At 67.6% G+C, this 55,598-nt stretch carries 55 protein-coding genes, 1 tRNA gene and 6 pseudogenes (1 of these 62 running past the window's edge); 24 read left to right on the top strand and 38 right to left on the bottom strand.

Annotated features, from left to right (window positions below):
* From topA to HW577_RS00040, 8 genes are all read right to left on the bottom strand, one after another.
* Positions 1-2,621, bottom strand: a 2,621-nt coding sequence (gene topA, locus HW577_RS00005; RefSeq protein ID WP_198373992.1) for a type I DNA topoisomerase, incomplete at its 3' end; no start/stop codon positions are given.
* Between the two features lie 11 nt (positions 2,622-2,632).
* Complete coding sequence (dprA, locus tag HW577_RS00010) at positions 2,633-3,727, bottom strand: DNA-processing protein DprA (RefSeq protein WP_198373993.1); 1,095 nt, start codon at positions 3,725-3,727, stop codon at positions 2,633-2,635.
* Between the two features lie 324 nt (positions 3,728-4,051).
* Entirely contained in the window at positions 4,052-4,651 is a 600-nt protein-coding gene (gene plsY / locus HW577_RS00015; protein WP_232474563.1) for a glycerol-3-phosphate 1-O-acyltransferase PlsY, read from the bottom strand.
* A complete protein-coding gene (locus tag HW577_RS00020) occupies positions 4,648-5,925 on the bottom strand; it encodes a dihydroorotase (protein ID WP_198373994.1) in 1,278 nt (425 codons plus the stop codon). The genes plsY and HW577_RS00020 overlap by 4 nt, the downstream gene beginning before the upstream one ends.
* Positions 5,926-5,987: 62 nt before the next feature.
* Positions 5,988-6,461, bottom strand: coding sequence for a DUF3592 domain-containing protein (locus HW577_RS00025; RefSeq protein ID WP_198373995.1), 474 nt, complete (start codon positions 6,459-6,461; stop codon positions 5,988-5,990).
* Positions 6,462-6,554: 93 nt separating this feature from the next.
* Positions 6,555-7,001 carry a GNAT family N-acetyltransferase gene (locus HW577_RS00030; RefSeq protein ID WP_232474564.1) on the bottom strand — a complete coding sequence of 149 codons (447 nt, stop codon included), beginning with the start codon at positions 6,999-7,001 and terminating at the stop codon, positions 6,555-6,557.
* 57 nt (positions 7,002-7,058) lie between these two features.
* Complete coding sequence (locus HW577_RS00035) at positions 7,059-7,610, bottom strand: DUF3592 domain-containing protein (RefSeq protein ID WP_198373997.1); 552 nt, start codon at positions 7,608-7,610, stop codon at positions 7,059-7,061.
* A gap of 34 nt (positions 7,611-7,644) precedes the next feature.
* A complete protein-coding gene (locus HW577_RS00040) occupies positions 7,645-8,580 on the bottom strand; it encodes an aspartate carbamoyltransferase catalytic subunit (protein WP_198373998.1) in 936 nt (311 codons plus the stop codon).
* Between the two features lie 367 nt (positions 8,581-8,947).
* Between HW577_RS00040 and HW577_RS00045 the strand changes: the two genes are divergently transcribed.
* Positions 8,948-11,059, top strand: coding sequence for a methyl-accepting chemotaxis protein (locus tag HW577_RS00045; RefSeq protein ID WP_198373999.1), 2,112 nt, complete (start codon positions 8,948-8,950; stop codon positions 11,057-11,059).
* 8 nt (positions 11,060-11,067) lie between these two features.
* Here the strand turns inward: HW577_RS00045 and ruvX are convergent, their stop codons facing one another.
* Positions 11,068-11,532: a Holliday junction resolvase RuvX gene (ruvX, locus tag HW577_RS00050; RefSeq protein WP_198374000.1), complete on the bottom strand. Its 465-nt coding sequence runs from the start codon at positions 11,530-11,532 to the stop codon at positions 11,068-11,070.
* 47 nt (positions 11,533-11,579) lie between these two features.
* On the opposite strand from ruvX, the gene gatC reads away from it, so the two are divergent.
* The 7 genes and pseudogenes from gatC to HW577_RS00085 form a co-directional block, all read left to right on the top strand.
* On the top strand, positions 11,580-11,876 hold the full coding sequence (gatC, locus tag HW577_RS00055; protein ID WP_198374001.1) for an Asp-tRNA(Asn)/Glu-tRNA(Gln) amidotransferase subunit GatC: 297 nt from the start codon (positions 11,580-11,582) through the stop codon (positions 11,874-11,876).
* A complete protein-coding gene (gene gatA, locus HW577_RS00060; RefSeq protein ID WP_198374002.1) occupies positions 11,876-13,363 on the top strand; it encodes an Asp-tRNA(Asn)/Glu-tRNA(Gln) amidotransferase subunit GatA in 1,488 nt (495 codons plus the stop codon). Before gatC ends, gatA begins: the two co-directional genes overlap by 1 nt.
* Complete coding sequence (gene gatB, locus HW577_RS00065; RefSeq protein WP_198374003.1) at positions 13,360-14,811, top strand: Asp-tRNA(Asn)/Glu-tRNA(Gln) amidotransferase subunit GatB; 1,452 nt, start codon at positions 13,360-13,362, stop codon at positions 14,809-14,811. Before gatA ends, gatB begins: the two co-directional genes overlap by 4 nt.
* Positions 14,812-14,877: 66 nt before the next feature.
* Complete coding sequence (locus HW577_RS00070) at positions 14,878-15,972, top strand: AI-2E family transporter (protein WP_198374004.1); 1,095 nt, start codon at positions 14,878-14,880, stop codon at positions 15,970-15,972.
* A 71-nt stretch (positions 15,973-16,043) separates the two neighbouring features.
* Positions 16,044-16,688, top strand: a complete 645-nt coding sequence (locus HW577_RS00075) for a glutathione S-transferase family protein (RefSeq protein ID WP_198374005.1) — start codon at positions 16,044-16,046, stop codon at positions 16,686-16,688.
* A gap of 92 nt (positions 16,689-16,780) precedes the next feature.
* Positions 16,781-16,873 (top strand) — tRNA-Ser (locus tag HW577_RS00080).
* A gap of 111 nt (positions 16,874-16,984) precedes the next feature.
* Positions 16,985-18,160 (top strand): annotated as a pseudogene (locus HW577_RS00085) (IS1380 family transposase); the annotation flags it as partial.
* Between the two features lie 941 nt (positions 18,161-19,101).
* Here HW577_RS00085 and HW577_RS26815 read toward each other — a convergent pair.
* From HW577_RS26815 to HW577_RS00095, 3 genes are all read right to left on the bottom strand, one after another.
* A complete protein-coding gene (locus HW577_RS26815) occupies positions 19,102-19,236 on the bottom strand; it encodes a hypothetical protein (RefSeq protein WP_269769476.1) in 135 nt (44 codons plus the stop codon).
* Between the two features lie 104 nt (positions 19,237-19,340).
* On the bottom strand, positions 19,341-19,598 hold the full coding sequence (locus tag HW577_RS00090; protein WP_198374006.1) for a hypothetical protein: 258 nt from the start codon (positions 19,596-19,598) through the stop codon (positions 19,341-19,343).
* A gap of 189 nt (positions 19,599-19,787) precedes the next feature.
* Positions 19,788-20,759, bottom strand: coding sequence for a Bug family tripartite tricarboxylate transporter substrate binding protein (locus tag HW577_RS00095; protein ID WP_198374007.1), 972 nt, complete (start codon positions 20,757-20,759; stop codon positions 19,788-19,790).
* Positions 20,760-20,894: 135 nt separating this feature from the next.
* Here HW577_RS00095 and HW577_RS00100 point away from each other — a divergent pair, with 135 nt between their 5' ends.
* Positions 20,895-22,589: an amidohydrolase gene (locus tag HW577_RS00100; RefSeq protein WP_198374008.1), complete on the top strand. Its 1,695-nt coding sequence runs from the start codon at positions 20,895-20,897 to the stop codon at positions 22,587-22,589.
* Here HW577_RS00100 and HW577_RS00105 read toward each other — a convergent pair.
* Entirely contained in the window at positions 22,573-23,196 is a 624-nt protein-coding gene (locus tag HW577_RS00105; RefSeq protein WP_198374009.1) for a hypothetical protein, read from the bottom strand. The two genes, HW577_RS00100 and HW577_RS00105, sit on opposite strands and share 17 nt — an antisense overlap.
* A gap of 152 nt (positions 23,197-23,348) precedes the next feature.
* Between HW577_RS00105 and HW577_RS00110 the strand changes: the two genes are divergently transcribed.
* A complete protein-coding gene (locus HW577_RS00110; protein ID WP_198374010.1) occupies positions 23,349-24,329 on the top strand; it encodes a Bug family tripartite tricarboxylate transporter substrate binding protein in 981 nt (326 codons plus the stop codon).
* 30 nt (positions 24,330-24,359) lie between these two features.
* Here HW577_RS00110 and HW577_RS00115 read toward each other — a convergent pair whose 3' ends face one another.
* Together HW577_RS00115 and tnpC are read right to left on the bottom strand one after the other, a co-directional pair.
* The gene (locus tag HW577_RS00115) at positions 24,360-24,917 is read right to left on the bottom strand and encodes an enoyl-CoA hydratase-related protein (RefSeq protein ID WP_332837267.1); all 558 of its coding nucleotides are present in this window, start codon (positions 24,915-24,917) and stop codon (positions 24,360-24,362) included.
* A pseudogene (gene tnpC, locus HW577_RS26350) lies at positions 24,841-25,504 on the bottom strand (IS66 family transposase); the annotation flags it as partial. The pseudogene tnpC and the gene HW577_RS00115, both read right to left, overlap by 77 nt.
* Here tnpC and HW577_RS00125 point away from each other — a divergent pair.
* Together HW577_RS00125 and HW577_RS00130 are read left to right on the top strand one after the other, a co-directional pair.
* Positions 25,504-25,836: pseudogene (locus HW577_RS00125) on the top strand (integrase core domain-containing protein); the annotation flags it as partial. The pseudogenes tnpC and HW577_RS00125 overlap by 1 nt on opposite strands.
* A gap of 161 nt (positions 25,837-25,997) precedes the next feature.
* Positions 25,998-26,432, top strand: a complete 435-nt coding sequence (locus HW577_RS00130) for a hypothetical protein (RefSeq protein WP_198374013.1) — start codon at positions 25,998-26,000, stop codon at positions 26,430-26,432.
* Positions 26,433-26,502: 70 nt separating this feature from the next.
* On the opposite strand, the pseudogene HW577_RS27175 reads toward HW577_RS00130, so the two are convergent.
* Positions 26,503-26,667, bottom strand: a pseudogene (locus HW577_RS27175) (IS481 family transposase); the annotation flags it as partial.
* On the opposite strand from HW577_RS27175, the pseudogene HW577_RS00140 reads away from it, so the two are divergent.
* The 3 genes and pseudogenes from HW577_RS00140 to tnpA form a co-directional block, all read left to right on the top strand.
* A pseudogene (locus HW577_RS00140) lies at positions 26,660-26,950 on the top strand (transposase domain-containing protein); the annotation flags it as partial. The pseudogenes HW577_RS27175 and HW577_RS00140 overlap by 8 nt on opposite strands.
* Before the next feature lie 416 nt (positions 26,951-27,366).
* Positions 27,367-28,056, top strand: coding sequence for a hypothetical protein (locus HW577_RS00145; RefSeq protein ID WP_198374015.1), 690 nt, complete (start codon positions 27,367-27,369; stop codon positions 28,054-28,056).
* Between the two features lie 115 nt (positions 28,057-28,171).
* Positions 28,172-28,591: an IS66-like element accessory protein TnpA gene (tnpA, locus tag HW577_RS00150; RefSeq protein WP_198374016.1), complete on the top strand. Its 420-nt coding sequence runs from the start codon at positions 28,172-28,174 to the stop codon at positions 28,589-28,591.
* 80 nt (positions 28,592-28,671) lie between these two features.
* Here tnpA and HW577_RS00155 read toward each other — a convergent pair whose 3' ends face one another.
* From HW577_RS00155 to HW577_RS00185, 7 genes are all read right to left on the bottom strand, one after another.
* Positions 28,672-29,601, bottom strand: a complete 930-nt coding sequence (locus HW577_RS00155; RefSeq protein WP_198374017.1) for an OmpA/MotB family protein — start codon at positions 29,599-29,601, stop codon at positions 28,672-28,674.
* Positions 29,602-29,604: 3 nt separating this feature from the next.
* On the bottom strand, positions 29,605-31,458 hold the full coding sequence (locus HW577_RS00160; RefSeq protein ID WP_198374018.1) for a hypothetical protein: 1,854 nt from the start codon (positions 31,456-31,458) through the stop codon (positions 29,605-29,607).
* A gap of 11 nt (positions 31,459-31,469) precedes the next feature.
* Positions 31,470-32,261, bottom strand: coding sequence for a hypothetical protein (locus tag HW577_RS00165; protein WP_198374019.1), 792 nt, complete (start codon positions 32,259-32,261; stop codon positions 31,470-31,472).
* Positions 32,258-35,467, bottom strand: coding sequence for an acetate and sugar kinases/Hsc70/actin family protein (locus HW577_RS00170; RefSeq protein ID WP_198374020.1), 3,210 nt, complete (start codon positions 35,465-35,467; stop codon positions 32,258-32,260). The genes HW577_RS00165 and HW577_RS00170 overlap by 4 nt, the downstream gene beginning before the upstream one ends.
* A gap of 105 nt (positions 35,468-35,572) precedes the next feature.
* On the bottom strand, positions 35,573-37,090 hold the full coding sequence (locus HW577_RS00175; protein WP_198374021.1) for an FtsZ/tubulin family protein: 1,518 nt from the start codon (positions 37,088-37,090) through the stop codon (positions 35,573-35,575).
* A complete protein-coding gene (locus HW577_RS00180) occupies positions 37,087-37,605 on the bottom strand; it encodes a hypothetical protein (RefSeq protein WP_198374022.1) in 519 nt (172 codons plus the stop codon). The genes HW577_RS00175 and HW577_RS00180 overlap by 4 nt, the downstream gene beginning before the upstream one ends.
* Positions 37,606-37,618: 13 nt before the next feature.
* Entirely contained in the window at positions 37,619-39,025 is a 1,407-nt protein-coding gene (locus HW577_RS00185; protein WP_198374023.1) for a hypothetical protein, read from the bottom strand.
* Between the two features lie 683 nt (positions 39,026-39,708).
* On the opposite strand from HW577_RS00185, the gene HW577_RS00190 reads away from it, so the two are divergent.
* The 8 genes and pseudogenes from HW577_RS00190 to HW577_RS00225 all read left to right on the top strand — a co-directional run bounded on the left by HW577_RS00190 (position 39,709) and on the right by HW577_RS00225 (position 45,279).
* Positions 39,709-40,032, top strand: a complete 324-nt coding sequence (locus HW577_RS00190; RefSeq protein ID WP_198374024.1) for a hypothetical protein — start codon at positions 39,709-39,711, stop codon at positions 40,030-40,032.
* 113 nt (positions 40,033-40,145) lie between these two features.
* Positions 40,146-40,610: a thermonuclease family protein gene (locus HW577_RS00195; RefSeq protein ID WP_198374025.1), complete on the top strand. Its 465-nt coding sequence runs from the start codon at positions 40,146-40,148 to the stop codon at positions 40,608-40,610.
* Positions 40,611-40,727: 117 nt separating this feature from the next.
* Positions 40,728-40,982 (top strand): annotated as a pseudogene (locus tag HW577_RS00200) (transposase); the annotation flags it as partial.
* A gap of 397 nt (positions 40,983-41,379) precedes the next feature.
* A complete protein-coding gene (locus tag HW577_RS00205; protein ID WP_198374026.1) occupies positions 41,380-41,658 on the top strand; it encodes a hypothetical protein in 279 nt (92 codons plus the stop codon).
* Positions 41,659-42,713: 1,055 nt separating this feature from the next.
* Positions 42,714-43,511 carry a hypothetical protein gene (locus HW577_RS00210; RefSeq protein ID WP_198374027.1) on the top strand — a complete coding sequence of 266 codons (798 nt, stop codon included), beginning with the start codon at positions 42,714-42,716 and terminating at the stop codon, positions 43,509-43,511.
* 18 nt (positions 43,512-43,529) lie between these two features.
* A complete protein-coding gene (locus tag HW577_RS00215) occupies positions 43,530-43,796 on the top strand; it encodes a hypothetical protein (protein WP_198374028.1) in 267 nt (88 codons plus the stop codon).
* Positions 43,793-44,854 carry a hypothetical protein gene (locus HW577_RS00220; protein WP_198374029.1) on the top strand — a complete coding sequence of 354 codons (1,062 nt, stop codon included), beginning with the start codon at positions 43,793-43,795 and terminating at the stop codon, positions 44,852-44,854. Before HW577_RS00215 ends, HW577_RS00220 begins: the two co-directional genes overlap by 4 nt.
* A gap of 5 nt (positions 44,855-44,859) precedes the next feature.
* On the top strand, positions 44,860-45,279 hold the full coding sequence (locus HW577_RS00225) for a helix-turn-helix domain-containing protein (protein WP_198374030.1): 420 nt from the start codon (positions 44,860-44,862) through the stop codon (positions 45,277-45,279).
* A gap of 450 nt (positions 45,280-45,729) precedes the next feature.
* Here the strand turns inward: HW577_RS00225 and HW577_RS00230 are convergent, their stop codons facing one another.
* Genes HW577_RS00230 through HW577_RS00250 form a run of 5 tightly spaced genes read right to left on the bottom strand, consistent with a single transcriptional unit; the run spans position 45,730 to position 47,874 of the window.
* Complete coding sequence (locus HW577_RS00230) at positions 45,730-46,272, bottom strand: hypothetical protein (protein ID WP_198374031.1); 543 nt, start codon at positions 46,270-46,272, stop codon at positions 45,730-45,732.
* A 2-nt stretch (positions 46,273-46,274) separates the two neighbouring features.
* Positions 46,275-46,892: a hypothetical protein gene (locus HW577_RS00235; RefSeq protein WP_198374032.1), complete on the bottom strand. Its 618-nt coding sequence runs from the start codon at positions 46,890-46,892 to the stop codon at positions 46,275-46,277.
* On the bottom strand, positions 46,889-47,095 hold the full coding sequence (locus HW577_RS00240; protein ID WP_198374033.1) for a hypothetical protein: 207 nt from the start codon (positions 47,093-47,095) through the stop codon (positions 46,889-46,891). The genes HW577_RS00235 and HW577_RS00240 overlap by 4 nt, the downstream gene beginning before the upstream one ends.
* Positions 47,096-47,110: 15 nt before the next feature.
* On the bottom strand, positions 47,111-47,428 hold the full coding sequence (locus HW577_RS00245; RefSeq protein WP_198374034.1) for a hypothetical protein: 318 nt from the start codon (positions 47,426-47,428) through the stop codon (positions 47,111-47,113).
* Positions 47,425-47,874, bottom strand: a complete 450-nt coding sequence (locus tag HW577_RS00250) for a hypothetical protein (protein ID WP_198374035.1) — start codon at positions 47,872-47,874, stop codon at positions 47,425-47,427. The genes HW577_RS00245 and HW577_RS00250 overlap by 4 nt, the downstream gene beginning before the upstream one ends.
* 157 nt (positions 47,875-48,031) lie before the next feature.
* On the opposite strand from HW577_RS00250, the gene HW577_RS00255 reads away from it, so the two are divergent.
* On the top strand, positions 48,032-48,811 hold the full coding sequence (locus HW577_RS00255) for a hypothetical protein (RefSeq protein WP_198374036.1): 780 nt from the start codon (positions 48,032-48,034) through the stop codon (positions 48,809-48,811).
* A gap of 436 nt (positions 48,812-49,247) precedes the next feature.
* Here HW577_RS00255 and HW577_RS00260 read toward each other — a convergent pair whose 3' ends face one another.
* From HW577_RS00260 to HW577_RS00305, 10 genes are all read right to left on the bottom strand, one after another.
* Positions 49,248-49,556, bottom strand: a complete 309-nt coding sequence (locus HW577_RS00260; protein ID WP_198374037.1) for a hypothetical protein — start codon at positions 49,554-49,556, stop codon at positions 49,248-49,250.
* Positions 49,557-49,616: 60 nt separating this feature from the next.
* On the bottom strand, positions 49,617-49,955 hold the full coding sequence (locus HW577_RS00265; RefSeq protein ID WP_198374038.1) for a hypothetical protein: 339 nt from the start codon (positions 49,953-49,955) through the stop codon (positions 49,617-49,619).
* On the bottom strand, positions 49,955-50,764 hold the full coding sequence (locus tag HW577_RS00270; protein ID WP_198374039.1) for an ORF6N domain-containing protein: 810 nt from the start codon (positions 50,762-50,764) through the stop codon (positions 49,955-49,957). Before HW577_RS00270 ends, HW577_RS00265 begins: the two co-directional genes overlap by 1 nt.
* Before the next feature lie 2 nt (positions 50,765-50,766).
* Positions 50,767-50,976, bottom strand: coding sequence for a helix-turn-helix transcriptional regulator (locus HW577_RS00275; RefSeq protein ID WP_198374040.1), 210 nt, complete (start codon positions 50,974-50,976; stop codon positions 50,767-50,769).
* 125 nt (positions 50,977-51,101) lie between these two features.
* On the bottom strand, positions 51,102-51,776 hold the full coding sequence (locus HW577_RS00280) for a hypothetical protein (RefSeq protein WP_198374041.1): 675 nt from the start codon (positions 51,774-51,776) through the stop codon (positions 51,102-51,104).
* 97 nt (positions 51,777-51,873) lie between these two features.
* Entirely contained in the window at positions 51,874-52,419 is a 546-nt protein-coding gene (locus HW577_RS00285; protein ID WP_198374042.1) for a hypothetical protein, read from the bottom strand.
* A 4-nt stretch (positions 52,420-52,423) separates the two neighbouring features.
* The gene (locus HW577_RS00290; RefSeq protein WP_198374043.1) at positions 52,424-53,356 is read right to left on the bottom strand and encodes a DUF1376 domain-containing protein; all 933 of its coding nucleotides are present in this window, start codon (positions 53,354-53,356) and stop codon (positions 52,424-52,426) included.
* A gap of 120 nt (positions 53,357-53,476) precedes the next feature.
* On the bottom strand, positions 53,477-53,734 hold the full coding sequence (locus HW577_RS00295; protein ID WP_198374044.1) for a helix-turn-helix transcriptional regulator: 258 nt from the start codon (positions 53,732-53,734) through the stop codon (positions 53,477-53,479).
* 83 nt (positions 53,735-53,817) lie between these two features.
* A complete protein-coding gene (locus HW577_RS00300; protein WP_198374045.1) occupies positions 53,818-54,552 on the bottom strand; it encodes a hypothetical protein in 735 nt (244 codons plus the stop codon).
* Positions 54,549-55,598, bottom strand: the 3' portion of a protein-coding gene (locus HW577_RS00305) for a tyrosine-type recombinase/integrase (protein WP_198374046.1). The gene runs 282 nt beyond the window's last position; 1,050 of the gene's 1,332 nt are visible here — the last part of the coding sequence; the start codon falls outside the window, past its right edge — the gene reads right to left on this strand; the stop codon is at positions 54,549-54,551. The genes HW577_RS00300 and HW577_RS00305 overlap by 4 nt, the downstream gene beginning before the upstream one ends.

Raw genomic sequence — 55,598 nt, forward strand, 5'->3', positions numbered from 1 at the left:
GCGGGGGCCTTGGTCGCCGGGGCCTTGGACGGCGCCTTCGCGGCGGGCTTGGCCTCGGCGGCGGCCTTGCGCGGCGCGGCCTTGGCACGGCCGGCCGGACCGCGCGGCTTCAGCGCCTTGCCCTTTTCGGCCAGCAGCGCGACCGCCTGGTCGAGGGTGAGATCCTCCATCGCGACGTCGCGCGGCAGGTTCGCCACGACCTTGCCGTGCTGGGCATAGGGCCCGAAGCGGCCCTTGCGCACGCTGACCGGCTCCCCGTCCTTCGGATGCACGCCGAGTTCGCGGACGCGGGCGCGCGCATCGGCGAGCAGGGCGAGCGCCCGGTTCATGCCGACGGTCAGCACGTCGTCATCCTTGTCGAGCGACTTGAACACGGTGCCGCAGCGAACATAGGGGCCGAAGCGACCGAGGCCCGCGGTGATCTCCTCCCCCGTCTCGGGATCCCGCCCGATGATGCGCGGCAGGGAGAGCAGGCCGAGTGCCTGCTCGAGCCCCACCTGGTCGGGCGACATCCCCGGCGGCAGGCTTGTGCGCTTTGGCTTCACCGGCTTGCCCTTGGCGTCGGTGCTCCCTTCGCCGAGCTGGATGTAGAAGCCGTAGGGCCCGCGCCGGACCGAGACCTTCTGGCCCGTCGCCGGATCCTCGCCGAGCTCCTGGTCGCCGCCCGCGCCCTCCGCGCTGCCGCTGTCCACGCCGAAGGGGCGCGTGTAGCGACATTCCGGATAGTTCGAGCAGCCGATGAAGGCCCCCGTTCGCCCCAGGCGCAGGCCGAGCCGGCCCACGCCGCAGGTGGGGCAGGCGCGCGGGTCCGTGCCATCCCCGCGGGCGGGGAAGATGTGCGGGCCGAGATCCTCGTCCAGCGCATCGATCACGTCGCGGATCTTGAGGTCGCGCGTCGCTTCGACGGCCGCCGAGAACTCGTTCCAGAAGGCGTGCATCACCGCGCGCCAGTCGCTCTGGCCGGCGGAGATCTCGTCGAGCTTCTCCTCCATCGCGGAGGTGAAGCCGGTGTCCACGTACTTGTCGAAGTAGCGGACGAGGAAGGTCGTCACCATCCGCCCGAGATCCTGCGCGATGAAGCGCCGCTTCTCGAGCGTGACGTATTTCAGGTCCTGCAGCCGCTGCAGGATCGAGGCGTAGGTGGAAGGCCGGCCGATGCCGAGCTCCTCGAGCCGTTTGACCAGCGTCGCTTCCGAATAGCGCGGCGGCGGCTGGGTGAAGTGCTGGCTCGCCGTGACGTCGCCGCGCTTGAGCGGATCGCGTTCCGCCATCGGCGGCAGGATGCGGCTGTCCTCGTCCTCGACCGCGTCGGCGGGCTTGAGGCCGGCGCGCAGGTCGGCGGCGCGGTCGTCCTCATCCTCGCGGTACAGCTTCAGGAAGCCGTCGAAGGCGACGACGGACCCCGTGGCGCGGAAGCGCAGCCGGCCATCGGCGCTGGCGATGTCGACGGCTGTCTGGTCGAGCTCGGCGGCCGACATCTGGGAGGCGACGGCGCGCTTCCAGATCAGTTCGTACAGGCGCGCCTGTGCGCCTTCCAATTCGCCGACCATGCTCTCGGGGGATCGCGCGACATCGGTCGGGCGGATCGCCTCATGCGCTTCCTGGGCGTTCTTCGCCTTGGACTGGTACTCGCGCGGGGCGGTCGGCAGGTAGGCAACGCCGAATTCGCCCTTCACATGGTCGCGGATGGCGGCGATCGCCTCCCGCGCCATGGAGACGCCGTCGGTCCGCATGTAGGTGATGTGCCCGGCCTCATACAGCTGCTGGGCGGTGCGCATCGTCTGCTGCGCGCCCATGCCGAGCTTGCGGCTGGCTTCCATCTGCAGCGTCGAGGTCATGAAGGGCGGCGGCGGGTTGCGCCGTGTACGCTTCTTCTCGACCGAGGCGACGGCGTAGGTGGTCGCTTCCGCCAGCGCCTTGGCGTTGAGCGCGGAGGCCGCGTCCGCCAGGTCGAACTGCTCGAGCTTCCTGCCATCGAGATGCGTCAGCCGCGCCGTGAAGGGCGCGCCGGCGGGCGTCTGGAACTTTGCTTCCAGCGTCCAGTATTCGCGCGGCTTGAAGGCCTCGATCTCGGCCTCGCGCTCGCAGATCAGGCGGAGCGCGACGGACTGCACCCGCCCGGCCGACCTGCTGCCCGGCAGCTTGCGCCACAGCAGCGGGGAAAGCGTGTAGCCCACCAGGTAGTCGAGCGCGCGGCGCGCCAGGTAGGCGTCGATCAGCGGCACGTCGAGGTCGCGCGGATGCGCGACCGCATGCTGCACGGCGCGCTTGGTGATCTCGTTGAAGGTGATGCGCTGGACGTCCTTGCCCTTCAGCGCGCCCCGCTGGCCGAGCATGTCCTTCACATGCCAGGAGATCGCCTCCCCTTCGCGATCGGGGTCGGTGGCGAGGTACAGGCGCTTGGCCGACTTCAGGGCGGTGGCGATCTTGGCGACCTGCGCCTCCCCGCGCCCATCCTTGCCCCAGACCATCGCGAAATCCTGGTCGGGCAGGACGGCGCCGTCCTTCTCCTCCAGGTCGCGGACATGGCCGAAGGAGGCGAGCACGGTGAAGTCCCGCCCGAGATACTTCTCGATCGTCTTGGCCTTGGCCGGGGATTCGACGACAACAACGTCCGACATGTGTTCGCGGATCACCCGTTGGCAGAGCGCACGACGCGGTGACCGGGCAGCATTTCCACCCGGCCATCGAGCTCCAGATCCGTGAGGAGAGCCTGGAGTTCGGGGGGCGAGAGGTGGCAGCGCCGGGCGACCTCGTCAACCGATACCGGAGACAAGCCAATCATTTCAAGAAGTTGCGCGGAGCCTTCCAGGGGCGGTCCGAGCTCCGGGGCGCCATCCGGCGGGGCTTCGGGCAGGGTCCGGGGCACGAAAAGGGGCATCGCCCGGGGTGTTTCGGGCAGGTGGTCGAGCACATCCTCGGCGCTCTCGACCAAGTGTGCGCCTTGGCGGATCAGGTCGTTGGAGCCACGGCAGCGCGGGTCGAGCGGGCTGCCGGGAACAGCGAAGACATCCCGCCCCTGTTCGAGCGCGAGACGCGCGGTGATGAGCGTGCCGGAGCGATGCGCCGCTTCCACCACCAGGACGCCGAGCGAGAGGCCCGCGACGATGCGGTTGCGGCGGGGGAAGTGGCGGTTGAGCGGCGCCGTGCCGAGTGGGCTTTCGGCAATGACCGCGCCACGTTCGGCGATGCGCGCGGCCAGCGCCGCATTCTCGGCCGGGTAGGGGAGGTCGAGCCCGCCCGGCAGCACGGCGATGGTGCCCCCCGTGCGCAGCGCGCCTTCATGCGCCGCGGTGTCGATCCCCCGCGCGAGGCCGGAGACGATGGTGGGGCCTTTGGCCGCGAGTGCCTCGGCAAGGTCCTCCGCGATGCGGCGCCCGGCGGCGGAGGCGTTGCGCGCGCCGACGATCGCGACGGCGGGGGCGGCGAGCAGGCCGGCATCGCCCAGCACGGCGAGCACGGGCGGCGCGTCGGGCAGCAGGGCGAGCAGCGGCGGGTAGAGATCCTCGCCCAGGAAGACGAAGCGGCCGCCCAGCTTCGCGAGGGCCTTGGCCTCGGCGCGGATCGCGGCCTCGGGCGGGATGGCGAAGGGCGCGTTACGGCGGGTGGCGAGGCCGGGCAAGGCGGCCAGCGCGCGATCGGGGTCGCCGTGGCGGTCGAGCAGGCGGCGGAAGGTGAGGGGGCCGACGCCCTCGGTGCGGGCGAGGCGGAGGAGGGGGAGGGTCATGGCGGTGGGCGGCGGCACGGCCCGGCCGTCCTTGGGCGGGCACGGATGCGGGGCATCGACGTCGGGCCCCCTCGGGTCGCGGTGCCGCGTCCCACATGGCCTGGAAGCAAGCATCGGCGCATGGCCGATGTGTGATCGGAATTCGCCATATGGGCGATACACGATTTTGTATATCGCCCGGAGATTGATTTGGGGCTGGCCTGCCCTTGGTTCGTTACCGCATGCCCTACTCTGGGCCCTGCGTGGATGGTCTGGCGCCTGGTGATGGTTTCCAAAGGCCTTTCGGCCTTTGGCGGGGGGTCTTGAGGGGGGCGGAGCCCCCCTTCACCCCTTCTGCCCGATCCGCGGCTCCGTCCCCGCCAGGAGCCGGCGGATGTTCTCCTCATGCCGCCAGAACACCAGCACGCCGACCAGCAGCGCGAGCAGTGCGTGCTCGGCATCCGCGAGGATCAACGCCAGGAGCGGTGCCACCGCGAAGGCCGCCAGCGCCCCGGCCGAGGAGATGCGTGTGAGTTTCGCCGCAACCAGCCAGGTGGCGCAGCAGCCGAGCCCGACTGGCCACATCGCGGCGAGGAACACGCCGAGCCCCGTCGCCACCCCCTTGCCGCCCTTGAAGCCCAGCCAGACGGGCAGGGTGTGCCCGATGACCGCGGCGGTGCCCGCGACCAGGTCCTGGTCCCCCGCCACCCCGCGCACCAGCAGCACGGCGGCCGCGCCCTTGAGCCCGTCGAGCAGCAGCGTCGCCGCGGCGAGCCCCTTCTTGCCGGTGCGCAGCACGTTGGTCGCGCCGATGTTGCCCGACCCGATGGCGCGGATGTCCCCCAGCCCCGCCCAGCGCGTCAGCAGCAGGCCGAAGGGGATGGAGCCGATCAGGTAGCCGCCCAGCAGTGCGACCACGAAGGCCATGGACGGGTCGGTGATCATGCGGAGAAGACCCGCCGGCCGGCCTTCCAGGTGCCGAGCACGCGGCCTTCCAGCGCCCGCCCGTCGAAGGGGGAGTTCTGCGCCTTGCCGGGCAGCTTCCCGGCCTCGACCTTCCAGCCGCGCGCGGGATGGAACAGCAGCAGGTCGGCCGGCGCGCCCTTGGCCAGCCGCCCGACGGGCAGGCCGAGCAGCGCCGCCGGCTTGCAGGTGAGAAGCCCGAGCGCCGCGAGCATCGGGATATCCCCCGCATGCACGCGCGCGAGCGTCACGGCCAGCAGCGTCGCGAGCCCCGCGCCACCCGCTTCCGCCTGCGCGAAGGGCAGGCGCTTGTCGTCGGCATCGCGCGGCTGGTGGTCGGAGGCGATCGCGTCGATCGTCCCGTCGACAAGCCCCGCCACGATGGCGATGCGGTCGGCCTCGGTGCGCAGCGGGGGCGAGAGCTTCGCGTAGGTGCGGTAGTCGCCGATCGCCGTCTCATTCTGGTCGAAATAGGGGGGCGCGGTGTCGCAGGTGACGCGCAGCCCGTCCTGCTTCGCCGCGCGGATCAGGTCGAGTGCGGCGGCCGTGCTGACATGGGCGAAATGCACATGCCCGCCGGTGATCCGCGCCAGCGTGATGTCGCGCGCGACCATCATCGCTTCCGCCGCCGGCGGGATGCCCGGCAGGCCGAGCCGGGTCGCGAGTTCGCCCTCCGTCGCGGCGCCGCCGGCGGCGAGCGAGGGGTCCTCCGGATGCTGCACGATGAAGGCGCCGAAGGCCCGGGCGTAGGAGAGCGCGATGCGCATCGTCCGCGCATTGCCGATCGCCTTGGCGCCATCCGTGAAGGCGATTGCGCCGGCTTCGCGCAGCAGGCCGAATTCGGCGAGCTCCTTGCCCGCGCAACCGGCCGTCGCGGCGCCGTAGGGCAGGAGGGTGACGGAGCCCGTCGCCTCCCCCCGCCGGATCATGAAGGAGAGCAGCGCGGGGTCATCGAGCGCTGGGTCGGTGTCCGGCAGCACGCACAACGTGGTGATGCCCCCCGCCGCGGCGGCCTGGGCGGCGGAGGCGATGGTCTCCCGGTGTTCCTGCCCCGGCTCGCCGAGATTGGCGCGCAGGTCGACCAGGCCGGGGGCCAGGCAGGCGCCGGCGGCGTCGATGAGTTCCGCGCCCTCGGGCGCCGTCAGGCCCTGGCCGAGGTCGGCGATGAGCCCGTCGCGGACCAGCAGCGCGCCGCGCGCGTCGAGGCCGGTCGCGGGGTCGAGCAGGCGGGCGTCGGAGATGAGAAGGTCGCGCATCGCCCGTGGTTATAGACGCACTGCCGCGCTCCGCCAGCAGGGGCGCTGTTGGAAAGCTGCCTTCACCGCGGCCTTGCTTGGGCCTCGCTGGACTGCCGCCAGCGCAGCCAGAGTCCCGTCACGAGCATCGTCAGCAAGAAGGCGCTCATCGCCAACATACCCAGGCCGAAGGCTATGCCGAGCCCCGGCACGCCAACGCTGTCGACCGTGGTGATCCGCCGCGGGTCGCGCGGGTCGATGACGACATCAATGGTGTCGCCTGGCTGCGGGATGTGCCCAGGGCGTGACCAGGTGATGCGGAACGGATGCCCCCGCAGCCCCCGGGCATCCACCACAGTCCCGTCGCCGAGACGCTGGCGCAGGACAAGGTTGTAATGGCGCCGCGGAGCGCTCGGGTTCGGGCCCGGAACCGCGAGCACCTCGGCCGTCCCCCGCGTCCAACTGCGCAACATCGAGAGTCCCTCGATATTCATCGACATCGTCCAGACGCCCAACGGTGCGATGAGAAGAAGCCCTGCCGCGAAGACCGCCAGCAACGCGCGCGAAGGCGTCGCCTCCCCGTGCAAAGCCTTCGCGATCCGCCACCAACGACCCTCGGGAGGAGGCTTCGGTCCAGTCATGACGGACCGCTAGACCCGCTTCTCGAAATACACCCGCCGGTGCCCCGCCTCGCTGCCGCGATGCGTCTCGGTGAAGCCGAGGCGCGGATACATCGCGACGTTCTCGACCATCAGTTCGTTGGTGTAGAGCCGGAGCAAAGCGTAGCCGCGGCGGCGCGCCTCGGCCTCGGTGAAGGCGATGAGGCGGCGGCCGACGCCCTGGCCCTGCGCTGCCGGCGACACCGCGATGTTGTAGAGCAGCAGCCCGTCGGGCTCGTCCTCGAGGATCAGTGCGCCGAGGAAGTCGCCATCCTCCTCCAGCACCCAGGCCTGGCCGGCGGCGATGCGCGCGGCGTAGTCGTCCACCATCGGCGCGGGTTCGCGGTTCAGGCGCGGGATGTACTTCGCATAGGCCGTGCGAACCAGGTCGCGAAGCGCCGGGGCTTCGTCAGGCCGGGCGGGACGGGGGGCATTCATGTTGCCATCCATTATGCATCCGATGGTGCGCGGCATGGTCGCCCATGCCATCGCGCGTCAAGCGTTGGCTGGCTCCGGTCGCCTCCGCCGCAGATGGAACAGGCCGCGGACGAACACGACCAGCAGGAATGGAGAAAGCAGGATCGAGAGGCCCGGCGCGAACTGGCCCACCGGCACCACCTGATGTGGCGCGCCGGGGCTGACGAACACGTCCAGTCGCGCGCCGATCGGCGGCGGCTGGTTTGGCATCATCCGGTCCGCGCCGGTCCTGTAAGGATACTGCAGCATGCGGATGAGCCCGATCGACGTCGCCGAGCGCCCGGGCACCTCCCGCCCGTGTGGCAAGGTGACGCTGAAGTCGATCCAGTGGCTCCGTCGGGGCTGCCACCGCGTTGGCTCGCGGAGCGTCGCGCCCGTAATCGTTGCCTCGGCGCGTGTCCAGCTCAGCGCGACCCATGCGTGGTACGGCACGCCCGCATTGAGCATGAACAGCATCAGGCCGCCGATGATGACCCAAAGCAAAGCATCCCGGCGGCTGGGCGGCGGGTCCAGGCGGAATGGTGACAGGGGATGCGGGTGGTACGGCGGCGCGGAGTCCGGCTGCGTCACACCACGCTCCGGCTCGCCTCCGCCCACGTCGTGCTCACCGGTTCCGCGGAAGCCGCCGCGCCAGGATATCCAGCACCGCCATCCGGCACGCGACACCCATCTCCACCTGCTCCCCGATCACCGAGCGCGTCGGGTGGTCGGCGATGGCGCTGTCGATCTCGACGCCGCGGTTCATCGGGCCCGGGTGCATGACGATGGAATCGGGCTTCGCCAGCGCCAGCTTCTCGGCGTCCAGCCCGTAGAAGCGGAAGAACTCGCGGGCGGAGGGGACAAGCCCGCCGGACATGCGTTCGCGCTGCAGGCGCAACATCATCACGACATCGGCGTCCTTCAGCCCCGCTTTCATGTCGGTGAACACCTCGACGCCGAGGCGCGCGGCATCCGCCGGGATCAGCGTGGGCGGGCCGACGATGCGCACGCGCGCACCCATGGTGCCCAGCAGATGGATGTTCGACCGCGCGACGCGCGAATGGGCGATGTCGCCGCAGATGGCGACGATGAGGCCTTCGAGCCGCCCCTTGTGCCGGCGGATGGTCAGCGCATCGAGCAGCGCCTGGGTCGGGTGCTCATGCGTCCCGTCCCCGGCATTGATAACCGCGGCGTCGACCTTCTGCGACAGCAGGGCCGGGGCGCCCGATTGCGCGTGGCGGATCACCAGCAGGTCGCACTGCATCGCGTTCAGCGTGCTGGCGGTGTCCAGCAGCGTCTCCCCTTTGTTCACCGAGGATGTGCTGACGGACATGTTGATCACGTCCGCCCCCAGCCGCTTGCCGGCCAGTTCGAAGCTGGTCCGGGTGCGGGTGCTGTCCTCGAAGAACAGGTTGATCAGCGTGCGGCCCTTGAGCAGGTCGCGCTGCGTCTTCCCGCTGCGGTTCAGCAGGGCGTAGGATTCGGCGAGGTCGAGCAGGTCCGCGATGTGCGGTGGCTCGAGCCCCTCGATGGCGAGCAGGTGCTTGGACGGGTAGGACACGGGCCGGACCTTAGGCCGGCGGGGGGGATTCGGCCAGCGCCCGGGCGATGCGGAGCCGGACGGCGAGGGCCTCCTGCTCCTCGGGCAAGCGGCCCTCGCGGTTCATCCTCTCCCGCCCATCCGCGGTGAGCGGCATCAGCCGCCGGCAGGGACCGCGTCTTCGTCCCGGCCAGCGCGGACCTCCACCGCGGCGATGTCACCGGCCGGCCAGGCGGCGCGCGAGCATGCGTGGCGACCGGGTCGCGCGGGGCGGCGGAAGGCAGCGTCCAGAGCCGGGCAATGCGCCGTCTCATTACGAAAACTTCAAATATTTCACGATATCTGGAGTTTCCCGCGCGTCGAACGCCTTCGATCAGGACACCCAGACATGTCGCACCTGCTGCGCCGACTGACCCCCCGGATGGCTGCGCGCGAAGTTGCCGGGTTGGTGACCATGCTCGCGCTCCTGGCGCTCGGAATCACGGCGGCATGGGCCTTCGCGTCCTGGCGCAGCCTCGACGCGGGCGCGCGCATCGCCACGGTCAACCGCCACGCCGCTGCGCTGTTCCAGGCGATGGACGGCATCCAGCTCGAACGGGGCCGGATGCAGAACGCCCTGAGGGCCCAGGCGCCAGTCGATGCGCCCCGGCTCGCCCAGATCACGGAGCCCCGGGCCAGCTCCCAGGCGGTGGCGGCGTCCGCGCTCGACGGGCTTGCCGACGGGGCCTCGCCGGCGCTTCTCGACAGGATCGGCGCCGCGCGGCGGGCCCTTGAACGGCTCGATGGCACGCGGGCCGCCGCCGACCAGGCGCTGCGCCAGCCGCGTCCGCAACGGCCGGAGGCCCTGCTGCGCGACTGGTACGGCATCGCCACGGCTGCCGGCGCGGCCCTGAACGCGGTCTGGCTGGAAGCCTCCGGCATCGCCGCGGCCGATGCCATCCTCGCCCGGGCCATCGAGACAGCCTATCTCGCGCATCAGGCGCGCGAAGATGCCGGCGTGGAGCGTGCCGGCCTTTCCGGCTTCGTCGGCGAACCCGCCCAGGCCAATCCCGACCGCCTGGCCGGCTGGGCGATGCGGCGTGGCGCGGTGCAGTCCGCCTTCCGCCGGATCGAGGAACTGAACCCGGCGTCCAGCGCGAGCCCTGCCGTGACCGCGGCGATATCCGCCGCGCGGGACAGCTATTTCGGACGCTTCGTGCCGGTGCGGGACCAGATGGTCGCCGCGGCGACGACCGGCCGCGCCCCGCCGATGGGCATCTCCGAATGGCAGGCCCTTGGCGACCGGGGCCTGGCCAGCGTGCTGAGCATCCGGGATGCGGCACTCCACGATGCTGAGCGCCATCTCGCCGCACGGCAGGCGTCTGCCCGCGCCCAGCTGACCCTGGATGCGGTTCTGGTGCTGCTGGTGCTGGCGATCGCGGGGATCACGCTGCTGCGCCTGTCGCAGCGCGTGCTGTCCCCGCTCCGCGGCATCACGGCCGCGCTGGAAAGGATCGGTCGGGGTGAGGCCCGTCCGGACCTGCCGCGCGTCTGGCGCGGGGATGACGAGATGGGCGGCATCGTCGGCGCGGTGCGCGGCATCGGCGAGCAGATGGAGCAGCGCGCCCAGGCCGAGGCCGATGAGCGTGCCGCGGCCGCCCGCCAGGCCGAGCGTGTCGCGCGGCTCGAGGCGCTGGTCGCCGCCTTCGAAGCCGATGCGGAGCGAGCGCTTGGCACCGTCGCCGCCGCGGCCGAGGCGCTGGACGGCACGGCCGCGGTTCTCGAGGGCGCCGCGCGCGAAGGGATGACGCTGACCGGCGCGGTGGCAGGCGCGGCGGATGAGACCGCCGGCAATACCCAGGTCGCCGCCGCGGCGGCCGAGGAACTGACCTCCTCGGTTGCCGAGATCGCCCGCCAGGTGACGCAGGCGACCGAGGTCGCGCGGCGCGCGGTGGCCGAGGCGGTGCGCACCGACGAGACGATGCAGGGCCTGTCCGTCGCCGCCGAGCGGATCGGGGAGGTGGTGAGCCTGATCTCCGGCATCGCGGCGCAGACCAATCTGCTGGCGCTCAACGCGACAATCGAGGCGGCGCGCGCGGGTGACGCCGGCAAGGGCTTCGCCGTCGTTGCCTCGGAGGTGAAGTCGCTCGCGGGGCAGACGGCGAAGGCAACGGCCGAGATCGGCCAGCAGATCGCCAACATGCGCTCGGTCGCGGTCACGGCGGTCGAGACGGTGCGCGGCATCGGCGCCGTGGTGGGCGAGATCAACGACGCCGCGGCCTCCATCGCCGCGGCGGTCGAGGAACAGGGTGCGGCGACGGCCGAGATCGCGCGCAGCGTCGCCGATGTCGCGCGTTCGACCGGCACCGTGTCGCACGACACCAGGGCCGCCAGCGGGGCGGCGCAGAAGACGGGTGAATTGAGCGGCCAGGTGCGGAGCGCGTCCCTCGCCTTCGCCGAGGAAGCGTCCCGCCTGCGGGCCAGGATCGGGGAATTCCTGGGCGGTGTCCGCGCGGCCTGAGCGTTGGTTCAGCCCCGCGACGCATCCAGCGCGGCCTGCAGCATGTAGGCCGCCGCCGCCCGGTCCACCGCCACGGCCCGCTTGGCGCGCGTCAGGTCGGCCTCGGCCACCAGCATGCGGTTGACGGCGGCGGAGGACAGCCGCTCGTCGAACAGCGCGCAGGGCAGGCCGGTCGCGTCCGAGACCGCCCGCGCCCAGTCCTTCGCCGCCTGCGCGGCCGGGCCCATGGTGCCGTCCATGGACAGGGGCAGGCCGATGACGAGCCCGCCCGCGCCTTCCTTGGTAGCGATGGCGGCGATCTCCGCCGCGTTGGCGGCGAGCTTGCCCCGCTTGAGGCTGCCATAGGGGCTGGCGAGCATGAGCGTCACGTCCGACAGCGCGACGCCGATCGTCTTCGCCCCCGGATCGAGCCCGATCAGGCGCTGGTGGCGGGCAAGCCCCGCCCGGAGGTCCTTCAGGTTGATGACGGCCATGCGCAGCCTTATGGTCCGCCCCCCTTTCCCCTGGAAGTGCCGAGAGAATGTCCCTCGATACCGCCACCGTGCGGCGCGTCGCCGCCCTTGCCCGCATCCGCCTGCCCGAGGAGGAGGTCGCCCGCGTGCAGGGCGAGCTCAACGGCATCCTCGGCTGGATCGAGCAATTGCAGGCGGTGAATACCGACGGCGTGGAGCCGATGGCCGGCGGCACGCCGGAAGGCATCGCTTCCATGCCCATGCGCGATGACGTGGTGACCGATGGCGGCATGGCGCCGAAGGTCCTGGCCAACGCCCCGGACCGAGAGGGCGAGTATTTCGGCGTGCCGAAGGTGGTCGAGTGATGCATCCCACGGATTTCACCCTCGCCGGCGCCGTCGCGGCGCTCGCGGAAGGCGCGGTGTCGGCCGAGGAGCTGACCCGCGCCCATGTCGATGCGATCGAGGCGCTGAACCCGCGCCTCAACGCCTTCATCACCACGACGCCCGACCAGGCGATCGAGGCCGCGCGGGCATCGGATGCAAAGCGCAAGCGGGGGGAGGCCGGGCCGCTCGAGGGCATCCCGCTCGCCATCAAGGACCTGTTCTGCACCGAGGGCGTGCAGACGACCGCGGCGTCGAGGATCCTCGGCGGCTTCATCCCGCCCTATGAGAGCACCGTCACGTCGAACCTCAAACGGGACGGCGCGGTGTTCCTCGGCAAGGCGAATCTGGATGAGTTCGCCATGGGCTCGTCCAACCTCACCAGCGCCTATGGCGGCGTGCTGAACCCGTGGTCGCGGCGCAACGACACTGATGCGCGGCTGGTGCCCGGCGGGTCCTCGGGCGGTTCGGCCGCGGCGGTCGCGGCGCGGCTGGCGCTCGGGGCGACGGGGACTGACACCGGCGGGTCGATCCGCCAGCCCGCGGCCTTCTGCGGCATCGCGGGCATCAAGCCGACCTATGGGCGCTGCTCGCGCTTCGGGATCGTGGCCTTCGCGTCGTCGCTCGATCAGGCCGGGCCCTTCGCCCGCACGGTCGAGGATTGCGCGATCCTGCTGCGGTCCATGGCCGGGCATGACCCGAAGGATTCGACCAGCGCCGACCGGCCCGTGCCGGATTTCGCCGCCGCCTGCGGGCGCTCCGTGAAGGGGCTGCGGATCGGCGTGCCGAAGGAGTACCGGCTCGACGGCACGCCGCCGGAGATCGAGCGGCTGTGGCGCCAGGGGCTGGACTGGCTGCGCGATGCGGGGGCGGAGATCGTCGACATCTCCCTGCCGCATACGAAGTACGCGCTGCCGACCTACTACATCGTCGCGCCCGCCGAGGCGTCCTCCAACCTCGCGCGCTATGACGGCGTGCGCTTCGGGCTGCGCGTCGCGGAGAAGAACTCCGACCTCCGCGACCTGTACGAGCGCACGCGCGAAGCGGGCTTCGGGCAGGAGGTGCGCCGGCGCATCATGATCGGCACCTATGTGCTGTCCGCGGGCTACTACGACGCCTACTACCTGAAGGCGCAGAAGGTGCGCGCGCTGATCGCGCGGGACTTCACCGAGGCGTTCGGCCGCGTCGATGCCATCGTCACGCCGGCGACGCCGAGCGCGGCGTTTGCGGAGGGCGAGAACAGCGACGACCCGATCAAGATGTACCTCAACGACGTCTTCACCGTGACGGCGAACCTGGCCGGCCTGCCGGGGCTCGCGGTACCGGCGGGGCTGGATCCGCAGGGGCTGCCGTTGGGGCTGCAGGTGATCGGGCGGCCGTTCGACGAGGAGACGGTGTTTTCCGTCGGCGCCGCGATCGAGCGCGCCGCGGGCTTCGACGCGGTTCCGAGCATGAGGGCCGGGGCATGAGCTACACGATCGAGGGCACGACCGGCCCCTGGGAACTGGTCATCGGCCTGGAAGTCCACGCGCAGGTCGTCTCCAACGCCAAGCTGTTCTCCGGCGCGGCGACCGAATTCGGCGCGGAGCCGAACAGCCAGGTGTCGTTCATCGACGCCGGCTTCCCCGGCATGCTGCCCGTCATCAATCGGGAATGCGTGGCCCAGGCGGTGCGCACGGGGCTCGGGCTGAACGCGAAGGTGAATCTCTGGTCGCGCTTCGACCGCAAGAACTACTTCTATGCGGACCTGCCGCAGGGCTACCAGATCAGCCAGTACGCGCACCCGATCATCGGGGAAGGCGCGGTCGAGATCGAGTTGTCCGACGGCACGACCAAGACCATCGGCATCACGCGCCTGCATCTGGAGCAGGATGCCGGCAAGTCGCTGCACGACCAGCATCCGACGAAGTCCTTCATCGACCTCAACCGCTCGGGCGTGGCGCTGATGGAGATCGTCTCCGAGCCCGACATGCGGTCCCCGGAAGAAGCGGGCGCTTATCTGACGAAGCTCCGGCAGATCCTGCGCTACCTCGGCACCTGCGACGGCAACATGGAGGAAGGCTCCATGCGCGCCGACGTGAACGTCTCCGTCCGCAAGGCGGGCGAGGGGTATCGCACGCGCTGCGAGGTGAAGAACGTCAACTCCATCCGCTTCGTCATGCAGGCGGTGGAAGCCGAGGCGCGCCGCCAGATCGAGGTCTGGGAAGGCGGCGGCACGGTCGAGCAGGAGACGCGCCTGTTCGACACCGGCCGCGGCATCACGCGCTCCATGCGGTCGAAGGAAGATGCGCATGACTACCGCTACTTCCCCGACCCGGACCTGCCGCCGCTCGTGATCGCGCAGTCCTGGGTGGATGAGCTCAAGGCCGCGCTGCCGGAACTGCCGGACCAGCGCCGCGCGCGCTACGTGCGCGACTACGGCATCACGCCCTATGACGCGCATGTCCTGACGCTCGAGAAGGAGACGGCCGCCTACTATGAGGCCGTCGCGAAGGGCCGCGACGCGAAGCAGGCGGCGAACTGGGTGATGGGCGACCTGTTCGCGGCCATCAACCGGACCAAGACCTCCATCGCCAATCCGCCTGTCTCCGCGGCCGATCTGGGCGCGCTGCTCGACCTGATGGCGGACAGCACGCTGTCCGGGAAACTGGCCAAGGAGGTCTTCGAGGTCATGGTCGAGACCGGCCGCGCGCCGGGCGTGATCGTGGAGGAGCGCGGATTGCGCCAGGTGACCGACACCGGCGCGATCGAGGCGGTGATCGACGAGGTGCTCGCCAAGAATGCCGACAAGGTCGCGGAATACCGCTCGGGCAAGGACAAGCTGTTCGGCTTCTTCGTCGGCCAGACCATGAAGGCCATGCAGGGCAAGGGGAACCCGGCCCTGGTGAACGAGGTGCTCAAGAAGAAGCTCGGCTGATCCGCCCGCTTCCCCCGGCGCGGGCGGGCGTGCTTCGCTCGCCCCGCCACCCGAGGGGAATGCGCGATGCAGGCCGAGACGCCGGAACAGGGCAACCGCCACGCCGCCACCGTGCTGATCGCCGAGCGCGCGGCGGTGCTGATCCTGCTCGCCCTGCTGCTGTTCGGCATCGTGCGGGTGCTGGAGCCCTTCGCCATGGCGATCTGCTTCGGCGCCTTCATCGCCATCGGCACCTGGCCGGCCCGCGCCGCGCTGGTGGATCGGGGCATGCGGCCCGGGATCGCTGCGGTGGTGATGCTCGTGCTGCTGCTGGTGCTGGTGCTGCTGCCGGTGGCGATGATGGCCCCGAGCCTCGCGACGCAGGTGGGGCAGGTGGTGGGCCAGGCGCGCGCGGCGTTCGAGAACCTGCCGCCGGTGGCGCCGGGCTGGGTGTCCGGCCTGCCCCTGGTCGGCGACCAGGCGGCCGCCTTCTGGGCGCGCATCGCCAACCTCCAGGGCGATGTGAAGGGGCTCATCGCACCCTATTCCGGGCAGATCGCGAGCCTTCTCGTCTCGGTCGGCCAGGCTGCTGCGGAAAGCGTGCTGCAGATCCTGCTCGCCCTGGTGGTCGCGGCGATGTTCTGGGCCAGCGGCGATGCGATGGCCGACCAGCTGCGTGACGTGGCCGGCCGGCTCGGCGGTGCCACGGGTGTGGCGGCCGTCGAGGCCGCGGGCGGGGCGGTGCGCGGCGTCGCCTGGGGCGTGGTCGGCACGGGCATCCTGCAGGCGGTGCTGATGGGCGCGGGCCTCGCGGTCGCCGGCGTGCCGGGGGCGGCGGTGCTGGGGTTCCTGACGATGATCTTCTCGATCAGCCAGGTGCTCGGGCCGCTCGTCGTGGTCACCTGGGGCGGGGCCGCGGCCTGGCTCTACAGCGAGGGCAGCACGGGCTGGGCGATCTTCATGCTGGCGTGGGGGCTGGTCGCGGTCTCGGGCAGCGACAACATCGTTCGCCCGCTGCTGATCCAGCGGGGCAGCGCGATGCCGCTCGGGCTGATCATCCTCGGCGTCTTCGGCGGGTTGATCGCCTTCGGGTTCCTCGGGCTGTTCATCGGGCCGGCGCTGCTCGCCGTGGCGCATGGGCTGCTGCATGCGTGGCGGCAGGCGGGGCAGGTGGCGGGGTAGCGGCCGCGCGGTGGACGGGCCGCAGGCGCCATGCGAAGCACGCGCGGAGCGTTTCGGAAGGACATCCGCGCATGGCCATCGAGTTCTGGACCTGGAACACGCCCAACGGACGCAAGATCAGCGTCGCGCTGGAGGAGATGGGCCTCGCCTATACGGTGAAGCCCGTGAACATCTCGAAGAACGAGCAGTTCGACCCGCACTTCCTCTCCTTCAGCCCGAACAACCGCATCCCCGCGATCGTCGATCCCGAGGGGCCGGACGGCAAGCCGATCACGGTGTTCGAGAGCGGGGCGATCCTGCTGTACCTGGCCGAGAAGACGGGGAAGTTCCTGCCCAAGGCGTTGCGCGACCGCGTGCCGGTCTATGAATGGCTGATGTGGCAGATGGGCGGCTTCGGGCCGATGCCCGGCCAGGTGCACCACTTCATGATGCAGCCCGACGGCCCGGCGAAGGACTACGGGATCGAGCGCTACGGCAAGGAGACGCTGCGGCTGTACGGCGTGCTCGACAAGCGGCTCGCGGGCCGTGATTTCGTCGCGACGGCGGGCGAGCCCTCGATCGCGGACTTCGCCATCCTCGGCTGGGCCTGGCGGGCGGAGCGGCATTTGCCGACGCAGGGCAAGGCGATGGGCGACTATCCGAACGTGCTGCGCTGGTACGAGGCGCTGATGGCCCGCCCGGCGACGAAGCGGGGCATGGAGGTCGCGCTGTCCTGACGGTTGCGGGCGGGGCGCGCGGAGCGTTTGACGCTGCGCGCCCCGGCCGTTAGAAGCGGCGGCTGCAACGCCGTGTGACTTTCCACTCCTGCGGAGGGGTGGCCGAGTGGCCGAAGGCGGCGGTTTGCTAAACCGTTAGACGATGTCAAGTCGTCTCGTGGGTTCGAATCCCATCCCCTCCGCCAGTTGCCCCTTTAAATTTCCCAGAAATCCGCCAAATTCAGCTCGGCTTGGTGCTCGCTACCCCCGGCCCTACCCCTGACGGGCGCGAAGCGGACAGAAGGCGACATAGATCGACAGGCGCCAACACGCGCCATCTGCTGGCTGGGCTGCTGCGGCAGTCGGTATTCTGCCGCCTCGCCGGCAATGAGGATGTGAACGACGCCGAGCGTCTCGCGCATGATCCGGCCATGCGTGCCGTGGTCGATCGTGGCGTGCTGGATCGCCGGGCCAGCTCGACCAGCCAGATGGGCCGGTTCAAGACGGGCTGGCTGACCAGCGAGGCGAACCTCGCCGCCTTGGCCGACCTGTCGGGCGCCTGGATCGACCGGGTTCAGGCCCGCCGGCCACAGTCGGTGATCGTGCTCGACATGGGCAGCAGCGTCAGTGAGACGCATGGCGGGCAGGAAGGCAGCGCCTACAACGCCCACTTCGGGTGCACCTGCTATCATCCGCTGTTCGTGTTCAACCATTTCGGCGCCCTGGAGCGGTGCGCGCTGCGGCTCGGCAACGTGCAAAGCGCCGATGGCTGGCGGGCGCTGCTGGCGCCGGTGATCGCGCGCTACCGGGGCCGGATGAAGCGGCGGTATTTCCTCGCCGACGCGGCCTTCGCCGATCCCGAGATCTACGAGTTGCTGGAGGCCGAGCGCTCCAAGTACACGATCCGGCTGCCCGCCAATGCCGTGCTCCAGGAGAGCACCGCCTGGCTGCTGAAACGCCCGGTCGGGCGTCCGCCGCATGAGGTGCGCCGCCACCATGCCAGCTTCAGCTACCGGGCCGGATCGTGGAGCAAGCCCCGCCGCGTGGTGCCCAAAGTCGAATGGCACCCTGGCGAGTTGTATCCGCGCGTCGGGTTCATCGTGACCAACATGACGCGCCCGGCCGAGCGGGTGGTCGCGTTCTACAACCAGCGCGGCACGGCGGAGCAGTACATCAATGAAGGCAAGAACGCGATCACCTGGACGCGGCTGTCCTGCACACGGTTCGCTGCCAACGCGGTGCGGCTGCAGTTGCACGCGCTGGCCTACAACCTCGCCAACTTCCATCGCACCCTGGCGCTGCCCGAGAAGGTCAAGCACTGGTCGCTGACCACGTTGCGCGACCGCATGGTCGAGATCGGCGCCAAGATCGTCCGACACGGGCGATCAGTCACCTTCCAGATGGCCGAGGTGATGTTGCCGCGTGAGCTGTTCCAGCAGATCCTCGCCGCAATCGCCGCGCTGCGTCCATTGCCGCCGCCGGCGCGATGTTGAGCGCCGCTGGCTGCATCGGTCGCGGAGGCCGACGACAGCGGGAGAACCGCGTCCAGATCTCGACCGAACGCGCTTGTTTTCCGCTCCGACGGCAACCATCGACCGCGCAGGCCTCGTGCGTGCGCGATCTGGGCCCCTTGCCGTTGCTATCGCAGTCGAAACACCGATACGCTCTTCTCCCGATTGGCAGATCGGCTGGCTATCCGGGGAATGGCGGTTCAGATCACTTGACGTAGGGCATGCCGTCCGGGATCATCTGATCGGATAGTAAGAAAAGTACATTTATGCTTAAGAAGTGGTTTTAGCCGTAACGAGTGGAGGGCGCCTTGAGAATTGCAGCCTTAGCAGTGCTGGGGTCAGTTTTTCTTTTGGGGTGCCAACCGTCGGTCAGCATACCAACGGGGCCATCCTTCGGATCGGTGCCATTCAGGTGTCCCAACGACGGGACGGTTGTCACCTGGGTTAGTGGTCGCACCGCTCGTTATGCAGGTGTTGATCCCGCGGATCCAGTGACATGCATCGTACGGACTACCTCTGGTGATCAGCGATGGCTGTACAACCTCTGGCGCTTGCCTTTGTCCGATGAACAATCAGTGAGGCGAGGGCTGACAAATTTTTGGCCGCTTGAAGCAGGAAAAGAAGTACGATTTTCCTATCTTGGCTCAAATGGGCAGCTTTACATGGAGCATTGGCGTGCCGTACGAGCGGAACGCATTAGAGTCGGAGAGCAGGAGCGAAACACTATACTCATTGCAAGGACGCAGGAAGGAATGGGCAGCAATTATTTTTCGGGGACATTTTTTATCTGGATCGATACGGATACTGGGGCAGATTTGAAGAGGGTGGATACGGTGCTTCGGGGAAACGCTACCAGCGGCGGATATGAAGCCGCAAGTATAAGGACACCCCTACCGCCAACTCGCTGAGAGGCAGTTTGAGAATTAGCGACAGGCAACGCGGCGCAGCACCAGGGCGACTATGGCGACGAAGATGATGGCCTCGGACACGTCGAGGCGCTGCTCGTAATCGCAGGCGTGGCGCCGCCAGCAGATCTTCGAGCCGAAGGTGCATTCCACGGCGCATCGACGCGGTATCACCTCAGAGCTCGCCGCCTTGTCGGAGCACCGGCCCGCGGGACACGATATCAAATGCAGTGAGAAAACGGCTGGTCGGCGCCCGCTCATGCGCCATCCGCTCGTGCTGTGTGCACGAAGAAGAGCTTTTCGCGGGCATGCTCCTCGCCGATACCCTTTCGCCAGCCGTAAGCGGCGGCCATGGCGGCGTTGAGGTCGCGGTGGAGGGTGTGTAGCCAGGTACCCTCGGACGTGCCGCGCGTGTTGTAGAGGGCGGTCGGAGTCCGCTTCTTGAGGATCGCTGCGGCTTTCTCGTTCTTCGCCACCGGGCGATGGAGGTAGCCGAGCACAACCTCCGGCACCACGTCCACTCGCCTGTGAAAATTCAGCCACGGGTTGCGGGCCTTCGACGGTCACAGACAGGGCACGAACTCACGAATTCCTCTGGCTCGCCAAAGATGCGTCTCGTGGTGACGCCGGCCTGAGTAGTCCCGCACGACATAATCAGGCCCGGCGCCTGCTGCCGTTGTCCTGGGAGTAGGTCACCCCGATCGCTACTCCGGCTGGAAGTTCGCGATCCGAAGCAGTTCCTGCGACCGCGCGAAGTCGCGCTCCATGAACTGCGTCAGCGCAGGCCCCGCCTGGAACATCGGCTCGATCCCCAGGCTGCCGACGCGTTCGCGCACATCGGGTTCGAGCATCGCGGTGGAAAGCTCCGCGTTGATGCGCGCGACGATCTCCCCCGGCAGGCCGCGCGGCCCCCACAACGCCCACCAGGATTGCAGGTCGAGGCTCGGCATGCCGCCCTCCGCAGTGGTCGGAATGTCCGGCGCCGCCGCGCTGCGCTGCGCCGAGGTGATGGCGACACCCTTCACCCGTCCGGCCCGGACAGGCGGCAGCGTCGCCAGCATGGGGTCGAAGATGAGCGCGATGCTGCCGCCCATCATGTCCGTGAGCGCCGGCGCGGTCCCGCGATACGACGCGGCAGTGACATCCACGCCGACCTGGCGGATGAACTCCACTGTCGCGAGATGCCCGGCCGAGCCGAGCGAGGACACGCCGAAGGACCAGTCGCGCGGGTTCGCGCGCACGGCGGCGACCACCTCCTGCAGCGTCGTCTGCGGCCGCTGGAGGTTCATGATCAGCAGCAGCGGGCCCTGGCCGACACGCGCGACCGGTTGCAGGTCCACCATCGGGTCGTAGCCGGGGCTGCGCATCACCAGGCGCGCCAGGATCTGGATGCTTGCCGAGAAGCAGAAAGTGTAGCCATCGGGCGGGGATTGCGCGACGGCCACGCCCCCGATCGCGCCATTGCCGCCGGTGCGGTTCTCGACGATCACCGGCTGGCCGAGCCGTTCCTGGAGCTTCTGCGCCGTCACGCGCGCCATGGCGTCCACCGAGCCGCCGGGGCTGAAGGGGACGATCAGGCGGATCTGGCGGTTCGGCCAGGTGCCCTGCGCCCGCGACCGCGGGGCCGTGAGGGCCAGCCCCGCGCCGGTCGCGGCAATCAGGGTGCGACGCTTCATTGTTCTAGCCTCCGGGTCGGACAGGCGCCATCCTGGCGAAGTGGCCGACGCGGGCGCAACAATTCCGTCCGGCGCGTGCTTGACCCCCTCGGTCGCCGGCGGGACCGTGGCGCGTCACCCCGGGAGACGCCGCGCATGGATGCCATCCCCGCCGACCTGATCCTGACCGGCGGCAAGGTGCTGACGATGGACGACCGCTTCTCGGTGGCCGAGGCGGTGGCGGTGCGGGACGGGTGCATCCTCGCCGTCGGCGACGCCGCGGCGGTCGCGCGGCATCGTGGGCCCGCCACGCGGGAGTTCGCGCTCGCCGGCCGCACCATGATGCCGGGCCTGATCGACGGGCATGCGCATATGGACCGCGCGGGGCTGCGCCAGGTGCTGCCGAGCCTCGCGGGCTGCCGGTCCATCGCCGATGTGAAGGCGCGCATCGCGGAGATCGCGCGCGGGAAGCAGCCGGGGGAGTGGATCGTCACCATGCCGCTCGGCGATCCGCCCTTCTATCGCGACCCGGAGAAGGGCCTGGCCGAGCGGCGTTGGCCGACGCGGCATGACCTCGACGCGGCGACGCCACAGAACCCGGTCTATATCAAGCCGATCTGGGGCTATTGGCGGCACACTCTGCCGCTGGTGTCGGTGGCGAACACGCGCGCGCTCGCGCTGGCCGGGATCGATCGGCACACGGCGCCGCCCGCGCCCAGCATCGAGATCGAGACGGATGCCTCCGGCGCGCCGACCGGCATCTTCCGCGAACAGACCTTCATGCCGCTGGTCGAGTTGTCGCTGCTGCGCGCCGCCCCGGGCTTCACCGTGGCAGAGCGCGTGGCGAGCCTGCCGGCCGCGGCCGCGGCCTACCACGCCTTCGGCACGACGAGCGTCTACGAGGGCCATGGCGTCGCCGCGGAACTGCTGCAAGCCTATCGCCAGGTGCACGAGGCCGGCCGGCTGACGATGCGGTCGAACCTCGTCTTCTGCCCGGACTGGCGCGGCGTTGAGGATGCGGACCCTGACCGTCTCGTCGAAGGCTGGGCGCATTGGCTGGCCGGACGCGGCCTCGGCGACGACATGCTTCGCGTGGGCGGGCTGATCACCGAGATCGGCCGCAATCCGGAGAATGCGATCCGCGCGACCGCGCCGACCACAGGTTGGGCCGGCTTCAACTACGACATGGGCCTGCCGCGGGAGCGCGCCATGGCGCTGCTAGTCGCCTGCGCACGCCAGGAAATCCGCGTCACCGGCATCTGGCCGAACATGCTGGATCTGTTTGCCGAGGTGGATCGCGTCGCGCCGATCCGCGGCCTGCGCTGGGTGCTGGGCCACATCGCGGTGCTGACGCGCGATCAGGTAGGGCTGATTCGCGACCTTGGCCTCGTGGTGACCACCCATACGAACCGCTACATCGCCAAGGAGGGCCATCTGATGCAGGCGCGGCACGGCCTGCCGGACGAGGAAGCGATCGTGCCTCTGCGCTGGCTGCAGGACGCAGGCGTGCCGGTCTCCCTCGCCACCGACAATGTGCCGATCTCCCTTTGGCAGCCGGTCATGCAGGCGGTCACACGCATGAGTACGGCGGAACGCCGCCCAATCGCGCCGGGTCAGGCGCTGAGCCGCGAGGAGGCGCTGCGCGCGGTGACGAACCACGGCGCCTTCCTGACCATGGATGAGGACCGGAAGGGCTCTATCGAGCCCGGGAAGCTGGCGGATTTCGCGGTCCTTACCGCCGATCCGCTGAGCGTGCCCGACGGTGCGCTCGGGGACATCGAGGCCGAGATGACCATCGTCGGCGGCCGCGTCGTGCACCGGCGTGGCCATGCGGTCACGGCAGCCGCGTGACCTCGTCGAGGAAGAGGCGATAGGTGACGTTGCGTGGCGCGGTCGCGTCCTCGGGCGTCCAGGCGAGGAAACTCGACCTGCCCTGCATGTCGGCATCCATCACCAGCGCGCGGATGAAGGCGGTGCCGGGCATGAGACCTCGGGCGGTCACGGGCTCCCGCCCGTTCTCGAACCACGCCTCGCCGGGATGCCGGCGTTCGATGCGATCACTGATCCGCAGAAGCAGGCGGCCACCGATCAGCCGGCGAATTCCTTGGCCGTAGTGGCCGTGCGCGGGCGTATCGGCGTCCGGCGTGAAATCCACACGGTCGAGGCGCAAGACGAAGGGAAGGGACGCGTCGCGCTCCAGGGGCCGCGCCAGAAGGAGGTTGGCGCGGTCCTCCGGCGGAAGGGTCCAGCCGGGTGGACGATGCGCCACCTCGAACCGCCACAGCGTGCCGTGTCCCGTAACGTCGATCGCACTATCCGCGAACAGGGCCGCATCGGGCGAAAGGGACCGATCGCCAATCCTGGCCTGCCCCTCTTGCAGGTACAGCGCGCGCGGGCCGGGCGGCAGGCGCAGGTGCTTCCCAGGGTCGAGCGTGTCTTCGAAGAGCAGCATCTGCATGCGTTCGGTGCTGTACAACAGGCAGGGTCCTTCAGCCGGCATGGCGCGTGTCGACCGCTCGCATTTGACTCGGCACCCCCGGGCGGCTCCTCTCCCAGCAGAACGGCCGACCAAGGCCGTCGCGATCTTGATCGAGGGAAGGAAGCCCGTCCATGAACCGCCGCTCCCTGCTGCGGGCGCTCGGCGCCACCCCGTTGCTCCCCATTCTGCCCGCCGGCGCGCAGAACGTGCCTGCTTGGCGCCCCGACCGGCCCATCCGCTTCATCGTTGGCTTCGCGGCCGGCGGCAGCACCGACACGACGGCGCGACTCGTCGCCAATGCGATCGGCGGGACGCTTGGCCAGCCCGTCGTGGTCGAAAATCGCGTCGGCGGTGCGGGCAATATCGGGTCCGAGCATGTCGCGCGCAGCGCGCCCGACGGACATACCTATGTTGTGGCCTCGGTCGGCACGCATGCCACCAATCAGTTCCTGTACCGGAACCTGCCGTTTCATGTGGTACGCGACTTCACGCCGGTCTCGCTCATCCTTGTCAGCGGCGCCGTCGCCGTGGTGCGGCCTTCCCTGCCGATCCGCTCGATCCCAGAATTGATCGCCCATGCGCGGGCCAATCCGGGCGCAATCAACCTCGGCACCAGCGGCGTCGGCGGAACGCAGCACTTTGCTGCCGCCCTGTTCGAACAGAAGACTGGCGTCCGGTTCACCCATGTTCCCTATCGCGGCGGGGCGCCGGCCATGGCGGATCTGGTCGCCGGACGGCTGGACCTGATCTTCTCCCCGCTCGCCGAGACCATGTCGTTCATCGAAAGCGGCCAGGTGCGCCCGCTCGGCGTCACGCGCGCGCAGCGGATGCCGGCGCTGCCTGACATCGCGCCGATCGCCGACGCCGTGCCGGGCTACGAGTTCAACAGCTGGATCGGCATCTTCGGCCCGGCGAACCTGCCGGCGCCCATCGTGCGGACCATGTCGGACGCCATCGCTGCCGGTGTCCGTACGCCGGAGGTGAACCAGCGGATGGTCGCGCTCGGCTACCTGCCCTTGGGCGGCTCGGCCGAGGACATGGCAACCCTCCAGCGCAGCGATGTCGCGCTGATGGCAGAACTGGTCCGCCTGACGGGTGCGTCGGCCGACTGATCCAGCGGGGCGCGGCGGTCGCCCTGTACCTCAGCCTTCCCGCAACTGCGGCAGGCGATAGCGGTCCTGCAGGTCGTCCCAGCCCTTGAAGTTCGGTGCGCGCTTTTCGGCGAAGGCGGCGCGGCTTTCTATCAGGTCGCTGAGCGCGCCGTGCTTGTGCAGCGCCGCGGCAAGATCCTTCTGCGCAGGGCTTGGTCGCGGGCGCATCTGCCGCATCATGTGCACCGTGTTGACCCTCGATGCCGGCGGCAGGCTCAGCAGATGGTGCGCCATGTCGATCGCGGTCGGCAGCACGGCCTCGGGCTCGACCAGGCGGTTGACGAAGCCGCGCTCGTGGAACCGCTCGGCCGTGAAGCGGAAGCCGAGCGCCATTTCCATCGTGATCGGGAAGGGCAGGTGGGCAAGGTGGCCGCGGTCGTAGCCGCCGAGCAGCCAGCGCTTTGCCTCCGACACCTCGAACACCGCGCCCTTAGCCGCGACCCGCAGGTCGGTCCGCTCGACCAGCATGAAGCCGTCGCCCATGGCTCCAGCAATACGCCACGATCTTCGGCCCCGTCGTCGCGTCGGTGAGGCCCTTGTACGCGGCATAGCCGTCGCACTGCAGGATGCCGCGATAGCCACCCAGCAGGGCCCTGGCATGCTCGCGCCCACGGCTCGGGGCGTAGGTGTAGACGCCCCCCGGCGGATCGCCCCCACCCTAGCCAGGGCCGGTCGTCGCGCGCGATGGTCCAGAACCAGCCGGTCTTCGTTCGGCCGCGGCCAGGATCGAGCACCGGCACCGAGGTCTCGTCGGCGAACAGCCGCGGCGAGCCGAGCAGGATCGCCTTCATCCGCCGCACCACGGGCGCGATCTCCGCCGCCGCCGTGCCGACACAGGCCGCCAGCGTCGCGCGGTCCACCAGCACGCCCTGGCACGCCAGGATCCCGGCCTGGCGATACAGCGACAGATGATCCGCGTAGCGCGAGACCAGCACATGCGCGACCGTCGCCTCGGTCGGCAGGCCGCCCTCGATGAGGCGCGCCGGCGCCGGCCGCTGCACCACCACGCCGGCGCAGGACCGGCAGGCGAGCTTCGGCCGGCGCGTCACGATCACCCGGAACTGCGCCGGGATCACGTCCAGTCGCTCCGAGGTTTCGGTGCCGATCTCCACCATCGCCGACGCGCAGCACAGGCATCCGCTCTGATCAGGGGCCGGAGTTCATCGCCGAGGCGGTGACGGCCTTGATCGCCGGCGTCGGTGCAAAGACCGCGTACATCGATAAGGCTAGCCCCTGAGAGAACGGGTGCGTCGAATCCTTCAACGGCAAGCTGCGCGACGAGTTGCTCAACGGTGAGGTGTTCAACACGCTCAGGGAAGCCCAGGTGCTGATCGAGGACTGGCGCAGGCACTACAACCGGCTAAGGCCGCATTCCGCGCTGGGCTACCGCCCGCCAGCCCCGGAGATCCTGCCCGCAGCGAGGAGGCCGATCGGCTCAGGAGCCGGCGAGATGGCGGTGGCCCATTAAAATCCCACCCGGACCACTCGACGGGGGCTGGTCATCACCATTGTGGGTCGGTAGGCCGAGCCTTCGCGTCGCGTACCGAAAATTTTCTCCTCTACTCCGCTTTACTCTGGAACGGAGTAAATCAAAGTGATACGGTCGTCAGCGTAGAGGAGGACATGGGTATGGCCGAACTTCGCAGCATCGAGATCGACTGGGACATCTACAAAGCCATCGAGGCCGAACGCCGGGGCTTTGATGAGCCTCAGTACTTCGCTCTCCGGCGCTTGCTGAACCTGCCGCCTCTGTCTGCACCGGCTGCGCCGCCTATGTCGCCGAAGCAAGGACGCTCTTGGCAAGCCGAAGGGGTTGTCATTCCGCACGGCACGCCGGCAAAGATGGAGTACGGCCGGGGCTCGCAGCTCATCGAGGGCGCATTCCTCGACGGAAAGCTGGTCGTGAACGGGCGGTCGTTCTCGAATCTGTCGGCAGCTGCGGACGCATTCGCCATGACGAAGCAGGGCACCAAGACCTCGCTCAATGGCTGGAAGTACTGGCAGGTGAAGCTGCCGGGTCAGGCTGAGTGGGTGCTGCTAGACGACATGCGCAAGCGTCGTTAGCTGGGCGGGCCCTGATCAGCAGTTGAAGCGGCCCCCAATTCGACCGGACAGGCGGCATAGCGCGGAGGGCCTAGGTGCTTAGTCCCGGCATTTGGTGGTGCGGGTCTCGGGTGAAGCGGCTGGGCTCTTCAGCCCAGGCTTTGCAGATGGACTCGTAGGGTGTGAGCCCACGAAGGCGCTTGAGGCGGCGGGCGAAATTGTAGGCGGCGATGAAGTCGTCGAGGTGCCGCCGGAGCGCCCTGACGACGGTGCTGTGCGACGGCCGCGCCTGCCTGCACAACAACGCCGCCGAGCGGCGCATGCGCCCCCTGGCGCTGGGGCGGAAGAACTACCTGTTCGCCGGGTCGCTCGAGGGCGGCAGGGGAGCCGCGATCATCTACACCCTGGTCGGCACCGCCGAGCTGAACGGCTGGGATCCGCAGGCCTATCTGCGCGTGCTGCTCGACCGCATCGCCGACCACCCCATCGACCGCATCGGCGAACTCGTGCCATGGAACCTGCGGCCCGACGCCGCCTGAGCCGCGTCAAGCCGCCGACGCCGTACCCGTCAGTGCACGCCTACGGATCATCAGCGCCCGCATGATCCGCTCCAGGAAGCCATGCCCGCCGATGAATCACGACCGACCGCGTCGCCTCGACCCCAAGAGTCAGCCCTTTGTGCGCCGGGTACCACGCCATCACTACCTGATTGTCAGCATTTAGATGCGGGACGTCTAAAACCCCAGACGGTGCTCCAGGACAAGAAACGGCTCGTCCGTAAAGGGACATAGACGTCCAAGCTGATCATCCAGGCAACAAAGCCGCTTCCTTATAACGACGTCATTTTTTGGACTGGACTATAATTGCGAACCCACGCCACGCTTCGGTCTCTGCTCGGGAGAGGAACGGTATGCGGGAAAGTCGGCGAACGATCGCGGCCGTCACAGCGATCTGCATGTTCCTGAGCGCCTGCGGCACGACGGCTGCTCAACGACGCGCGAGTGAATTCGGCCAGCAATTCCAGACCGCATCTGCCACTGCGATGAATTGCGTACAGCAGGTGTATGAAAAGCCAGAAAATGCCGAAGTGCGTCGCCGGACCCCCCTGCGCATCGAAGAGCTGACGGATTTTCATATCCGCGACCGCTCTCGCCCGAGGCCGAATGACGGCGAAATGCTGGCAACCTGGGATCTCGATATGCAGGAGTGCTACAAACAAACCCGCCATCAACTTGAACCGGTTGGTCAATATATACTCGGATGGCATGACGAAACAACGCGTCAATACAACGAAGCCCGCACGCAGCTGCTTCAGGGGGCCGTCAGTTGGGGGGAATACAATCGTCGTCGTCAGGAAATTTACACCGCCTCGAATGAAAGCCTGCGTCAGGCTCAGGCTCAATTTAACCAGGAGCTCGAGGCTGCCCATGCCTCGGAGATGCGCAGCCGCCAGATCGCGGCCGGCATAGCCCTAATCCTGCTCGGCGCCGCCGCGGGCGCAGCTGCTGGATACGCGGGGGGCGGCTATTATCCGCCGACCCAGAATGTCAGTGGCTATCGCCGCTCGGACGGCACCTATGTGGCTCCCTATATCCGGACGCGTCCCGACAGCAATCCATGCAACAACTTCAGTTCCCGCTGTTGAGCCGTAAGCGTTCTCCCTCGACTGCCTTGCGGCGCGTGGTTCTGACCGGCTGACCTGCGCGGCTGCTGGGCGGCGCGGATGTCGGTTGTCGCCCTTACGCGTAGGGGTATGGGCGTTGCCGGACGGTCAGCGGAGTGAGGTGATCAGTGTGGTGCAGCGGCGGCGGCGCTGGACGACGGAGCAGAAGCTGGCGTTGGTCGAGGAGGCGATGCGTCCGGGCTCGTCGGTGGCGGGTGTGGCCGATCGCCATGGCATGAGCCGGAGGCTGCTGTTTGAGTGGCGGCGGCAGGCTCGCGAGGGGACGATGCCGGGCCTGGTCCGGATGGAGCCGGAGGTCCCGCCCACTCTGGTGCCGGTTCGCGTCGTCGAGGATCCGCCGCCGCGGCCGCAGGCTCCCGCATCGTCACGTCCTGGACGGCCTGCGCGGTCCGGCGCGATGATCGAGCTGGTATTGCGGAACTGCCGTGTGCTGCGTGTCTCCGAGGCGATCGCGCCGGAGGTGCTGGGGCGGTTGGCGGCGGCGCTAGACGGCTGATGCTGGCGCTGCATGCCGGTGTGCGCGTCAGCAACGCTTACGTCGATCAGCGTCCGAGCGAACTAGCGAGGTGCCAAAGTCTAATGTCCCGCTGGGCCAGAGTTTGCGCCGGCGCCGGTGAAGCGCTCAAGTCGCCCACGCAGGGCGCCCAGCTCCGGTGGCGGCGCCGACGTCAGGAGGAAGCGGATCTCTATCCTCCGATTGGCCGCCAGGTCCTCCTCGCGATCACTCTCCCTTCCGGGAACCGGGCGATCCGGACCATACCCAGAGACGCCCATCAGTGGTGCCGCGGCGGCATTGCGAAGAGACCAGAGTTCTGGCCGCGCCGTACGTATGGCGTCATACGTGTTCAGGGCACGGCTGGCCGATAGTTCATAGTTGCCGTCCCGATCTCCGGTCCCCAGACGTCTGCGATCGGTATGGCCTTCGACGAAGACAGCATCGATGACCGCTGAGCTCTGGGGTTCGCATCCATCCCGTGTACGGCCGCCGGCTGTGAAGCAGGGAAGGATTGCCGCCAGAGAGTCAGCGAGAGCCCTGATGGCCTCGCGGGCCGGCCCTGTTGCTGGGAGGTCTGATCTCCCGGACCCGAAGAGGATCCGATCGGAAAGGCGGAGCACGCCCGTATCGGCATCGATGCTGACCGGTACGCCGCGGGCCTCCAGGGCGCTTTGGAGCGACGACAGCAGGGCCGCACGACTTGCCTGCGCATGCTCCATGGCCGCCTCCAGCCGCCTGACCTCCGCTCCCAGTCCTCCGGTGACCTCGGCCCGCAGAGTGGCGATCTCTTGCTGGGCCCGCTGCCGCATCTCCGCGAGCTCTCGCTGCTGCGCAATACCTTGGGCTTCGGCGTCCGCCCGAATGCGTTCGGCGTCACTGGTCGCGGTGGTTAACTGCAATGCGAAGGCGAAGAGCGCGAGAATGAAAACGAACAGGAGGCCGGCCATCAGATCCGAGACGGATCCGAGATAGCCCTCCTCACTCTCCTCGCGCTCAACCCTGGTCCGCATGGGCTAGCGGGCCTCCATGGACGCCACGGGCATTGCTTGGCCATCAGACGCCGGCGGGGCTGACGACGGTACCCAAGGGTCGATGACCGATCCATCGGTATGGGACGTCCTGGCTGCCTCGGACGACGGATCTACGGCGCTGGTAGTCGCCTCCATGAGGCGGGCGGCCGCGGCGCGAAGCTCGGCGACCAGTTCCTTCGGTGACGTGGATTCTGTGATCTTCGTGGCGGCAGCGTCCAAGGCAGAGGCGGCGTTGGCCACCAGCAGGACACCGTCGCTCGCCGCAGCCCGCAGTTGCCCCATCGTGGACGCCAGCCCCTGGACTTGGTTGCCGACGTTCGTGGCCGAGTCATCCAAGACCTTGGAGCCCGCGATCAGACGACTGGTGGCCACCGTGACCGAATCAACAAGCGTATTCGCCGCCTGTTCGGCCGCCTCGACCAACGTGGTCTCGGCCTCCTTCCCACCTGTCGCGACGGCTTTGCCAGCGGCTCGGAGTTCACGGGCAGCATCTGCGGCGGAACGGGCTAGGTAGCCCTCGGACTTGCGGGCGCCTTCCGTGAGTCGATCGCCAGCGGCTTCACCGGCCTCCACGATCTTCTTCTCCAGCGAGGCGCCGGCGAGTTCGAGGGCAAGGCCGAAGGCGCGGGTTCCATCTGCCATCGCTTCGCGCAGACTAGTCGCGGCTCGTGCGGATGACTCTTCCCACTTCGGCCCGGAATCAGCGATGGCAGCAGTTGCCATTGTCATGGCGTCAGCCATGCCGCGTGAGGCGTCGGAGGCGGCTTGCGCGATTTCCTGTGCTGCGGCAGAGCCTGCACCGGCTAGGCCTTCGCGGACCGTGTTCAGTGTTTGCGCCAGCCCGGCAATGTGACCCCCGACCCGCTCCATGGCGGTCGTCGCTTCCCGGATCTCGGTGCCGGCCGAAGCCTCAAGGCGATCCAAGAATGCCTTGGACATCTGTTCGAGCTGCTTGCGATTGTTCTCCGAGACCCCGGTCGTCATCCGACCTATCGCGGAGGCCAACGGCTCGATGGCGTCGCGAAGCCTTTCATTGAGAGCGGCATCGAACCGCTGGGCAAGGATCTCCGCTAGGCGCTCGGTTTCCGCGCGCCTGGCATCGATGTCACCGCGAAGGGTGGACTGGGTGTCAGCCGCCAGTTCCTGTGGCGTCAGGGGTGGTAAACGGCGGTCCAGAGCGCCGTTTAGCCGAGATAGCGCATGCTCGGTGCTGCGTGTCTCACGTCGGACCCAGGCGGCGGAGATGATCGAGAGCAGAAGAGCCACGACGGAGAAGCTGAACTTGGCCGCAGCGGTCCCGAGGAGTACGGCGAGGCCGTCCCGCACCTGAGTTGGATCTCCGGCTCCGAGAGAACCGCCGGCTGCCTTCAGGGCGAAGACCAGGCCGAGGAAGGTGAGGATGAGCCCAACGCCTACCAGTGCGTTAGCGTGCGCGCGTGCTGATCGGAGGTCCGCCCCTGCCAGCCCAAGGAGTTCGAGGTTAAAGAAATCGCTGGCGGGCACGGTTTGGCGATAGACATCGCCCCCTCCTCGGCCCGGCGTCAGAACCGTGCTGGTCATGGCCGACCAGCTGTCCCCGAGGACCGGGTCCGTACGGAACTGTTCAGTGAGAGTTTGGTATTCTCGGGCAACGTCCCGATGGTCGCCCGCCAGCACGAGTGTCTCGCGCATTTTTTTCGCGGCGGAGCGGATTGCCCTGGCTGCCCTCGTCAGCGGCCAGGCTGCACGGATCGTCCACGCCGCAAGACCGAAGGCGACGCACAGGATGAAGGCCCAATGTGAATAGATGTCATTCAGCGAGATCCAGATGCTGGACTGCGCGCCTACATCCCCCATCGCCCCGCACCTCAGCTTTGCTCGAACGGAAGAAGGAGGCGCCCCTTCTGCCGGACCTTGAAGCCCTCATCAACCAACGCTGGCTGTGCAGCGAGCGCGTCACCTCGCTCGATATCGAAAAGCCACTGCAGCCTGGTTTGCGCGGCTCGACCAGCGTCACTGGTGTAGAGGCCGAGATTGCGGCGCAGATTGAAGCCCGGGACCGCAAGCCTGTGGAAGTCGTGAGAAAAGACCAAGATGTCCCCGCGATCCGCCGACGGCGCCCTTTCCAGGGTGGATTGACCACCGGCGCCTACGCAGAAGGCTTCACCCTTCACGCTGTCCGCGAATGCGTTAAAGCTGGCCGCGCTATCAAGCGCCTGTGCTGCCCGATCGAGAACCTCCTGAAGCGTATCCCGCCTGGGCTGTAGCGCCGCCTGGCGGTGAGCCGGAAAGTAATCTCCCGGCACGGGCTCAGGCGGCACTCGGATGCCGCGCGAAGGCTGAGCGATTTCGGGGCGGACAATGCTGGGCTGTGCGTCGAACCCGTCTTGGCGCCGCGACTCTGGGACCTCAACATGGCGGCGAGATTCATCGCGAGGCCGCTCAGGACGTCGAGGCTCCGAACCGTAGCGAAGGTCATCTTCGACCCGAAGGAGGCGTTGCTCGAAGCTTCGCCTGAATTCCGCCAACTGCGCCATGTCCGCCTTCTCGTCCCGCAGCTGTGCGATCTCGGAACGCAAAAAGAACACAGCAATCACGCTGATAATGGCCAGCAGGGTGGTGCCGCCGATCATCAGAAGGAACGTGATTTCCTGGCTCATGGCAGCCTCAGCGGAGCATCGTCGATTGCCAGCCTTCGGACAAAGCGACGCAGGATGACTATGAATGGCGGCTCGATGGCCGAGGTGTCCTCGACAGCCGCCTGACCGGTGGCTTCTTCGTTGGCCAGGAGCTGAGCGCGATGCATCTCCTGATTCGCTTCGCCGATCAGGTTGGCGATGACGTCATCGCCGACTTTTGCACGAATGCCAATCGAAGGAAGGCGAGCGACGAACCGTCGGAACTCAGGAGCGCCCGTGATCCGGATAGGCGCCTGAAGCGCAATGTCGGCGACGCGGAAGGTAGATTCGACTTCCTTTCCGTTTTGCTCAACAGCCTCACCGAGCGGCGGGTCCGCGTGAACGCGCCCGATGATAGATGCATCACCGTGAACCAACCCGTAAGCGACTTCTTCCTTCGGGTCGTTTGAGAAAATGATATCCGCTCGCGGCATGGCGTCGCCAGTCGCTTCCGAAAAGAAGCGCAGCAGCTTCACCTTGTCGTCGCCCGACGTCAGCAAGTGCCGGAACAATATCGAGGCGCGGCCACCGACTGCGATCGTTACGGTGGTATTGGGCCGGGGGAGCAAAGTCCCCTTGTCGACCAACGACCGGACCACGCGTCCGGTGTAATCGAGCAGACCGGCGAAGGCGGTGAGAGCGACGGCCCGAAGCCGCTCCGCTTCGGGGGTTCCAGCCAATACGGGTAGGTAATTCTGCACCGCGTCGGAAAACGGCTTGCTGTTGACCACGAGCTCTGTAGCGATGGTCGCCTTGTCGTCGTCGGTCGTGGCGACTTCGGTCAACGACTCAACAAGGGATTTAAGCGCCGGCACCTGGTCAGCGAGTTTGCCCAGGATGCCCGGATGACGGCGCAAATGGTCGATGAGCATGGCCCGCCCCGCCAGCTCGAAAGATCCACGCCAGGTGAGAGGTTCGGCGCCGCCCGCCGTTTGTTGAAGGATGGCGATATCCGTGGTTCCCCCACCGATATCCATGCTGATCAACCCTTCCACCGCCGCAGCGTGACGGCGGTGGATAAAGTACAAAGCGGTGCTAACCGACTCAGTCCTGAATTCCACGGAGGGATCGCTTCTCGACGTCGCTCCGGTCGTAATCTCGACGGCGATTCTCGACGCGTTACGCGCGGCTTGCTCAAAGCCCGTCAACTGCCATGGGCGAAACGCTTCTGGATAGGAATAGCGGAAGGAGACTTGGTCGGGGTGGATGCCCCTTGCCGTCGCCTCGGCCAGCGCGAGAATCACGACCTCGGTCAGGAAGAGTTGGATGTGCTTGCGGCCGTCCTGGAGGCGCGACCATTTAAGATTGAAATGCAGGCCGGCTCGATGGTTGATCTCCTTGATCGCGTGCTCGCGCCGCTGCGCAAAATAGACGAATGCGTCGCGAAACACCTGCTCCCCACCTGACCTACTCGCAATCGAGCGGGTACGGAGAATCGTCTGAAACGGAATTGGGACGTCGGTAGCGGGCAGGAACTCGCGATCGATCAAGTCGCGTCCCTCTTCCGTGTCACTATACGTCACGACGTGGCGGGCCTTTATAAGGAGTGGCTCCGGGTTCCCGCCGGACCGCTGAAGGTAGACAGACGTGTTGGTCGTGCCGAAGTCGATCCCGATGATTGCCTGGCCCGCTCCGCTGGACGACACTTGCTCCGCCATTGGCATCATGACGAGGCCGGCTACCTTGCGATCGTTCTTATGCCGGTACTCGATCACGGTAGCCTCTGGCGCGGCGGAAAGCTGATGTATTCCCTGAGCGATCTGTCTGTCATCGCGTAGCCAGGTGACGTCGCCAATCCCCCGCAGGTCGCCATCTCTCACGGCTCTCGCCCCGGCCACTGCGCTGAAGCCGTCGTTGGCGTCCAATCGCCTGGCGATGGCGTCACCCGATACGACAGCAACAGGCGTGTACTGCACATCGATCGTCGCGCTTGTGAAGCCGAAGTGAAGCTTCCACCACTCAGCCTTGAAGTTCGGCCAAACAGACATGAGCTCTGGAGGCTCGAAGCTCGCCTCGTCGCGGTAAAGGCGCGATAGGTTAATGCGCGTTCGCGACTTCTCTAGCGTCAAGGTCAGGTGAAGCGTCGGACCATCGCCTCCCGGGATAAGCCGGCATGACGTGGCTAGGTCCGCGCCCGACATCAACGCGAGCACGATAGGGCTGAGCGGGAGGATATGCTCACGTGCGCCTGGTGGGTGCTGATCGAAGCCGCGCTCGGACCCGATGCCAACCACGCGATAGAGCGTCGGCAGGAAAAGCTCGTCGGGGGTTAGGATGAGATACCCCTTGCCCTGGGCTTCGGACCTAATGGTGTCGATAAGCCCGGGATTTGCCTTGAGCATGCCCAGGGTAATCGTTTCCCAGATCCGGATGTTTCCCGCCGGTACCCCCATGAGACGGTCGAGATCTTGATCGACCAGAATGACGCCCTTGAGCGACGTACCAATCTCCGGGCGGATCTGGAGCAGCGTGTCGGCCACCGCCCGGCCGGCAAGCGCGACCCGCTCCGGCGAGTTCATGGCGGAGAAGATTGGCAAGTTTGGCAACTGAAGGGGCGAGTGCACCGGGCTAAACGTTGGCTCTGACCCGCTGGGCCGCGCCTCGTTTGCGAACGACTGGAGAAGCCCAATGAGAATGGCGATGTCATGGACATGCGCGTGAGTTCGAAGCTCTTGCGTCATGCGATCGAGGTACCGCACGAGGGCCCACCGATCTTCTACGCCGATGCCGCCGATCTTCAGGGGATCCTGGAACCGTCCATCGCGCAGCCACGGAATTGAGGGCAGCTGGACATGATCGGCGAGCGAACGGCTGGGCGCGAGCAGCGTCAACGGCTGGGCAATCGCGATGACCTTCTTCTCCTCGCGGAGGATCGCAACCTCGTCAATCTCCCGGTTCTCGAGAAGGCTGGCCAGGGGGCGTAGCCGGCGAACGATATCCGCCCAAGGCCCGGGCGGCAGTTCTGAGAGACGGAAAACTTCGGACGTCAGATTGGGGACATACGCGGCGGCGAGGGCAACGGTTACCAACAAGCCACGCCATTCCCCGACGGCCCGGACATGGAGCGGATGGCGCTCGTTGACCAGGGCATCATGGAAGACGGTGATGGCGGCCCACACGTCGGGGACGGAGACGATATCCGCTCCATGCGACAGACTATCGGGCGTGTTCAGGCCCTGAGCGATCACCCGCAGAGGATCAGACGTCGGACCCATGGGATACCAGGCACCGGCGCCAGGCAGCGGTGAGACCCGGTGTTCGGGACGAAGCGGAGGAAGGAAAGGGGCCATGGATCAGGCTCCTCCGTTGCGCCGAGGCGAGCAGGCGTTGTGAATAGATGCGATGAGACGACCGATGCCGGCGCTTTCGGAGGCCGGAGGATCGTAGCTCAGTGAGGTAAACAGATCGGCAAGCGTAATGCCGTCGATTCCCGGAACGAGATTGCGGAAGTCCGAACTCGAAACCGAGGTCAAGGGCACGTGGTCGATGCTCTGCTGGTTCCAGTCACGAGCCAGAAGGCTGTCCGACAGCAGGTCGAGACGCCGACCCGGACCGGCACCCAGCCGGTTAAGGGCTACGAACCAGCGCAACAGGTCCTCCGAGGCCTTGGTCATCAGCGTGATCGCTCGCTGGGTGTCGTCATCCCTCGGCTCTTTGCCCGGCGGTTGCTTGACCTGCCGCTTGAACCAGGTTTCCCGTCGGAAGCTCTGCCATGCATCTCCCATCAACGCCGGCGCGTATTGCTGACGCCATGCGACCGCGGTCCGGATGGCCGCGGCGACGTGACGGCGCACCGTGCCCCTGGCTCCGGCATCAGGCAGGTCGTCCCAGCTCACGACGTCCTTTCCGTCAGTGCGGGTTGCAACGATGCCCCGGTTGGGGTCGCTACGGGCAGCCAGGAAATCCAGTGCGGCCAGGCCGCCAACGAACTCCGGGAGCAGCGGGGGATTGGCTTGGTTGGTACCGCCGTCGGAGTAAGCATTGAACTGGACCAAGGGATCGCTGCCCAGCAGATAAAGCGTGTCGAAGACCTGCTCCTTGCTGAACAGGGTGGCGTAGTACTCGAGCGCACCGCGGGCCTGCATCAGGAACACGGAAGAATCCGGCCGGATGGCAGGCCCTTCGCCGGGCGGAGGCGTCGGAAAGGCGAAGTAAGGCAACATGAGAACGCCGGCCAGCTTCACTTGCCCACTGAGGCCGCGATCCTTGATCGCCTTGCGGAGAAGCCGTGCGACGGTCGGAAATCCGGAAGCGCCGGTGCCGCCAAAAACGGAGGCGGCGATGAGGACGCGGACCTCCTCTCCCTGCCCTCCGGACTGAAGCGCGCCCAGGAGGTCATGCCAAACCGGCGAATTCGCGGTGACGCCCTGAAGGGTGAGGGCAGCACCGAGGGCAGGCCGCTGACGAAAACCTTCGTCGAGTTGAAGCCGCCTCTCCTCTGCAGAGAACAGAACGTCCGCGAGAGCTGCCTGTTGCCAGGGCAGCCCGCCATAGGCGATCGACCGTTCTAGGGTGGTGGACGACTTCTCCTCCGGCGCCCAGGCCCAGCCCGCCTTTGGTTTCTCGACGTGAGTGCCGAGTAGCTTGCACGGCCCGAGGTCATTGGCGCCTTGGGTGCGAAGTGCTCGGCGAACCTCATTCATATCCTCGAGCACGCGCACAGCGCGTCCGGCATTGCCGTTCGAGCGATCCTGATCGAGCAATCCGATCCACGCCTCATCCGGGCCAAGGCCGCAGAAGGACAGTCGGGCAAAGGCCTCGACGCATTTCGCACCGGTGCCGCCAATGCCGAGCAGGAAGTTCGCGGTCATACGGGCACCCACGAGCGAAGAGGAATGGCAGGTCGCATCATTCTTTCGACGAACAGCCCTGCGAACTTCCAGAAGACGATGACTGCCCCGAGCGCGGTGAAGAGCGACCACTGCAGGGCGATGTCTTGGCTCCCGTCCCTAAACCAGACTCCCATAGCGACGTAGGCGCCGGCACCGGCCGCTGCCGCCACGGCGATGAACGCGCCCCAGAAGACGACATGCCGCCACCCACTTCCCGCCCCACCCGGCCCGGTCGGACGCACGAGATGGAAGCACGAGACCAGCAGGTAGCCGATCGCTACCGCGCAGGTCGCCAGCAATAGTGCGGTCTGGACCGCTTCCTTGCCTTCGGGGAGATAGCGCGCCCGGAAAAGCTCCATGTCAGCTAGCCGGTCAGGCTGGAAAATGCTGGCCGCAATGGATTCTGGAAAGTACAGCGGCGAGAACCATGCGGCAGCAATGAGGGCAGCACAGGCGAGCCCTCCCCAGACAGTCGGCATGAGCCAATGGCGCATGAACGTTTCCTCGTTATCTTGGAACTTGGAAGGCCAGCACCGCCTCCCCGACGGGTTGCGGCTGGAAATCCTCGCGGACGATGGCCTCGAGCATTGTCGCGACTTCCCGCAAGTTCAGTGTCTTGAACAGGCGCGGCCGTTCGAGCGTGAACCGCTCGGCATCACGGGCTTCCAGGTTCCACGCTCGCGTCCACGCGGTCGCCGCGGGAGCATCGGAAAGGCCTATCGCCGACACCTTGATCTGAAGCACGAAAGGCACGCCAGGAAGCATCCGGGAGAGTACGCCTCGGCCCCCAACGGAAATCACGCTCGATCCGGTCGACGTCGTGATTGCCGCGAGTTGCCCTGGGGCGCTTCGAAAGGGAAGCCAACGCTCCCCACATGCATTGCGGGGCGAGGTCTCCGCCCAAATCATTTCTTCGATCTGGAACTCGTCGGGGGACAGGACGGGGCCTTGGGCGAGTTCAGTGAGAGGCAACGTTGCCGCAGCCGTACCCTCACCCCTTGGGAACGAGACCTGACGAACATCAGATCCCATCTCGGGCGACAAGGACGACGCCACCACCGCCGGCGCCGTCGGCCTCAGGTCGAGGGCAAGCGGCCCGCCTGTGATCGGCGTCTTGGTGTAGATCGTCGCGTGCGACCGTGGCGATCCATCCGCCGTCGGCGGCAGCGGCGAGAGGAGCTCGACCTCTATGCGACGGATTAGGCGGGCGACGGCTGAATGCGGTCCAGTCACAATGACATAAAAAGGCCGCTCGGCGGCACCGTCATAGGTGCGGACTACGGGAATATCGAAGATAGTCCCCGAGAATCCTGAACGGATTCCCATCAACCCGACGCTGCGGCCGTCGGCGAGAATTCGGCTAAGGGGAGCGCGGATCGCAGAGGCCCCACCGAAAACCTCTTCGCCCGTGAGGAAGAGATCAGTGGCCAGGATCCCGATTTCTTCACCCGGCAAGGCTTCCATGCGCGACAGGGCTTCGCCGATGCGGCTTTCGGTATCTCGATAGAACTCGGGTCGGGTGGCGCGCTGCAGTTCCGATAGGGAAAGCGCCCGGATGGTGCGCCCGAATCCGAAGGCCGAAACACGATCGCTGACCTGCGACGCAATCTGCGGAAGGCTCAGGACCAACTCACGGAAGGTCCGCGGTTCAGGCAGAGGCTGAGCTGGCTGGGTCTGTTGCTGGCGCTGCGGGGAACGTTGTTGCGTGGGGCGGGTGTTTCCCGAACTTGGCGCTGCTACATAGCCCGCCATGCTGCCGGAAACGTCGAGCAGAACCGTTGCTGCGGGCGCCCGTTGGGCCTGCTGTGCTGCGACCGGGCGACGCCTCAGCACCGTGACTCCGGACGGGAGGCACGCCAGGGCCGGCGCTGGCAACAGCGGCGCTATGACCATCCCGGTTGCCAGGGCGACCATGGATCTGCGTCTCAGTGCCATGCGGCAGAATCCCGACTGACAGTCATTGATGGCGCCCCTATACTTTGTACCGATCGTTAAAAAAAGAGGAACTTTTGTCGTTTTGGTATTTGGCATATACTGGCAACTGGAAGCGGGACTGGTGCATGATCGAAATCCGTAGAGACGGCGGCGCGATCGTTACGATCCGCAGTCTTGAGACAGTTGGACGGCTACTCAGCGAGGGTGGCATAACCCCAACGACGCCTGTACGGAACCAGGGAGAAACGAAATTCATCCCTGCGTCCGACCATCCAGGTATTCGGTCGGCGGCAAACATGCTCGGACTCTCATTCGGGCAAGCCGATAGCCCGCAACCAGAGCCGGTAGCCGATCCGGTTCCGACGCCCCCGCAGGAGGCGCCGGCAGCGGCTCAACCCGCGCCGACACCGGCCGCAAAGCCATCGGCTGCAACAGCGGCCGTGACGCCACCTCACCCTTCATTGCCTGGAACCGCTCCCACTCCCGGACGATCGAACTCCCCGTGGATAGTGCAACAGATCTCCCCAGGTCCGCAGCATCGAACACAGAGCGGCGGCGGCACAAGTCGCCCTGGATCAATCGTTCCGCCACTCGAGGCGCCGGTTCAAAGACCACCATGGGCAGGATCGCAGTCACGAACGACGGAGACGCCGGCGCCTGGCGTGCTGACCTGGAGCGCTACATTCGGAAACGCGCTACCCCGCCTCCTGATCGCCTGGGGCGCTGGGCTCTTCGTCACCGGCGTGGGCAGCGGAATGGCGTCGTCCGGTGTCTTCGCTTTCTTCGGCGCAGTCGTCGCCGCAGGGGTCGGTTTCGTTCTCGGCCAGCGGATCTACGAAGCCGGCGCCAGAATAGGCTCTGCCGTTGCGACGGCCGCCGGCTTGTTCGCCCTGGCGTCTACTGCGCTGGGTGGCAGCGCCTTCGTCGTGGGGGCGGTGACGGCATTCGCTGTGTATCTGGGCTGGAATCGCAAGGACAAGAAGTGACTGTACCGATTATGCGGGTTGCCGTGAAACGAGCCGGTTGGCCCAGCTCAACCCAGTGCCGCCCCTTCCGGCGGCATGCGGCGGCTACGCTGGTTCTCCTCGGCAGCCTGGCGATGTCCCTGCCGGCCGCTCTGGCGGCTCAGCTCCGCGGCCGCGTGGTCGGCATCAGTGACGGCGATACTCTGACCCTCCTGACGCCGGCGCGGGAAGAAGTTCGCATTCGCCTATCGGACATCGACACGCCGGAGCGCGGGCAGCCCTACGGCGATCGTGCGCGGCATGAGCTGTCGAACCTGGCCTTCGATCGTCAGGTTCGTATCGAGGTCCGCGACATCGACCGCTACGGTAGGACCGTGGGCCGTGTCTATGTCGGCTCGACCGATATCTCGGCCGAACTGATTAAGCGCGGTGCGGCCTGGGTCTTCCGGCGATACAGCAACGACCCGGTCCTCTTGCGCCTCGAGGCAGAGGCCAGGGCGGCGCGCCGCGGACTGTGGGCGTTGCCCGAGGCACAACGGGTCGCCCCGTGGGACTGGCGAGCGGCAAGCCGCAGACAACCAGCCTCACAGATGCGCTAAACAAGTCCCTCGCGACGACGGAAGGTCGTGTCCCCGGACGTGGTGTAGGATGGCCGGAGCCTTGGACGCGTAGCGAAGCCCCTGGCTGAGCGGAGCGGAGCGCCCCGGGCGTGCCCCGCGGTGATGGACAGCGCCGCCGAGGACGTGCTCGCCTACATGCACTTCCCCGCCGCGCATCGGGCCAAGCTGCACTGCACAAACCCGATCGAACGCCTCAATGGCGAGATAAAGCGCCTCACCGACCGCGCCGGCGCCATCCTGCTCGAGCAGTCCGACGACTGGGCTACCCAGCGCTCCCGCGACATGACGCTGGAACCCATCGGCGCCGTTAGCGACACTCCCCATGTCAGCCTGTCCGCCGTAACAGCCTGACACGGCGGCCCAGCCCGCCAAGGATCATCGCGCTCCTACACCACGCGGCGGGACACAACCAAGCGAACGCGTGATAGTCGGCTACCCAATTGTTATGTTGCCACGCCGGGGTGCGAATGAGGGACGAACAGGGGTGGACTTCGGAGCGCACTGAGGCACTACGCCAAGAGCTTCGGTGCTCGAACGCCCGCGTCAGCTCCATGCGGGACGAGTTGCCGTGGGTCACCGTTCGGAGCGGCCACCAGGCGGCCGCCGCGATCGCCGATGAGCTGGACGCCCTGAATCGGGACCTGCGGGTGCTGGTCGCCCTGCTCGCTTTACCGGCAGGCTGGCGCAGGCGCTAACGACCGGTCTGACGCAGGGCGCCGCATAGCGTCCGCTCTGGTACGCTCGGTCCGTGACCAACCAGACGTTCCACACTCTCGACAATTGGCCACGGGCGCTCGTCCTGGCAGTGGGACGGGCTTACCGCCAGAACGGCGCGGAAGGCACGCGTGAGCCTGCCGGGTGGTACCGCATCCGCGATGTCTACGTTGCCGCCGGCGGGGACCCTGAGACCGCCGCGACCACACCGAACAAGATCATCGCCACCCTCTGCCGGGTTCATCCTGACTGGATGCATGGACCTGCCCGCCGTCGCCTGGAACTTGATGCCGACGACGGGCTACGGCGATAGCCGGCTCTGTTGCGCACGGACCGGCGCGGGCGGACGGACACGCTGCGGACGGCGCGGACGATCGGCGCTGTGGGGCGGCCCCTGTCCGCGCGGCGGGGCAGCCAAGGGCAGGAGCGGGACTAGCCCCGAACTGAGGACTGCCGGCTGTCATTTGCTTGCGCCTCGATCTTGAGGCGCAGACTAAGTCCGCGAAGAGGGTGGTAGGCGCGGATAGGAGGGTGGAAGCGCCCCGTCGTGGGGGAGCCCATCCCAGCGATGGGTGGCTCTTTGCGGCAAAGGTGAAATCCGCGGCCGGGCGCCCACGCCTTTTGCAGGATTGCGCTGCAGCCGGACTACATCACCGGAAATCCGCTTCTTGGGGGCAGGCCAACCCGACAGCCGTGCAGGTCCGCGGATCAGCGCTACGTGCCGCAGGGGAGCCAAGTGAAGGCGCGCGCCCTTTTGGGGCGGGCGCAACCGTGAGGGGCCCCACGAGGACGCGAGGGCCCATAAGCAACGTGTGCGGGCGGTAGCTTGAACTCGGTCGCGGGCAGACCAGCCCTATTGTAACGAGAAAAGAACAAAAAGACTCTCCGCCGAATATGTGGAGCGTCTAAAACTGGGGCGTGGGGATATTTGAAACGCAGCTGCTTGACGTCTCAGCTGTAGGGCGCGATAAGAACCCACGACGTCAATCCCGGCGTCCTTGAATTAGACGCCAAAAAGGTCCCAGCCTTGCCCTCAGCACCACTCCCTGTCCTGACGGCCCACGCTGCCGCTCGCTGTGCGCAGCGGGCCATCCCTCGCCAGGCCATTGCTCTGCTCATCGACTACGGCACGCGGGTACGTTCCCGTGGTGCGGACAGCTACTTCCTCGATCGGGCCGGTCGCCGCCTCTTGAAGCGGGAGTTGGGCGAGCAGGACTTCCGCCGCGCCGAGCGCTGGCTCGACGCCTATGCCCTCGTGAGCGACGACGGGCAGGTCATTACCGCAGCTTGGCGTACCCGACGGATGCGTCGGCACTGACCAGTCCCATCCGTTCCTTCATCCAATCGATCCATTCGGAGTTCATCGCTTTGGACAATCTCGTCCGCACCGACTTCGCTACGCACTTCGCAGCCGCGGTTGCCGCTCATCGCGGTAGCGCGTTCCTCGAAGGCGACACCTTGAACGCGCTGACCATGCACACTGATGGCCGGATAAGCGTCACCTGGGCGCCCTTCGACCACATCTTCACCGACGCACGGTTGGTCGTGGTCGGCATCACCCCGGGCCGGCAGCAGGCTGAGAATGCCCTGGCAGCCTTCAAACAGGCTATTGCGGCTGGAGCGTCGCCTGCCGAGGCATCACGCCGGGCCAAGTACGTTGGCGCTTTCTCGGGTCCGATCCGCAACAACCTCGCGGCGATGCTGGACCGCATTGGTGTGCAGTCCCTCCTGGGCGTCCGCAGCGGCGCTGACCTTTTCAGCCCGGGTCCCGAGCTCGTCCACTTCACCTCGGCGCTGCGCCACCCGGTGCTCGTGAACGGGAAGGACTACAACGGCACCCCGGATATGCTGGGTACGCCGGCGCTGCGGCAGCAGATCGAGACCCATCTCGCGGAAGAAGCGCGCGCCCTGCCGAGTGCACTCTGGCTTCCTCTTGGCCCGAAGCCCGTGCCGGCAGTCAGGCACTTGGCGACACGCGGTCTCATTGATCCGGAGCGCATCCTCGAGGGCCTGCCGCATCCGAGTGGGGCGAACGGCGAGCGCGTCGCCTACTTCCTGGGGCGGAAGGAGCGGGCAGAACTGTCTACGAAGACGCGCCCAGAGCCTCTCGATGAGGCGCGCGAACGTCTCACCGCCCAGATCACCCGCTTGCGCCTGGCAGCTTGAAGGAAAGGAGAAGCAACAGTGAGCAGCATTACCATTACCCGCCGTAACCCCAAGACCGGGAGGACCGAGACACCGCTGTGCGAGCGCGGCTGGTTCGTCCTTGGCGACCCAGCCCACGGCAATCAGAAGCATCACAAGGCGTTCGCGGTGCGCGTGCGCACGCTCGAAGAGGTGCTTGATCACGTTCGCCGGGGGTTCTCCGTTCGTATGGCGGAAGGCAGCACCCGCCCGTCCCTCATTTCCCCGAAGAGCCTCAAGATCGAGGTCGCGGGAGCGCGGGCATGACCAACGAGACCGCCAAGCAGGACCCGGTCCGCGTCCCGGTGGATGAGGAACGCAGCCTGAGCGCCAAGGACCAGACGGAGGACTGGGTTGACCACTATCTCACCCATGTCCCCTTCGAGGATCTCTACCGGGACCTATTTGTTCATATCGCGACGGAACTCCGCCTTTTCGTCGGTCACCGCCTCGGCCAGGAGATGGTCGCGATCCTACTCGAAAAGCTGATCCGCACCTTCAGCTGCTGGGACGACACGCTCAGAGAGAGGGTCGATGCGGGCGACCTGTCCCTTCTTCGGGATTTCGAGATCGACTTCGATTGGCAGGAGATCGCGGCGGATTTCGCGCATCTCTTCGCCTTCGCGCGTTACGGGTATGGCCGTCATATCGACCCGGCAAATTCGCGCGCCGAGATCCAGCAGCTGTTGGCGCACTTCAAGGAGGTCGTCGCAATACCGGGCATTCGCGCGGCTGCCGGCGATAACTTTGCATGGTTGGAGGAGACCTACCTGGCAGCCGACGCACGATGGGAGATCGACCACGGTCGCTCAGTGACCCCCGAAGGCCTTGCGGTGCTTGCAGGCTTGCGCTCCAAGACGATTGCGAACCTCCTTGCAGCGCGCGAAATCACCATCGACAGCGAGGGGCGCATTCCGGCGGCTGAGGCGCAGCGTTACCTGGAACGACGCAAGGACTTCCACCGCTCGACCTGGCAGGAGCCAGTCGAGAGCAATCAGCCGAGCAGCGCCGAACCTCCTCCGCTTGGTGAACAGGTCTTCGTTCCGCTCGACAGCGACGGCAACCCCTTCCTCCCCTCGCTCGCACGCCGCGGGCGCGATGGCGTGGCGCGCTACACCGTCGGACCGAAGAGCGAGCCCGAGTTCGTCGAGGACTACTGGGAAGCACTGGAGCTGCTCGCTCGGATGGCGATACCGCGTTGGCGTCGCCCGCCCGTCGCAGGCAAGGGAGGCTGGAGCCTCGTCAGCGGTCAGGAAGGCTGGCGACGGTTCCCGCGCGCGGACCTGCAGCGAATGATTGAGGCCATGCGGAGGCAGGAAGGTTGAGAGCAGTGTCGGAAACCACCGCCGCGGCGACCTACGGCGACGCCATCGCAACCACGAAGCTGAATCGCTTTAACTTGAAGCTTCGAGAGCTGATCGATGCGAGCTCAAAGAAGCAATGGGAGATCGCGCGCGACGTTGGGTACGAGAAGCCGAACATCATCACGATGTTCAAGCAGGGCGTCTCACGTGTGCCGGCAGAGAAGGTGGCATCCTTCGCGATCACCCTCGGAGCGGATCCTGCGGATCTCTTGCTGCTGTGGTTCTCCGAGTACAACCCAGCCTTGCTGGCGGACCTACAGCGGCACGTTGGTCTTTTGTGCAATTCGGAAGAACGGCAATGGATAAACGGCCTACGGGAGCGCTTTCCCAGAGGGTTGCCGTCTTGGAATGAGGTCACGCAGGCGCAATCCAGTGCGCCAGCCTGACCTCGATAGCCGCAACGCGGTTTGTAGCGGCGCAGCGCCGATGCGCTTCATGGCCTCATCAAGTTCGACGCCGGCGGACGCTTGGCAATTGGCGTATATCGGAGAAATAAAAGGCGCGGGAAAGCAAGCCTTCGGCGGCAGGGAACTCCCTGTGCAAGGGAGAGGTCGAGCGCACCGATCAGCCGTACCTGACCACGATCGCCGCCGGGCTGCTCGGGCCCTTGCTCGGGTTCGGCACGCAGGTGAACGGGCCGCGCTGCGACCCCTTCGGCGCCGCGCCTGGAAGCATCCCGCAGCCGCATATGCCCGTGGGCAGGTGCGTGCAGCGGGATTCGCACGTCGCGCACATGAAGAAGATGCCCGACTGCAGCGCGCGGCCGCCGCAATGCCGGCAGGCGTGCGCCGTGAGGGTCCACCCCTCCGCCGGCGCGCGCTCGGCTGGCACCTCGATCACGCGGCCGCGCTATCCGGGGCGCCTGGCACTTCCAGCGGCGGCACCCCGATCAGCGCGCCTGGGCCCGCCTGGCGCGCGGCGACTACCAGCGCCTCCATCCGGCTGACCACGCGCTCGATGGCGACGATGCGCGGCGTCGAGCTCGGCAGCGTCACCGCGACTTTCTTTGCGTGGATGGTTGCTGTGATCGTCGGTGGCGTGCCCTTGGCGTTCCGCCCGATCCGCGCTTCCCGATCACGATTGTAGCACGAGATGCAGAACCGCCCGTTGATCAACCGGGCGGCCTTCCGACTGCACCGAGGGCAGTGGTGCCGCATAACGTCAGCCAAGGCCGCGGCGTGCGCCAGCCTTTCCGCGATTGCTACGTCGATACCGGCCCGCTGTGCGCCCAGTGGGCACGTCAAGCAGGCGGTGCGCGCTTCATGCAGCTCCGGCGGCTTTTCCTGGGTGCTCGACCACATCCTGACGCAGGCCCGTTCGGTCATCCGCGATCGCATCGGCGGGCAGTCCACGAGCTCGGGCATTACCAGGTCGGCCACGGTCAGCCGCCCCAACGCGTTGCCAGGTCATCGAGCCGCCGCAGAACGCGGTGAGCGAGCTCAGGCGATTCCGCCCGGATCACGTCGATGATGGCGGTGTGGAACCGCTCCAGCCCAGCGATGTCGTTCATCGCTTGCTGGAGCTTCACCACCGTCTCCAGGCTCCGGCGCATTTCCTCCGCCGCCTTGAGCACCATTCGGGAATTCTTGATGCGCCCGTCATCGAAGAACGCGACAGCGCGCACGCGCTCGATGTCGCCGATGACGCCTTCGAGCCTCGAAGCCACCGACACGCCCGCGCCGATGCGGGCGGCTACACCTGTGCCTGTGGGAGCGGGATGACGCGCCACGGGCGCCAAGTCTATTGCCTCAGCATCGCCGCTGACACCGGCCGCCAGCGCGCCCATCTCGGCGCGGCGGCGATCGAGCTCGGCGTCAACCTCACCGCCGTCCACGATCTCGCCAACAACCTTGTAGGCGAACGTGCGCCCCGCGCCGCGCGCCATCAGGCGCTCGATTACCGCCGTGCGCGGGAAGTCCATGCCGCCGGCCGCCTCGGCAGCATCCGCGCAATAGCGGATAGCGTCGGCCTTGAGCTTGTCGCGTTCCGTGCGGGTCACGCCGGCGCCTCCACCGCGATCGGGCAGCGCGCCGCGGCGGTGCCGGTGCGGAGCAGGGAGAGCCGCACCAAACTTTCAGCCGCGGTGTTGTCGCCGGCCTCGGCCCGCGCCAGCAGGCCGGCAAGCAAACGCTTGCGGGTCGCCGCGCTCAGGGGGCTCGGCCCGTGGCTGCCCCGCCGTCGCTTCGCCTGGCCCTGCTGCATCGATGCCCCCCCGGATCAGAGAAGGCCGTGCGCCGCGGCGTGCCGGCGGATAGCGAGCACCAGGCCGGGCGTCGGCGCATAGGGCGGCGGCTGCAGCGGCTCGGTCACGGCGGCAAGGCGCGCGGTGGCGGCGGAGGCGACGGCATCCGCTGTTGAGCGGATGCGCTGCATTTCCGCAGCATCACGCTCGGCGGCCGCCTGCGCCTGGCGCTCTGCCTCGGCGCGCTGCTTAGCCTCGGCCTGGGCGATCGCGGCACGGACCGGCGCGCTTTCGTTGGCGGCCAGCAGCGCGGCGCGGAGCTCGGCGTGGAGGGCGGTGATTTCGGCCGTCATGCCACACCCCGGCCGAGAGTCGGGCCGGGCTCGATGGCCGCTAGCACCCGCATCGCCCGGCCTTCGAGCTTCGCGACCTCGATCGCGCTGATCTCGCCTTTGCCGACGCCGTCAATGGCGCGCTGCATGACATCGTGAACCGCGGCGCGGATGCGCGCGCGGCGCATGCCCACGTTCTCGGCGGCCGCGTTCACCGCCATGTCGCTCACCTGGCGCTCCAGCGCGGAGAGGTCGGCGGCGGTCCTGTTCATCTTGGCGTCCGCGGCCCGCCTGTCGGCGATCCCCTGCGCCTTCGTGAAGTAGGAGTGCGGGACTGTCGCGCGCGGCGAAGGACGGTGAGGCTTCGCAGCCATCGCCTTGGCGAAGGCGCGGCCGTCCTGCAGCGCGGCTAGGTCATCCAACAGGCGGGAAAACTGCCCTGCATCGGGATCGTTGGGACGCATCATTTTCGGCAGCTCCTGCGAAGTTTTGCGAACTGCCGAAAGCTGCCGTCACGACCTCTATTCACCACGCTGGAAGTGAAGCTGGAGCAGCGGTGCTTGGCTTGGCAGCCCGCCTCCATCAAACTTCGGCGGAGTTGGACCGGCCTTCGGGAGAAACCGAGTGAAGCGTGCCCTGCTTGCTACCGCGGCGTTGTGGGCGATGGCCTTTCCCGCTGGCGCGCAGGTGCCGCCGCCATCATCAGGATCGGTGCCGTGGTTCGTCGCTGAGGCCGGTGCCTGCCGAGAGGTCCAGACCCCGAGCGAACGGGTGCAGGCTCTTCGGCGCGCTGGTGACCGAACCGCGCGGGCAGTTCCCTACCGACCCGAGGGTGCGCCTTTGGAGGCCGAGCCGACACGTTTCACGGTGCACACGAGTGCCGGAGTGGTCGAGAGCTTCTTCCGCTCCCAGCGCGACTGCGAGGTGAACGCAATCGGTGCTTTGCGCGCTGCGCCCCCAGGCGCGAGCGCTTCGTCGGGAGAGGGCTCGCAGGGGCTCTCCGCGTGCAGAGATATCGCCGATGGTGCCCAGCGGCTTGCTTGCTACGATCGCCTGACGGGGCGTGCTTATCCGATGGCTTCCAGTGGTCCGCGCGCCGAACCCATGACGATCATCGAGTACATGTCGAGTCGACCGGAGCTCCTGCGTCAAGTCGTCTCCGTCTTTGGCTATGCAGGTTGCTATCAAGGGGGAATCTGCATGCTGCACAGCGTCGCGACGCCTCGGCGCGGCAACTACCAGACTGTGCTCGTCGGTCTGCAGGAACTGCCGGCGGCGTCACGTCAGCGATTCTTTTCCTGCGATGGATCGGCAGAGTGCGGCGTTGTGGTCTCGGGCTTGGTTATGCCGGTGATCACACAAGGCGAACTCATTGCCCGCGATCTTCAATGGGCTGAGCGTTGATCCAAGCCCTCATCTGCTCGCACGAATTCCATCGCCTGAATTTTCAGGCGTTCAATCCCGATGGGTTACCCGCCGCTTCCGGCGAAGAGTGGGCCCGGGTCAAGATGACGGGGCGCGGGTTCACGGTCCTGGTCACGTGCTCCGTGACATCGACGTTCTCCTGTCCCATGGCTCAAGTTTGGACCATGAGAAATATCAGGCACTTAGGTCCTGTTTCCACGAGACGGCGCGGCCGCATCCGAATGTCCCCGGCCGCTCTGTGCTGTGGCGCGCGCACATCGTGTTTGGTATTGACGCCCCGCCTGGCTCCGTGGCCCCGCTCCGGCGGGGCTGGCACACGGCCCCGCCAAAACGGGGTGCGACCTGATGGCGCAGCGATCGTGAACGACGGCAGGAAACCCGCGGGGCGCACCCCCCGCGGCTTTCCATTTCTCCGCTAATCAGCGGATGACCGATCGAGAAATGCCAAGGCGTCGCTGACGAGCACCCACTCAGGTTCGATGTCCTCGCTTTTCCGGCCTGACATGCCCAGCGCGATGTTAAGCCGCAGCGCGGCATCGGCGATGGTCTGCACGGGCTGTTCTTCGATCGTCGCCTCGATCGCCATCAGGGCGGTCAGCGCATCATCCCGCGCGCCAGCCGGCGCTGCATCTACGGCATTCAGCGCTGCGCGCCAGGCGGCAGCGCTGATCGGGGTGGTGGAGGCGTTTTCCAGCATAATTCGGACCTCCTTCAGCGCCGCCATCATCGCTCCGACTTGGGTCAGAGTTCCGTTGGAACTGGCCGAGTTTCCAACGGAACTGTCCTAGTGGCGCCGCGCGTCCTGCGCGCCGTCGAGCTGCGCGAGCGCCGCAGCAAGTCGGTCCAGGATTGCTGCGGAGGCGCCGGCCGCCTCTTCCGCGCGCGCCCCGGCCTGTTCCAAGGCAACGTGCGCGACCTGGGCGAGCGCGGCTGCTAGGCGGACCGCCATGGTGGGACTGAGGCCGCCGAAGATCGCTGCCAGGTGGTCGATGCCGGCGGCGGTACCTAGCGGTGAGCCGGCCGGCACCGTTGACGCGTTGGCGGCCAGCAAAAGCGCACGCTCGGCATCCGGCAGGGCGTCTGCGGCCGCGACCAGCGCGGCCATCAGCGCATCTGCGGCCATCACGCGCGGCCCATCCTGCGGCTCCGGTCGAGGCGGAGACGCCCCTGGCCTTCACGCCGATCCCTGCACGCGGCCAGGAATGCCCTGCCGCCGTTTTCCTGCCAGTGCACAATGCAGTCTCGATGGAACAGGCGCACCGCGCGTTCGGCAGAGAGCTTCACCGGGTAGCCGTGCGCGGCCGCGTGCCGGCTGAGGCGCGCACTGACGGCGCAGACCATCGCGCGCCGTCCGCGCTGGGGCCATCCGATGCTTTCGAGGAAGCTGAGCGCGGAGAGGAATTCCCGCGCCGGCATCACCGCCGGGTCCGTCACGTGCCCCTCGCTCAGCGCGGTCAGCCGCTCGGTGAGCTCGCTGAGCGCGGCGTGCACGGGCATCAGGTGGTCGGCCAGCGCGCGGTTCACCACAGCCTTCGTTATGCCGCCATGCTCCCGCGCCGCCAGGGGCGCGGCCGCTTCGGTCGCGCGGGCGCGGAAGTAGTGCGCGACGAGCTTGCGCTGGACATCCCAGGCCACGTCATCGGTGAGGCTCTTCGCCAGGAGCAGGTAGCCGCTCTCACTCAGCAGGGTGAGCCCGTTCGGCGCCCTGATCCCCAGCGCGGCGGCTTCGTCCGCATTTCGGACGATGAAGTCCTCGCCCTCGATGAAGCGCGTACGGTTGTCGTTGAACCTCTTCCGCGCGGTACCCTTGGGGCGCCCGTGCACTTGGTCGATCATGTCGAGGGTCACCATCCGTTGGCTAGCGTGCTCGATCGGCCGCAGCGCGACGGCGCCAATGGTGATGATGGCGGCGTCGGAGGTCTTCCCGGTCATCGTCAGCCCTCCGTGCCGGCGCGAACGCGCGCCGCGCGCCAGGCGGCCACATCGTGCAGCACGTATCGCGGCCGCTTCCCGACCATGTAGTGCGGCGGGCCATCTCCCGCGCGCCGTAACCGCGCCAGCGTGGCGCGGCAGCATCCGAGAAGCGCCGCGGCCTCTCCCTCATCGAGCGCCCGCTCCGGCGCGTGGTTCGCTGTCTCCGTCATGAAGGCCGGCCTCCTTTGCCGACCCGTCTTGGGTGCCGTCACGACTATTCTATCGCTGCTACGAATCGTGCTGACTTCTCCGGCGCGCTGCCCGCCGCAGTGGTGTTGGCGGGCAGCATGGCGGGTCAGAACAGCTCCACCACCTGCGCGTCCATCTCGGCGGCGGCCTCGTAGTCGGGCTCAGGGCGCGGGGCGCGCGGCTTCATGGGGCGGTTCCTTTCCCTCTCGATCAGCTCCGCGCCGCCGCCGCGCTTGAACCAGGCGGTGACCAGGCCAGGCGGGAAGCCGCGAACACGGTGCAGCTTTGGGCCGATCGTAGTCACGCGCGGCACGCCCTCGGTGCGCGCGGCGAAGTCCACCAGAGCGTCGCCGATGTGCTTCGAGCAATTCCGGCGGCGGTCCGTGAGGTCGTATTCCTTAGCCACTTCGATCGCCGTGAGCGCGCCGCCGCTGATGATTCGGTGGCGGAGCTCGGCGTGCTCCAGATATGCGCAGACCGCCAGCGACGCATCGGTGAGTGCGATGACGGCCATCAAGATTGCGAGATGGGCGAGCACCAGGCGCCCGTCTTCCTGGACCACTGGGCCGACATCCTCAGTGGTGCCATCGAGGACCGTCGCTGCCCATTCTTCTTCGGCCCAGTTCTGCAACCGGATGCAAAAAGCAGCATCAATGCCGAGGGCGCGATGCAGGGCGGCGACGGAAACGTAAGGCAGCGGACGGCCATTCTCGATGATGGAGACCAGCGGCAGGCGGCGCGCCAGGGCGCGCATTTCGCGGGGAATTGTCTTCGAACGCATTGGAGCAATCCTTATGGTGGATAGAGCAGTACTGCTGAGAAGACGAAGGTGGCGGCGCTGGCGCTGCGCGGGCCGTCGCGGGCGAAGCCTGTGCGATTCACCAATCGTCTCCCCCACGGGACTGCCGTGGGTTCGGCGGCGGGTGTGGCTCTCCGGCTTCGCGGCGATCAGTGCCAGGCATCGTGTGCGGCATCGGTGCGCGCACGCGCACCGAGCGTTCTTCCCGAGGCCCGAACTCCGCCTCTATCGCTCGGCGGGCGCCTTCCGGATACGTGCGCGCGATGCCCAGGAGGAGGCGCAAGGCACCCATACCGCGCTCGGCCAGGCGCTTCAGGAAGATCGCCACGAAGACGGCCTCTTCTGAGGTCAGCGCCGCACCCGTCGGACCCTCCAGCATTGGCACAGAAGGATGAGCGCGGTTCTCCCTCAGCCAGCCTGAAAGCGCCTCCGCGAGTTCGGCATAGGCGGGGAAGAATTTCGCCCCGCGCGCCACGGCCTGGAGGCTTGCAGCCGTGAAGGCACATGCGGGGAACTGATCTTCCAGCAACGGAGCGAACGCTTCGATCCGTATCCTCGCTTCCTCGGCGGGCATAGCGCCGGCCACCAGCAGGCCGAGCGTGGCGAGCCATCGCCGCACCGACATTGGGCTATTCGGTAGCATCGGCGACCCCCTCGATCAGGACGGTGGGGGAGGGCTGAGGTGGTGCCGGCGAAGCTCGCTCTGCGGCCGTCCAGTCCTCGAAGAGCGCGCCCGCGAAGCCGTTGCGAAACTTCGGCACTTCCGTCTGCCGCTGGCCCGGGTGTGGTCGGCGTTCTGCGTCTTGGCGGCACCAGTTACGCCAGGTGGCCGACCAATCGAGCTTCACGCCCTGCTGGCCGGCCTTCGCGCGCCAGAAGTCCCGAAAGCGGGCGGCCACCGCGTCGGCGTCGAGCCCCAGGCTGCAAGCGAAGTCGCGATCGGTGGGGCTCGGCTGCCAGTCATCGGGGAGTCGGGTGCCGCGGGGGGGGCGAGCCTCCGAAGGAGGCGAGTGGGGATTCTTCTTCTGCTTCTCCTTCTCCTTCTCCTTCGGATTCCTCCGGGGATCGCGTCGGGCATCCCCGTTGGGATCGCCGCTGGGCTCGCGCCCGGGATCGCCGTTGGGATCGCCGCTGAGATCGCGCCCGGGATCGCCGTGACCATCCCGGCGGCGATCCCAGCGCACAGCATTTCCACGCCGGCTGCGATCGCGAAGGGTCAACCTTTTGGCCCAGGCCTCGTTGACCTTCTCAGCGACAACCAGGTGGTAGAGCCGGCCATCAGAGGCCTTGAACCAACCTCGGAGCGCCACCGCCTTTACCTCTGGCCAGCGCGCGCCGGCCCCGGACAGGTGCGCGAGCACACGGTCATCGTCGGGCAGGCTGCCGGCGGGGAGCTGATGCCAGCTCTTCCACCACAGGCTGCACCCTGCCTTGAATTCGTCGCCTGTGCTCAAAGCGTAGAAGTCGGAATCAAACAGACGCGCCACGTCCAGCAGAACGCAGGGCAGACCGCGCAAGTCGGCGTCCGCAGGCACTGGAGGCGCAGGAAGTTCGCTGTGCATTCGGTCCTCCGACGAGGACCCAGCGCGCCGGTCAGTAGCGTCGTGACGGCAAAGTTCAGGCGTCCACCCAGACACCCCTCTACCGGCCCGGCGCGCGCTGTTTCCGGCGCCGCCGGGCCTCTACTTCTGGTGGGTGGCGGAGGCGGCGGCGGCCTGGCGCGCGCGTGTCGCCGTGTCGGCGATGAAGGCCGTGAGCGTCGAGCGGCGCCACAGCGGGCGGCGCCCGTTCCACGCATCGGGTTCAGGGAAGTTCTTGTTCGCGCGGTCGCGGTGCAAAGTGCTCGGCGCGCGGCGCGTCTCAGCGCACGCCTCGCTGAAGGTCAGCAGCGGGTCTTCCGGGGCGTAGGCGCTGGTGCTCTTGCTGATCGGCGCGATCATCTGGGTGCCTCCGTTGTGGAGGCTCCCAATATTCACACGGCTCTACAGAAGTCCTCCGGCAAATGGAGCGCGAAAAACCGGAGTCAGCGCCGCGCAGCTTTCCAGCTGTCGGCGAGGCCCCGCAGGCCGAGTAGGCGCACGAGGATGATCTCGTCCGGCACTGGGGCTGTGATGTGCTCTCCGCGTCCGAAGGCGGCGGCGGCGGCGAGCACGCCCTTCACGCGCTCGCCGCCATCCCGTTTCCGCCACTCACGCGCCCAGGTTTCGATCGCATCCACGGACTGTCCGACAGCTGTTGCGACATGCGTGCGCACGGCAGAAACAGGGCGCCCCGCGGCTTTCTCCGCCGCGATGAAGGCGAGCAGCGACTGTTCAATCTCTCGCCGGCTCCGCGGGTTCCGCCCGTAGCCTGCAGCCTTCTCGGCGGGCACCAGGATCGACGGTGGCGGACTGGCATCGTTCAACGCGTGCAGGCCGAACATCAAGGCGCCTAAGACAGCCTGCGGCACCACCGCGTAGGCCTCGGCCATGCAGGCCGCAGCATCCTCACGCCACGCCGCCGGATTGTCAGCGGCAAGCTGGTCCCATTCCTCGGGCGGTCGCCGCACTGGCAGCGTCCAGCTGGCCACGGCGCGGGAGAGGACCAGCGCGGCGGCCTGCGCAAGGTCCCGCGCATCCTGCTTTGGGGCGTCGCCGGCCTCGGCCGCAATGTCCAGCGCGGCGTCCAGCATGTCGTGCGCCGCCTGGCGGTCGAGGCCGCCGACTGCTTCGCGCAGCAGCACCGCCAGTCGGTCGGCGGGTCGAGACGCGTCGGTCACGATTTTCTCCGCGTCCGCGCCTCGGCCAGGCTGGCAACCGCCGCCGCCGACTTCGCGCAGTGCTCGGCCCACGCGTTCATCATCGGTCGGCGCTGATCGAGCATGTCTTCGCGGGCATAGGCGGCGCGAACCTTGTCCTTGTCGCTGTGGGCCATGGCCAGTTCGCTCAGAGGATCGGGGAAGCCAGCGGCAAGGCTCCACCCCTTGAATGATGCGCGGAAACCGTGCGGCACTATCGGCCGGCCTTCCAGGTCGCGCCACCGCGGCGGCTCGCCTTCGTCCAGGCCATCGAAGCACATGCCGCGGACGAGCATCGAAATGGACATATCGCTCAGCGCCGTGCCGGTGCGTGCCCCGGGGAAGACATGGCTATCGGCGCCCTTCCGCAAGTCCTCGACCTCAGCGAGGACGGCCAGGGCAGCATCGCTCAGCGGAACACGATGAAGTCGCAAGCCCTTCATGCGCGGGGCGGGGACGGACCATACCTTCTCATCCAGGTTGATTTCCCGCCAAAGCGCGCCGCGCACTTCGCCTGACCTGGCAGCGGTCAGGATCGCGAAGCGCAGGGCCTTCGCCGCGACGCCTTCCTTACCCCTCAGCGCGGTCATGAACTGCCCCATTTGCTGCCAGGCCAGGGCAGGGTGGTGGACAACCGCCCTGACCTTGCGAGCCTTCGGAAGCTGGTGTTCCAGGTGGCCCTTCCAGCGGGCCGGGTTCTCTCCACTGCGCCAGCCTGTCACCTTCGCCGCATCTAGCACCGCTTCGATCCGCTGCCGGAGGCGGGTGCCCGTCTCGGGCGTGCGGGACCAGACGGGGCGGAGGACTGCCAACACATCCTCTGTGGTCACGGCGGCCACCGGCTTTTGACCGATCTGCGGATAGGCATAGGCGGCGAGGGTAGCTGTCCACTGCGCCGCGTGCTTTCCGCTCCGCCAGCCCGGCTTCTTCGCCTCGATCAGCCTCTCGGCGGCGGCCTTGAACGTGCGCTCGGAGGCCTCGGCGGCCTGCTGTGTCGCGGCAGCGCGGGCTTCCTCCCGAACTGCAAT

The sequence above is a fragment of the Neoroseomonas rubea genome (assembly GCF_016106015.1).
GTDB classification, from domain to species: Bacteria; Pseudomonadota; Alphaproteobacteria; order Acetobacterales; family Acetobacteraceae; genus Neoroseomonas; species Neoroseomonas rubea.

Excerpts from the sequence above, each read along its gene's own strand:
- HW577_RS00185 (WP_198374023.1), bottom strand. The coding sequence starts at position 39,025 with ATGGTCGCCCTGGCAACCGGGATGGTCATAGCGCCGCTGTTGCCAGCG.
- plsY (WP_232474563.1), bottom strand. The coding sequence starts at position 4,651 with ATGATCACCGACCCGTCCATGGCCTTCGTGGTCGCACTGCTGGGCGGC.
- HW577_RS00285 (WP_198374042.1), bottom strand. The coding sequence starts at position 52,419 with ATGTCGGTGCGGCGATGGCTCGCCACGCTCGGCCTGCTGGTGGCCGGC.
- gatC (WP_198374001.1), top strand. The coding sequence starts at position 11,580 with ATGTCCCTCGATACCGCCACCGTGCGGCGCGTCGCCGCCCTTGCCCGC.
- HW577_RS00220 (WP_198374029.1), top strand. The coding sequence starts at position 43,793 with ATGACCAACGAGACCGCCAAGCAGGACCCGGTCCGCGTCCCGGTGGAT.
- HW577_RS00030 (WP_232474564.1), bottom strand. The coding sequence starts at position 7,001 with ATGAATGCCCCCCGTCCCGCCCGGCCTGACGAAGCCCCGGCGCTTCGC.
- HW577_RS00175 (WP_198374021.1), bottom strand. The coding sequence starts at position 37,090 with ATGACCGCGAACTTCCTGCTCGGCATTGGCGGCACCGGTGCGAAATGC.
- HW577_RS00180 (WP_198374022.1), bottom strand. The coding sequence starts at position 37,605 with ATGCGCCATTGGCTCATGCCGACTGTCTGGGGAGGGCTCGCCTGTGCT.
- HW577_RS00145 (WP_198374015.1), top strand. The coding sequence starts at position 27,367 with ATGTTCCTGAGCGCCTGCGGCACGACGGCTGCTCAACGACGCGCGAGT.
- HW577_RS00160 (WP_198374018.1), bottom strand. The coding sequence starts at position 31,458 with ATGGGGGATGTAGGCGCGCAGTCCAGCATCTGGATCTCGCTGAATGAC.
- HW577_RS00265 (WP_198374038.1), bottom strand. The coding sequence starts at position 49,955 with ATGGCCGCAGATGCGCTGATGGCCGCGCTGGTCGCGGCCGCAGACGCC.
- HW577_RS00115 (WP_332837267.1), bottom strand. The coding sequence starts at position 24,917 with ATGCCGCGTACAAGGGCCTCACCGACGCGACGACGGGGCCGAAGATCG.
- HW577_RS00260 (WP_198374037.1), bottom strand. The coding sequence starts at position 49,556 with ATGGCGGCGCTGAAGGAGGTCCGAATTATGCTGGAAAACGCCTCCACC.
- HW577_RS00280 (WP_198374041.1), bottom strand. The coding sequence starts at position 51,776 with ATGCGTTCGAAGACAATTCCCCGCGAAATGCGCGCCCTGGCGCGCCGC.
- HW577_RS00155 (WP_198374017.1), bottom strand. The coding sequence starts at position 29,601 with ATGCGGACCAGGGTTGAGCGCGAGGAGAGTGAGGAGGGCTATCTCGGA.
- HW577_RS00095 (WP_198374007.1), bottom strand. The coding sequence starts at position 20,759 with ATGAAGCGTCGCACCCTGATTGCCGCGACCGGCGCGGGGCTGGCCCTC.
- HW577_RS00075 (WP_198374005.1), top strand. The coding sequence starts at position 16,044 with ATGGCCATCGAGTTCTGGACCTGGAACACGCCCAACGGACGCAAGATC.
- HW577_RS00275 (WP_198374040.1), bottom strand. The coding sequence starts at position 50,976 with ATGACGGAGACAGCGAACCACGCGCCGGAGCGGGCGCTCGATGAGGGA.
- HW577_RS00130 (WP_198374013.1), top strand. The coding sequence starts at position 25,998 with ATGGCCGAACTTCGCAGCATCGAGATCGACTGGGACATCTACAAAGCC.
- HW577_RS00290 (WP_198374043.1), bottom strand. The coding sequence starts at position 53,356 with ATGCACAGCGAACTTCCTGCGCCTCCAGTGCCTGCGGACGCCGACTTG.
- HW577_RS00045 (WP_198373999.1), top strand. The coding sequence starts at position 8,948 with ATGTCGCACCTGCTGCGCCGACTGACCCCCCGGATGGCTGCGCGCGAA.
- HW577_RS00270 (WP_198374039.1), bottom strand. The coding sequence starts at position 50,764 with ATGACCGGGAAGACCTCCGACGCCGCCATCATCACCATTGGCGCCGTC.
- HW577_RS00250 (WP_198374035.1), bottom strand. The coding sequence starts at position 47,874 with ATGATGCGTCCCAACGATCCCGATGCAGGGCAGTTTTCCCGCCTGTTG.
- HW577_RS00100 (WP_198374008.1), top strand. The coding sequence starts at position 20,895 with ATGGATGCCATCCCCGCCGACCTGATCCTGACCGGCGGCAAGGTGCTG.
- dprA (WP_198373993.1), bottom strand. The coding sequence starts at position 3,727 with ATGACCCTCCCCCTCCTCCGCCTCGCCCGCACCGAGGGCGTCGGCCCC.
- gatB (WP_198374003.1), top strand. The coding sequence starts at position 13,360 with ATGAGCTACACGATCGAGGGCACGACCGGCCCCTGGGAACTGGTCATC.
- HW577_RS00070 (WP_198374004.1), top strand. The coding sequence starts at position 14,878 with ATGCAGGCCGAGACGCCGGAACAGGGCAACCGCCACGCCGCCACCGTG.
- gatA (WP_198374002.1), top strand. The coding sequence starts at position 11,876 with ATGCATCCCACGGATTTCACCCTCGCCGGCGCCGTCGCGGCGCTCGCG.
- HW577_RS00240 (WP_198374033.1), bottom strand. The coding sequence starts at position 47,095 with ATGCAGCAGGGCCAGGCGAAGCGACGGCGGGGCAGCCACGGGCCGAGC.
- HW577_RS00110 (WP_198374010.1), top strand. The coding sequence starts at position 23,349 with ATGAACCGCCGCTCCCTGCTGCGGGCGCTCGGCGCCACCCCGTTGCTC.
- ruvX (WP_198374000.1), bottom strand. The coding sequence starts at position 11,532 with ATGGCCGTCATCAACCTGAAGGACCTCCGGGCGGGGCTTGCCCGCCAC.
- HW577_RS00105 (WP_198374009.1), bottom strand. The coding sequence starts at position 23,196 with ATGCAGATGCTGCTCTTCGAAGACACGCTCGACCCTGGGAAGCACCTG.
- HW577_RS00245 (WP_198374034.1), bottom strand. The coding sequence starts at position 47,428 with ATGACGGCCGAAATCACCGCCCTCCACGCCGAGCTCCGCGCCGCGCTG.
- HW577_RS00195 (WP_198374025.1), top strand. The coding sequence starts at position 40,146 with ATGTCCCTGCCGGCCGCTCTGGCGGCTCAGCTCCGCGGCCGCGTGGTC.
- HW577_RS00165 (WP_198374019.1), bottom strand. The coding sequence starts at position 32,261 with ATGAGCCAGGAAATCACGTTCCTTCTGATGATCGGCGGCACCACCCTG.
- HW577_RS00020 (WP_198373994.1), bottom strand. The coding sequence starts at position 5,925 with ATGCGCGACCTTCTCATCTCCGACGCCCGCCTGCTCGACCCCGCGACC.
- HW577_RS00295 (WP_198374044.1), bottom strand. The coding sequence starts at position 53,734 with ATGATCGCGCCGATCAGCAAGAGCACCAGCGCCTACGCCCCGGAAGAC.